The sequence below is a fragment of the Flavobacterium azizsancarii genome, from assembly GCF_027980145.1.
In the GTDB taxonomy this organism is placed as follows: domain Bacteria; phylum Bacteroidota; class Bacteroidia; order Flavobacteriales; family Flavobacteriaceae; genus Flavobacterium; species Flavobacterium azizsancarii.
In genome coordinates, this window is the sequence record NZ_JAMZNK010000008.1 from 115,343 (window position 1) to 161,373 (window position 46,031).

Genomic DNA, 46,031 nt, shown 5'->3' on the forward strand with positions numbered 1-46,031 from the left:
TAAACTAAATCATTTTTGCCAGAAGTACGACTTCCCTACCCTTAAAACTTACAATGCTTTGCAGTTTTTGAATCAGCAGGGAATTATTACGATGTCTCAGGAATTCTCTGAGAAAATTACAATGCAGTTTTTGATTGAATCAAAAGAAGTAATTCGGTACATGAGCCTGAATTCAAATGACGAAGAAATTATTCTGGCAATTCTGAGAACTTATCCCGGAATTTACGAAATGAAAACTCCGTTTAATATTTCGCTGATTGCAAAAAAATCAAATCATACCGAGGCACAGGTTTCAGCTGTTTTAGACAAACTAAAAGAGAAAGATATTATCGATTATAAAGCAAAAAACAACGACGCTACTATATTATTTAATGAAGTACGCGAAGACAACCTTACCATAAACAGGGTTGCAAAATATCTCGAAAAACAAAATCAACTCAAAAAAGATCAGCTTTTATCTGTCCTGCATTATATAAAGGACAATAAAACATGTAAAAACCGATTGATCCTGGATTATTTTGGAGAAGAAACAATTAAAAATTGCGGAGTCTGCTCGTATTGCATTACCCAAAAGGGAAAAATAACGGAAGCGGATTCGATTGCAGATAAAATCCTGCACTTGTTGAGAACAGCAGCTTTGACTTCGAGAGAGATCGAGGCTAAAATAAAACTAGATACAAAGGATGTAATTTTGGCGCTTCAGGAATTACTTGAAAACAATTACATTATCATTCAGCCTAATAATAAATACACTTTAAAATTATAATGGAAAAATTGAGAATCATATTCATGGGAACTCCGGAATTTGCTGTTGGCATTTTGGACACCATTATCAAAAACAATTACGATGTTGTTGGCGTTATTACCGCTGCAGACAAACCGGCTGGACGCGGACAAAAAATAAAATATTCGGCAGTAAAAGAATATGCACTGGCGAACAATCTTACCTTATTGCAACCCACAAATTTAAAAGATGAAAGTTTTCTTGCCGAATTAAAGGCTCTGAATGCTAATTTACAAATTGTTGTTGCTTTTAGAATGTTACCAAAAGTAGTTTGGGAAATGCCAAGCTTGGGCACCTTTAATCTTCATGCGTCTTTATTACCAAATTATCGTGGCGCTGCACCTATTAACTGGGCTATTATTAATGGAGAAACAAAAACGGGCGTTACCACTTTCTTTATTGATGACAAAATCGACACCGGCGCAATGATCTTAAATTCGGAAATTGCTATTGAACCGGAAGAAAATGCAGGACAATTACACGACCGATTAATGTTGCTAGGAAGCGAAACGGTAATTGAAACTTTAAAGGTTATCGAAAGCGGAAATGTAACAACAACAATCCAGAAAGATGATGCCGAAATTAAAACGGCTTACAAACTCAATAAGGAAAATTGTAAGATCGACTGGACCAAATCCGGAGAAGAAATCAATAATTTAATTCGCGGATTAAGTCCATATCCGGCTTCCTGGTGCTTCTTAAAAGACAAGGAGGAAGAATTAAGTATCAAAATATACGAGGCAAAACTTATTGAGGAATCCCATTCTTATGAAGTTGGAAGCTTGATTAGCAGCAAAAAAGAAATCAAGATCGCGATCAAAGATGGCTTTATTCAGCTTTTAGGTTTGCAATTACCAGGAAAAAAGAGAATGCAAGTTGCCGAATTATTGAACGGTATAACATTTTCTGATAGCACAAAGGTCTATTAAGGTCAGTAAAACAGGGGTTTTTACCTGATTTTGAGCGGAAAACGACTTGCGTTATGAACAAAAAAAGCAAGTTATCAACAATTTTTGCTAAAATTAAAGAAAACACTTGCAAGGAACGGATTTCCTACTAAATTTGTGTATTAACAATTTTTTTTAACCAACAATTAATAACTAATTATTATGAACAAATCAGAATTAATCGATGCTATCGCTGCTGATGCAGGAATCACAAAAGCTGCGGCAAAATTAGCTTTAGAGTCATTTTTAGGAAACGTAGGAGCTACTTTGAAAAAAGGTGGGAGAGTTTCATTAGTAGGTTTTGGATCATGGTCTGTATCTGCTAGAGCTGCAAGAGACGGAAGAAACCCTCAAACAGGAAAAACTATTCAGATTGCTGCTAAAAATGTAGTAAAATTTAAAGCTGGAGCTGAATTAGAAGGTGCAGTGAACTAAGTAAGAAAGTTCTCTAAACTTATAATATAATCAAAACCCTCCCCATGGAGGGTTTTTTTATGCGGTTTAACGATTTTATTTGTGATTTTAAAAATTTTATTATTAAATTTAATAAAAATTGTAGCCGTATGATTTCAGAAAAATTAAAAAAAGGACACCTGCTTATTGCCGAGCCTTCTATAATTGGAGATTTATCTTTTAATAGATCGGTAATTTTATTAGCAGACCATAACAAAGAAGGATCGATAGGTTTTATCATTAATAAGCCATTAAAGTATACTATTAATGATTTAATTCCTGAGATTGATGCCACTTTCAAGATATACAACGGGGGGCCGGTTGAACAAGACAACCTTTATTTTATTCACAATATCCCGGAATTGATTCCAAATAGTGTTGAGATTTCAAATGGGATTTATTGGGGAGGTGATTTCGAATCGACCAAAGACTTAATAAACGACGGATCTATTGGCAAAAACAATATTCGCTTTTTCTTAGGTTATACTGGTTGGGACGAAAATCAGCTTGAGAATGAAATGCAAGGAAACTCATGGATCATCACTGATAATAGTTATAAAAATAAAATTATCGGAAAGTCAACCACCCATTTTTGGAAAGAGCAGATTATTGAGCTCGGAGGCGATTATCTTATTTGGTCGAATGCACCTGAAAATCCATATCTGAATTAATTTTCAGAAATGGATTCATTTAGTTTCTGCACTAATAAATGCGCCAGATTACTTGTAAACTCCTTTTTTCGATACTTAGTTATCGGTTGTATCCCTGTGATTACATTTGTCAGAAATAATTCGTCAGCTTTTTGAAGATCAAATGGCGAAATTATTTCTTCAAGCATTTCTATGCCTTCAACTTTTTTAGCCAGAGCTATTATTTGTTTGCGCATAATTCCGTTCAGACATCCTTCGGAAATTGGCGGAGTGATCAGTTTTTTACCCATAACCATAAACAAATTGCCTTGCAATGCTTCTACAACATTTTTAGTATCGTTTACTAAAATGCAATTGGCAAGACCATTTTCGTGTGCAAAAATGCTTCCCGTAACATTTATCAATTTATTAGTCGTTTTAATAGACGATAATAACTGCTTGGTTACATAGAAGTCTTTATACAAATCAACTTCATATTCGGCAATATTTACAGCATAAGAAACGCTTTCAAGTGCAGTTGCGTGAATTAAATATGAAACTTCATTCGTTTTTGGTAAATACAAACCTCCGTCTTTTCTAAAAACAGTAATTCTTGCTCTGGCTGATGCCGAAATACTTTTTTGATTCACCAGGCTTAAAACCTCTTCTTCAAAATACTCCATTGTAAAGTTCATAGGAATTTCCATTCGAACTACACGCATCGAAGCCATTAACCTAAAATAATGATCTTCAAGAAACAAGATTTTATTATTGACTATTTTTAGCGTTTCAAAAACTCCGTCTCCGTACAAAAAAGCACGATTTTGAGTTAATATATTATCGTCCTGCGCTACTATGTTTCCGTTAAAATTGATCATAAAAAAACCCTGAATTTTGTTCAGGGCAAATATAAGGTATAAAATAGAAATTCACTAAACAGAACCTATAAGATGTTTCAGATCTGAAATCTGATTCTCCCACAATTGTTTAGCTTCTCCTACTTCTTCTTTTTCAGCAAAATCGACTACCATTAATGATACATCTTTTGTTAATTCATCAACCAAAATATGAAGTTCAAAAAAGTATTCAGTATCCTTACTGCTTTCATCAACCCATTTGAATTTTACTTTTTCTCCTGTTTTTTTAGAAGCTAAACGCGCTTTTTCCTGCGAGTCGTTCCAGATAAAAGTGAAAAATTCGCCTCTTGAATTTACATTATCTGCAAACCATTCTGACAAACCTGACGGCGTTGATATATATTGATACAATAATTGCGGCGAAGAATTTATGGGAAACTCGATTTCGTAACGTATTTTTGACTCCATGTGCTACTTTTAATTTTTTGGAAATATAAGAATATATGTCCAAAAACAATGCATTTTTAAAAAAATTATTTTTTCTTCATTTTATTCTTGTAAGCTTTAATAATATTTCTATCTTTGCACCCGCAATGAGGAACACGGTTCACTTGCAATCTTGGCGAGGTAGCTCAGTTGGTTAGAGCGCAGGATTCATAACCCTGAGGTCACGGGTTCAACTCCCGTCCTCGCTACATAAAAACAAAACCCTAATCATCAATTGATTAGGGTTTTTTTATTGTAGTTTTGTTTAAAAAACTTCATAAGAACATCTCAAATATCTAAAAAAGAAGCAACAATGGATATAGTTAAATTTAAAATCACATCAAAAACGATAAAAGTAGAAGTACGCAATTCGAATAACTACGTTTTTAATTTTAATACAGCTTTAGAAATTGAAAAAGAAGACAGAGATGTTTTACTAAGACTTTACAACGCATTAGACATTCTTTTTAAGAAAGAAAACACTCCTGAAGTAAAAAACTACATTTCGCCCAACCAAACCAATATACTGGATCAGATTTCTGCCGTTGATGGTTTAGAAGAAGAGGAATAAACAACAAACCTCATAATTCAATATTTTCAAAGCATTACATTGTCTGAAAAATTGTACTTTTTTCAAAACACTACATTTTTATACAATTTTATAAAAATGTATTTTACAGCTAAAGCAATGTGTTTTACCAAACCCGAAAAATTTTAAAGAATTTTAAATATCTTTGAACTATGAGCACAGTAAGAAAACCATATCATATAGGGCGAAAAATTAGCCGTATTCATGAACTGAAAGACCTTAAACAAGAAGCTTTGGTGCAAGCTTTAGGAACGAATCAATAATCAGTTTCGGCTATAGAAAACGGCGAAACTATTGATCAGGAAAAACTTACTGATATCGCAAGGCACTTGGTGTGAGTGTAGAAGTAATTAAAAATTTCTCAGAAGAAAATATGATTAGTTATTTTAATACTTTTAATGATAATAGTATTGCGAACGGACTGGTTAACAATGCAAATCATTGCACTTTCAATCCATTGGAAAAACTAATGGAATCAGTAAAGGAAAACAAAAAACTTTACGAACGTTTATTACAAGCTAAAAAAGTTAAAATCGAATATTTAGAAAAATTATTAAAAGACAAATAGTTTTACTTTGTAAATCAATTTTCATATAAAAACAAACCCCTTAAATAATTACTATTTAAGGGGTTTGTTTATTTTATTTACCTACTGCTTTTTGCAAATGAGCCGGGTATCTATCTCCTTGTATTGTGGTTTGAGCAAAAGCATCGTCAATTTTTTTAACGTCTTCTGTCGATAAATTAATTGAGGCTCCACCAATATTTTCTGTTAATCGGTGTGATTTTGTTGTTCCCGGAATTGGTACAATCCAAGGTTTTTGTGCCAATAACCAACCTAAGGCAATTTGCGCTGGAGTTGCTTGCTTTTGAGAAGCAATTATCGCCAGTAAATCAACTAATTTCTGATTTGCTTTTCTGTTTTCTTCACTAAAACGAGGCAAAGTACTTCTAAAGTCCGTAGACTCAAAGCTTGTGTTTTCAGTAATCGCTCCGGTTAAAAAACCTCTTCCTAACGGGCTAAATGATACAAAACCAATTCCTAATTCTTCTAGTGCCGGCAAAATTTCTAATTCCGGTTCTCTCCACCAAATCGAATATTCGCTTTGCAAAGCTGTTACAGGTTGAACTGCGTGCGCTTTTCTAATAGAGGTCACGCTAGCTTCAGACATTCCAAAGTATTTTACTTTTCCTTCTTGTATTAGATCTCTTACCGTTCCGGCCACATCTTCTATTGGCACATTTTGATCTACTCTGTGTTGGTAAAACAAATCAATAACATCAGTTTTCAAACGTCTTAAAGATTCCTCGGCAACGGCCCTGATGTTTTCTGGTCGGCTATCTTGTCCGTTAAGTGCATTTCCTCCTTTAAAACCAAACTTTGTCGCAATAACAACTTCTTTTCTAAAGGGACTTAAAGCTTCTCCTACCAGTTCTTCGTTGGCAATTCCGTAAGCTTCGGCAGTATCAAAAAAGTTAATTCCCTGCTCGTGTGCTTCTCTGATTATTTTTATTGCCTGTTGTTTTTCTATCACCGCACCATAAGCAAAACTCAATCCCATACAACCTAATCCCAGTGCAGAAACTTCTAATCCTTGTGTTCCTAATATTCTCTTTTCCATAATTTCATTTTTTATATTAATTTTATTCAAAAAGTGGTAGCTACCGATTTTAGTATAATCCACTTTCCTTTTCGTTTTTCCAATTGCATTGTTTGCTGTAAACGCCAATTATTTCTGGTTCCCCAAATTCTGGCATCTAAAATGTTCTGACCAACAAACACCGCTTTATCTCCATCAATTGTTACTGAAGTTTTAACTTCCTGAAAGGAGTAATATTTCATTCGCTCACTTTCAATTTCAGAAAACCATTCTTCTTTTGACTGCACATATCCCGTAATATGTGTGAGCGTAAAGTTTGCATCCAAAATAGCATTGATTTCTATTGTATTCCTTTCAATCATCAACTGTGTCAATTGGCGCGTTATCTCCAGAATTTGCGATTTATTATCTGCTGTTTTATCCGTTTCCACACTATCGACTACCAATCCATTTTACAATTTCAGGATCGCGATGATCGAAGAAAACACTTTTTTTAGTATCTAAAATCGAAATTACATCCATATCTTCTAAAGATAATTCAAAATCAAAAATATCAATATTTTCAGCAATTCTTTCTTTTTTAACTGATTTCGGAATCGCCACAACTTCTCTCTGGATCAACCAGCGCAAGATAATTTGTGCCACACTTTTATTGTATTTACCCGCTATTGAAACCAATAATTTGTTGGTAAACATATTATTTCGACCTTCTGCAAATGGTCCCCAACTTTCTATTTGCACTTTGTTTTCTTTCAAAAAATTTTGTGTCTCAATTTGCTGATGAAAAGGATGTGTCTCAATTTGATTAACAGCCGGAACTATTTTGTTATGAATAATCAGATCCAGCAAACGGTCCGGATAAAAATTACTTACGCCAATAGCTTTTATTCTCCCCTCTTCATATAATTCTTCCATTGCGCGCCATGAACCGTAAACATCTCCATAAGGCTGATGAATTAAATACAAATCAAGATACTCTAATTGTAGTTTTTCTAACGAAGTTTCAAACGCTTTTTTAGTTTTTTCGTAACCTGTGTCTGAAACCCAAAGTTTTGTAGTAATAAACAAATCTTCACGTGGCACTCTGCTTTTTTGAATGGCTTTCCCTACCGCTTCTTCATTACCGTAAGCCGTAGCGGTATCAATTAATCTATAACCTGCTTCGATAGCATTTAGCACACTTTTTTCACATTCGTCAGCATCTGGAATTTGATAAACCCCAAATCCTAACAATGGCATTTCGAGACCGTTATTTAAAATAATATTTTTCATTTTATATAATTTATAGTAGTTAAAAAAAGTTAAGAGCTTTCTATTTATTCTTCAGATAAACCGAGTAATCCTCCATTAAGTCTTGCTCCCTGAAAAGTTATTTTTGCAAGTCCTTCTTCTATTTCCTGTAAATCTTTTATCGAAAGTTCGACAGCTGCAGATTTAATATTATCATCTAAATATTCTATTTTATCCATTCCGGGAATTGGCACTATAAAAGGCTTTTGAGCTAATAACCACGCCAAGGCTATTTGCACAGGTGTGGCATTATTTCTATTAGCAATTTTTGTCAGCAACTCCACAACAGGCATATTTGCTCTAATGGCTTCCGAAGTAAAACGTGGGAAAGCAGCACGTAAATCTGTATCGCTGTCAAATTTGGTGTCCGGCGTAATTTTACCTGTCAAAAAACCAGTACCAATTGGCCCCCACGGCACAAAACCAATTCCTAATGCGTCACATAATGGCAAAACTTTTACTTCCGGCTCTCTTGTCCAGATCGAATACTGGTTCTGAACTGCTGAAACCGGCTGAATCTCATGGGCACGCTGAATCGTTTCTGCACCCGCTTCTGAAAGTCCAAAGTATTTTACTTTTCCTTCCTGAATCAAATCTTTTATGGTTCCTGCAACATCTTCGATTGGCACATTTGGATCTACACGATGTTGGTATAATAAATCAATATAATCTGTTTGTAATCGTTTTAAGGAGGCTTCAACCACTTTGCGAATGTGTTCCGGTTTGCTGTTAATTCCGGTATCCGAAATCATTCCGAATTTTGTTGCAATAACAACTTCTTTTCGAAAAGGTTTCAATGATTCTCCTACTAACTCTTCGTTTGTAAAAGGTCCGTAAGCTTCTGCAGTATCAAAAAAAGTGATTCCTTTTTTATATGCTGAACGAATTACTTTAATTCCTTCGTTTATATCAACTGCTTTTCCTGTTCCAAAACTCAGGTTCATACATCCCATTCCTAATGCAGAAGCTTCTAATCCTTGTGTTCCTAATATTCTTGTTTTCATATTGCTTTTTTTTTGACTAAATTGTCTATCATCTTGTCAATACAAAGTTCATTCAATATTAAAAGCTTTCTTTTATACAAATTACTGTTATTAATACCATTTTTACTGATTAGAATTATCACGCTAAGTTATTAATAATCTGAGTAGTATATTTGCATTAATAATTTTAAAAGTCGCATCATGGATCCTATTATAAAACTCGAAAAAATCGCTCAGTACAATCAATTAAAAGGTATTGAAACGCAACATCCTTTAATAAGTGTTTTTGATAACTCTGCAACAAAAGCATTACCCAATCATACGCGCATGCATTTTGGGTTTTATGCCATATTCCTGAAGGCCGGAAATTGCGGCGAATTAAAATATGGCCGCAATAATTATGATTATGATGATGGTACAATGGTGTTTGTTTCGCCCGGACAAGTTATTGAAGTAAATAACCCCGAAGATTATCATCCTACAGGATTAGCGATTCTATTTCATCCTGATCTGATAAAAGGCACTTCGCTGGCAAAAAACATGAGTCAGTATTCTTTCTTTTCTTATGAATCGCATGAAGCTCTTCATTTATCTTTAAAAGAACAGCAAATAATAAAAGATTTATTTAGTAAATTACAATACGAATTAAGCCAGTCTATTGATAAACATAGCAAAAGCATTATAAGTAATAATATAGAGTTGTTACTAAATTATTGTGTTCGCTTTTATGACAGACAATTCATTACCAGAGAAAATATTAATACTGACGTTTTATCAAAATTTGAAAATTTATTACAGGATTATTTTCAATCTGAAAGCGCACAAGATACAGGTTTACCTTCGGTGGGATATTTTGCAGATCGTTTGCATCTTTCGGCTAATTATTTTGGCGATTTAATAAAAAAAGAAACAGGCAAATCAGCTCAGGAACACATTCAGTTAAAGTTGATAAATGTGGCGAAAGAACGAATTTTCGATACTGATAAATCAGTCAGTCAAATTGCGTTTGAACTGGGTTTTAAATATCCACAGCACTTTAATAGAATGTTTAAAAAGAATACGGATTTTACACCAATTGAATACAGAAATTTAAACTAAAAAATCATAAACCAAATTTCATAAACCACAAGAATGCTAGAGAATTTCCCTTTTTATTTAGGTTTGTTAATTGTTATTTTATTACTGATTATGTTGGCCAATAAAATAAAAGTAGCTTATCCGATATTGTTGGTATTGGCCGGATTGGCAATCAGCTTTATCCCAAAGGTGCCTTTAATACAAATCGAACCTGATTTAATATTCTTTATATTTCTGCCTCCTTTACTGTACGAAGCGGCCTGGACGGTTTCATGGAAAGAAATGTGGCGCTGGCGACGCATTATTACCAGTTTTGCCTTTGTAGTTGTTTTTGTTTCGGCATTATCTGTTGCCTTAGTTGCTAATTATATTATTCCCGGATTTTCATTGGCGCTTGGTTTTGTTTTGGGCGGAATTGTATCTCCTCCGGATGCAGTAAGTGCCGGTGCTATTTTGAAATTTGTAAAAGTACCCAAAACTATTTCATCAATTTTAGAAGGCGAAAGTTTGCTGAATGACGCCTCTTCTTTAATTATTTTCAGATTTGCAATGATTGCCGTTGCAACAGAGCAATTTATATTTTATAAAGCCGCCGTTAGTTTTAGCTGGATGATTTTTGGCGGAGTTGGAATTGGGTTATTAATTGGCTGGCTTTTTATGAAAGCGCACAAATATTTGCCTACAGATGCAAATGTCGATATTGTTTTGTCTTTGCTTACACCCTATATTATTTATCTGGCTGCCGAAGAAGTTCATAGTTCCGGTGTATTGGCCGTAGTATGTGGCGGATTGCTTTTGTCTAATAACCGACACCGATTTTTGAGCAGTAAATCTCGTTTGCAGGGCATCAATGTTTGGCAAAGCCTTACTTTTATTCTGAATGGTTTTGTGTTTATGCTGATTGGCTTAGATCTGCCACAAATTACAAACGGTCTTAAAGTCGAAGATGTTAGCATTTCGTCCGCAATTGGTTATGGCGTTCTGATAACATTTGTCTTAATAATCAGTAGAATGATATCTTCTTACGGAGCCGTTTTGGTGACGCTTGTTGCACGAAATTTTATCACGGTTGCTGACAGCAGAAATCCCGGTTATAAAACTCCGTTTATACTGGGCTGGACGGGAATGAGAGGTGTTGTATCATTGGCTGCTGCCTTATCTATACCTGTTTATCTTAATAATGGCAACGGTTTTCCGCAACGGAACCTCATCTTGTTTATCACGTTTATCGTTATTCTTTTAACTCTGGTAATTCAGGGACTCACATTGCCTTATTTTATTAAAAAAATCAATCTTACTGATATGTATGATCCTCTGCCAAAAGAAGAAGCTCATAATAACCTGCGCCACGAATTAGCCGAATTTGCTTTAGATTATCTAAAGAGTAATTACAGCGATCAGATCGAAAGCAATTCTTCGCTACAGCATCTTATCCAGAAATGGGAACAATACAGCAATGGCATTGATGACGAACAAATAGGAAAAGAACTTAAAGTAATCTATCTCGACTTATTAGACAAGCAAAGGCAATGGCTGATTAATAAAAACAAAGAAGATCAAACTCTTGATGAAACCATTATAAGACGACAAATGCATTATTTAGATATCGAAGAAGAGAAACTAAGGTATATTTAGCATTAATTTTACTGCTATTTCACCTCGAAATTGGTCATTATTTATTTTTTGAAATCAGGAATTTTCTCGGTCAAATTCTTCCAATATCGTTTTGGCATATGCTGAAGATGAAGTCGCATGTTCTTTCTCGATTCAATATTGACACTGCTGAAATAACGTTTCCAAAGATTTTGAAAAAATTCTTCCTTTTCGTCACAGATTTCAGTTAAGAATTTCGAAGAAGCAGCTTCCGGATTGAATTGCAATTGTACGGTTGCAACATTTTCGAGGTCATAATAAATTCCATATTTGCGCTTTGCATCATATATTAACCAACGCTGATCTGCGTAACGGTTTTTAAAATGGCTTTCTATAAGTGGTAACACATCACAATCCGGCTCAACAATGGCATAATACAATTGATCTTTGGTTAATTTGAACCGCACAAATGCTTCCATTCGGTGACTTTCTTTGCCCGTTAATCGAGCCGCCTTTTTTATATCTAAAACTGTACTGTTGCTTAAATCTCTTTCTATATTTATTGAACTGGCGAGTACATATTTTACAAACTGAAACATTGTTTCCTCTATCTGATTTACTTCTGATAAAAAAGCTTTGTAAATATTCGAAATTCCTTCTGCCGACAGGCGTTTTTGTAAACCACTTAAAACGCGCTTTGCTTTGTCAGGATCTGTTGTTACAAAATGAGTGGTTGAAAAAAGCAAAGAATTAGAAACTTCGTTTTTTACAAAAACAATATCGCCAAGCTTATATTCGTAAATTTCAAATACAGCTGTGAGCCATCCTTCATAAGTTGCGTCATAAATTACTTGTGTCATTTAATTTAATTCAGTTATTACAATTACTTCGTATGTTCGCTTGCACGAAATTAAACACATAGAAACATAGATTTATATCTAAAAAAGAAATACATTTCTTTCGCGTAGCTATGTGCATTTTAATCAAGTGCAACGATTTATTTAATAAAAAAAGGCTACGTTTCTATGTTTTAAAAATTACAGCATGACATTTAATCAACTAAAATAAAGCAAGTTGATTTGAGAAATCATTTTTATACTTACTCTTTTGAGAATTTAAAATCTGACTTTTGATTTGTATAGAAGTTAAATCTTTCTGCATTTGAAACGGTGTTGCAAATGCCAGAAAATATTTGGCACGGGTATAAGCAATTCCTAACTTTTGCAAATCCTGTGGCATCAGTTTTTTAAATTGTCTTGCAGCGACTATTTTAGTGGCACTTAAAAAACCAATACCGGGAATGCGTTTTATAAGTTCTAAATCTGCGGTGTTTATATCTACAGGAAATTGATTCAGATTTCGCAAAGCCCATCCTAGTTTAGGATCAATATCCAGATCGAGATTTGGTTGATTGAACCCAACAATCTCATTTACATTAAATCCATAATATCGTATTAGCCAATCGGCCTGATACAAACGGTTTTCGCGTATAATAGGAACCGGTGTTCCAATTGCAGGAAGACGATTGTCATTACTTATTGGCACATATCCGGAATAATACACACGTTTCATATTCATTTGCTGATAGAAATAATCTGCCATGCCCAATATTTCAAGATCACTCTCTTTTGTTGCACCAATAACCATTTGGGTACTTTGACCTGCAGGAGCAAAAAGCGGCGCTTTGTAATTGAGTTTTTTTTCTTCCCGATAACCAACAATTTCATTCTTGAGGTATTCCATGGGTTTGATCACGTCGATATGATTTTTATCCGGCGCCAGTAATTTAAGGCTTTGTTCTGTTGGCATTTCGACATTTACACTCAGACGGTCGGCATACATTCCGGCTTCTTTCAACAATTGGTCACTAGCTCCGGGAATCGCTTTAAGGTGAATATAACCATTAAAATTGTGCTCTAATCGTAATTTCTTCGCTATTCGAACCAAGCGTTCCATTGTATAATCGGCATTGTCAAAGATGCCGGAACTCAAAAAAAGTCCTTCTATATAATTTCTTCTGTAAAAACCGATAGTAAGATCAACCACCTCATCTACTGTAAAAGCAGCACGTTTTATATCGTTGCTTTTTCGGCTTACACAATATGCACAGTCAAAAATACAATGATTGGTCAGCAGGATTTTCAGTAAAGAGACGCAACGTCCGTCTTCGGTAAACGAATGACAAATGCCATATCCTTTAGAATCTCCCAATCCTTTGTCTTTATTCTTTCTATTGCTTAAAGCTGATGAACATGATACGTCATATTTTGCAGCATCGGCCAATATGCCCAACTTCTCCATCACTCTTTCATGTACCATTTTGAACCTTTTTAGTGGTTAAGGAATTAAATTTGTTTGACCTCAAAACTACTATTTTGCGATACAAAAATCCTGAAATCCGTTGTTCTAAATTGTACCAAATTTCAATAAGACAATCTCAACTCACTTTCAACTACAATAATAACCCACTGATTATAAAAACTTTAATACGTAGAAAAATAGCTTTACTTGCTTAAAAAAGGCGTTTCATTTATTTAAAACACACATAACTATATATCGAGAAGAAATATATTTCTTTTTGTCTCTGCGACACATAAAATCTATGTTTCTATGTATTTATTTTTTCAAGGCCCAAACGAAGAATCATCCAAACCAGTTAATAATAAATCAAAGTCCAATTTTTCCTTCTGCCCAATACGGCTGCGTATAGATTTTTTTATTTAGAACACCTTTTTCTTTTAAGACTTTTCTAAAGGCCTGAATTGACTTCGCATTTCCCATTAAATAAAATTGTCCATGCTGCCATAAATCCCAAATTTTAGGATCTAATTTATTCAGCATTTCGATTGCAAATTCGGCTTTTATGTTTGTTTTTTGCACGATATCCACTTCAAGTCCCAACATCTTTGGGATTTCAGCGGTACTTGCATCTAATTCTAAAATGCCTAAATAATTATTTTCGCCGGCATTAATTTCGTCTTTGATACTTTTAAAAACGCTGATACAAGTTTCATCTCCATAAAAGAAATGATACTTTTCTTCCTTTTTAAAAAACTCAAAACCTCGCGGTAATCCCACTGTTACCTGATCATTGGGTTTTAAGTTTTCTACAAAATAACTTCCGGGACCGTTTTTATGAATATGAAAAATAACTTCAAACCATCCTTGTGCACTATTCCATTTACTGGGCGTGTAATTGCGATAATTTGTATCATCTATTCTAATGACTATGGCTTGTCCTATTTTAAAATTAATGTGGGGAAAATGACCTCTGAACTGGATCATTTTTACATTTTCGCTGAGCATTTTAGTCGCTGCAACGCTTACTTTGCAAATCTTGCTAGTAAACGCCAGTTCCATAAAATCTCCAATAATCTTGGGCATCGAATTCATAATGGTATGTTTTAATTTCGATACAAAATTGAAACTAAAACAAAAAGAATTAATTGAAGAAGAAATAGGGATGATTGGACTATTCGCGGAATTTTAACCGGAAGGCTAAAGGTGTTTCACCGTTTATTTTTTTAAACAATCTGGAGAAATAAGTATGATCCTCAAATCCTAACATAAAAGCGATTTCCTTTACATCATTATCTGTGTAGTACAATAATCGTTGCGCTTCTAAAATCATGGCGTTCTGAAGCCAATACGTTACCGATTTTCCCGTCGCAACATTCACACAATAATTTAAATGCGAAGTGGTGACATTTAATTTTTCAGCAAAGAAAGAGGGACTTTCTAAAAAAGTAAAATCAGATAGTAATTTTTTAAAATTAGAATAAATCTGTACCGCTTGATTTTTAATTTCCGTTGTTAACTTATTTGATTCTGAATATATATTTACAAAACGATAGACCAAAGCACTAAAAAGACCATTGACAATAGGTGTTTTATTCGAAGTACTATTTTCAAAAGAACGGTGTAGCAACGACACCGTTTCTAAAACATCTTTCTTCTGAAATTTATCAATTTTACTGACCTGATTCGCAATTTTCAAGTTCTGAAAAACGGTAGCACAATTATTCGGAATTAAAAATGGTGCCACACCTATGTAATATCCGGCAGCATCAGGCGAAATAAATTGTGGCGAATGAATTTGAAATGGCTTAATAACGACAACACTTTGAGCATTTATCTTTACATCTACCATATCACATTTCATGATGACTTTTCCTTTTGTGAGCACAAAAAAAATATAAAAATCATCCCGATGTGCTCCTAATTTTTTTATAACATCAGAATCTTTTACTAATACAGATAACTCACCAATATAGATCCCTCCTACTGCTTCTGATCTCTGGTTGTAAATAGGAATTTTCAAGTTTGAATCTTTTTTAAAATTATAAGTACGTAAACTTTATGACGGATGATGTTATACAAACTTAGAAAATTAATTCTAAAATGATTTTCAATATTCTTTAATAGGCCTGGAAATACAAAAAGCCTTTAACCACAAACGGATTAAAGGCTTTTATTTCTTTATCTAAAATATTAGTGAAGCTTAGAAAGTCACAAATTTCACTCCTAAACTAAACCATCTCGAAGGAAGAGGAACTGCTCCTACTTCATAATATGTGGTATTGAAGATGTTTTGTGCATCGACATAAACTGTTACTTTTTTGATCGCCTGACTTACTCTAAAATCATTTACCCAATAAGATGGTCCGGTTACTCTCTGACTGAAACGAGTCGCAAATAAAGCAGTAAAATTTTTATGCTGAAAATCTATTGTATTGGTTATTTGATGTTCTAATGATGAAACCAGATATTTAGAATAAACTACCGGAATAACATCCTGAAATTTGAAATCTAAATACGAATACGCCAGATTGATATTTAATCTCGAATTCGCAGAAAAGTGTGTACTATAATTGGTACGCAGGTTAAAACCGTTTGTATTCAGATTGCCATAGTTATTACTCTGGTAAGGTTCTGTGGTAACATTTCTGGTCCAGTCGATAAAATTGTTGATTTTTCTATAGAAATAATTGGCATTAAAAGTAAAATCGCGTTTGATGTATTTGAATCCTACTTCGCTCTGAAAAGCATTTTCGGTTTCAAGATTAGGATTTCCTATGTTTCCCGGACGCTGGTTGAGGTATAAATCCGTAAACGAAGGAATACGCTGACTTGTCCCGATGTTCCCTATGATCTTAAAAGCATCTGTTATGGCGTAACTGGCATCAAGCCCAGGATAGACCTGCCATTTGTAATCTGAATTATAATTAAGATAAGCTCCTAAATTTACATCCAGTTTTTCTATAAAAGTGGTTCTGTATTGTAGATAAAGTCCGTAATTTTCACGATTATGTTCTCCAATATTAGACGAACTTATGTCCTCACTTCTTGCTTCTGCACCAAATCCTAGTTCACCATTTTCCATCTTGTACGATGTGTTAACTTCTGCAGCAAATGAATTGGTATAATGCTGGCTTCTTCCGGCATTTAAGTTTGCAATTCCGTAATAGCGGTAGTCGTCATAATTGTATCGGTAACTCAATCTTGGCATCAATGTCCATTTTTCAGACAACTGATGTTTAGATTGTACAGATGCAAATGTAGTTTGCACGACTTCACTTGAATTCTTATCGCCTGGTGCTGCATAAAATCCGTTGGCACCAAAACCGTTATTGATGTAACCAAACGAACTTAAAATTTCATTTTTATCGTTGAGTTGGTAATTACCCTGATAGAATATTTTATTGTTTTCGAAAGCCGTATTGTATCTATATCCGTTGCTTTTATCGTGAGAAGCAAAAAGTGAATGTTGCTGTTTCTCTTTGCTCAAAACACCGCCCACCTGAATTCCGGTACCGTAAAATGTATCTCCGGTATCCTGGGTGTCTTTTTCGAAATTCGATCCTGCATAAGAATTTACCATAAATCCTGATTTTGTTGGCTTTTTGGTAATAATATTAATCGCTCCGGTCAGACTATTAATCCCGTAAGTAAGCGCTGCCGGACCACGAATGATTTCGATTCTCTCGATAACCTCAACCGGAATAGGCAGGTTTAGCATATTGTGTGCCGTTTGGGAATCTATTATTTTAGTTCCGTTCAGAAGAACAACGGTTTGCTCAAAGCTTCCGCCATCAACACTGACGTCAGCCTGACTTCCAAACGGTCCTCTTTGTCTTAGATCAACGCCATTGGCATATTGCAGAATTTCCTGAACAGATCGTCCCGGCAGTTTTGCAATTGTTGCTTTATCAATTACATATACGTTTCTGTTTTTCTTAGATATTGGCGTACTAAACCTATTTTCATGAATAATTACTTCATCAATATTAATGGTATCTTTTTGCACCTGAGCTTGTAAACTAACACATATCAGAGTCAGTGCAGCAAAATAAAGTTTTGTCATTTGTTTTAATTTTTTGCAAAAGTAGTATCTTGCCGTACTACTAATGTGTACCAGTTTTATAAAAATGGATAGTCCGGTTCAAATTCCTTTCAAAAGTTTCATTCAGCTTAAGCCTGAAGAAGCGACTGCTTTATATCTGCAAATCGTTTTTGAATTTATAAAAGCGATACAAATTGGTTTACTTCCTGAGGGCACAAAACTTCCGGGAACCCGCATATTATGCAAACTTTTATGCGTTAACAGAAACACATTGATCAAAGCTTTTCAGGATTTAGAATTACAAGGATGGATTGAAATTTTACCCAATAAAGGAACTTTTATCTTATCTGAAAAACAACAAAAAAACAAGGCGGAATTTACTTCTGAAGAAAACAAAAATGTTGCAAAAGCATCTACAGGTTTTACTTTCAAGCATTCTACTATTCTCGAAAACCCTAAAGAAGTAAGTACTTTGCCTTATCAATTCAACGATGGTTTACCTGATCTGCGACTTGTTCAAACAGATGTGCTGGCAAGATTGTACGTTTCTAAACTAAAGAGACAAAAAAGTACCAAAACTGGCGAACAATTTCAGACACAATCTCATTTCAATTTTAAAACCCAGTTTTCTAATTTTTTAAATCTAACGAGAGGTATTCGGATTTCAACATCAAATTTGCTCACTACAAGCAGTCATGAAATTAGTTTGTATCTGGTTACCAAATTACTTATTTCGCCTGGCGATAAGGTAGTTGTTGCTTCTCCGGGTTACTACATATCAAATATGACATTGTCTGATAGCGGAGCTCAAATTATGACAATACCTGTTGACAAGGAGGGAATCAATACGGAACAACTGAGACAAATTTGCGAGGAACACCAAATCAGGATTTTATATCTTACCTCAAATTACCATTATCCAACGACCACTTCTCTTAGCGCCAAAAGAAGAATGGAGGTATTAGAATTGGCCAATCGTTATGGTTTTGTGATTATCGAAGATGATTATGACTTTGATTTTCATTACGACAATAATCCCGTTTTACCTCTTGCCGCTTTAGATTCAAACGAAAGAGTTGTTTATATCGGATCATTTGGCAGATCATTACCGGCAGGTTTTGGTTATGGTTTTATTGCCGCGCCATCGGCATTTATAAAAGAACTCGAAAAGCATCAAAATATTCTCGAACCGGGAATAGATGTCATCAAAGAACAGGTTTTAACGGAATGGATCAAGGAAGGTGAAGTGCATCGCCTTTCTAAGAAAAATAAAAAGGTATATAAGGAGCGCAGGGATTATTTTATTTTATTATTAAAAGAAAAGTTAGACGGGAGAATCAAATTTCAGATTCCAGTTCGGGGTTTGGCGATTTGGGTAGAATGGCTGGATAATTTTAATTTGATAAAATTACAAAAGCAATGTGCTGCAAATGGATTATTCTTGCCAAAGACGGTTTTATATCAAACCAAAAATCTAACAGCAACACGTTTAGGTTTTGGACATTTAGATGAAACAGAAATGGAGAATGCTGTAGCAATTTTACGCCAATCTCTCGAAGCGATTCTTTAAACAATACAATTAATGCTTTCTAATAATGTCGCATTAAAATAAAAAAATGATATGGAAATAGAACAAATTCTCGATCAAATATACGCATTACCTGAAACTTCAAAATTGAAACTTCAAAATTGTGTGACTGAAATAAATTATCCTAAAGGGCATCTTTTATTGAGGGCTGACAAAATTGAAACGAATATTTATTTTATCCGAAAAGGGATTGCAAGGGCTTATTCTAATCGGGATGATAATGAAGTTACTTTCTGGTTTGGTAAAGAAGGCGATACGGTTTTATCGATGAAGAGTTATGTTGCCAACCAAAAAGGATATGAGGATATCGAACTTTTGGAAGATTGTGAATTGTATGAATTGAAATCTGAAAAGCTGCAAAAGCTCTTTCAGGAAGATATTCATATTGCCAATTGGGGACGAAAGTTTGCAGAAAAGGAATTGGTAAAAACCGAAGAACGCCTTATTTCTCGTCAATTTAGAACTGCTACAGAACGCTACAAAGAACTTCTTATTGATTATCCACATTTAATTCAGCGTGTACAATTAGGTCATATTGCTTCTTATCTGGGCATTTCCCAAGTAAGCCTGAGCAGAATTCGCGCCGACATTAAATAACTTTTATTTTTTAACAAATGTAAAATGCTCTCCGAATCTCTTTTCTAACCTTTGCAAAAAAAAGATATGAACTGGATTATTTTGATTATTGCCGGCTTATTTGAAGTTGGCTTTACTTTGTGTTTAGGAAAAGCAAAAGAAACAACGGGAAACGAAATGTATATGTGGTATACGGGTTTTCTTATTTCTTTAGTTGTTAGTATGGGACTTTTAATGAAAGCAACACAAACTTTACCCCTGGGAACTGCTTATGCTGTCTGGACAGGTATTGGCGCGGTTGGAACTGTTATAATTGGAATTTTAATTTTTAAAGATCCAACGAATTTCTGGCGCCTCTTTTTTATTGCAACTCTTATTGGTTCAATTGTAGGATTAAAAGCGGTATCTCACTAATTTAAAGAAAAAGGATATAGAACAAGCGGGTTAGTAAATACTAATCCGCTTTTTTATGCCGTTATTTAAAACCTCTTTTGAAAATCAGGTATTTATACTTGGTTCCCTAATTATTAAAAAAACGATTTTTGTTTACAAAATGTGACAATCCGTAAGTTATTCTCAATAAACGATTATAAATTAGCAAGACATTTAAGTCAAAAAAATTCATTACACATTTTAACCTAAAAAGATAATCATGAAAAATCTTTGGTGTTGGCGTTGTAAAATAGAAGTTCCTATGCTTGATCAAGAGGAATATAAAGTTGCATCTAAACTGTATCGCAATGGTTTTGAAACAGGAAAGTGCAACATGACGAGAAAGACACGTTTTAAAGACTTACTTGATTATTATAAAGACTTAACAGGATTTGAAGAAACTAATCCTAATGCTATCATGCATCACAGAATTGACTTGTATGGTGCGGCTTGCGAAAATTGTTCTAAACCTTACAGAACTCCCAAAGCTTCTTTTTGTGCTGCATGCGGAAACAAAAAAAAAGCTAATAACTGTACTGAATCTTTACACAAAGAAAAACCAAAATGGTGGCAAAAATTATTGGTTTTGAATAAGGCTGGTTCAAACTGATAAAAAAAATTAATAATCTTTTTTGCAGATTTATTTTTACAGATACCTCTTTCGTTGAAGTTGAAAAGATTGTAATTATAGCAGCGGTGAATCGCTATTTATTTATCCAATGTCAAAAATGCGTTAAAAAACTTTTCGGATAGCAGTTTTTCGACAATAAAAAATACTTTTGTGAGAAAGGAAAAACAAAGACTTATCAGCAACCGGAAAACATAATGGTATGGATTACGAAAAATTCATCTTCTGCCTCGAAGGTGTTCCAGACGTAGACGACGACAGAGCAACTTTAGTGGTACAAAACTTAGAAGAAATTGCAATTGATCAGGGTATTGCCAGTATTTATAAAACCTGCGATACTATCGAAGGATTAGAAGAAAGCTTGAATGTATTGCTTTATGAAGATCATAATTTTAAGGATTATGAAATCATTTATTTGGTTATGCCCGGTGAAGCCAATACGATATGCCTTCATGATTATTACTATAGTTTAGAAGAAATAGCAGAACTTTTTGAGGGGAAAATGAAAGGAAAAATTATTCATTTTGCGAATCTAAAGGTTTTGGACCTCAACAACGAAGAAGCACAATATTTCCTGGACATAACCGGCGCGCGAGCCATTTCCGGTTACGGATCTACTTATAATAAAATTGCCAGTTGCAGCACTATTGACAAAGCCTTTTTTAGTCTCTATCAGGACAATGACGACATTACAGAAGTGGTAGAGGAATTGTACCAAAAACATTATGCTTTGTGCAAATTGCTCGATTTTAGATTGTACTATTAAACGATGAAAAGCAAAACAATCGAAAAGGTAAAAACCTACGAAGCAAAAGGATTCAGGGAGAAGTTTTTGGGCGAAGATAATCCTGCACATTTGCTTTTTAAATCAAATTCTGATCACTTTTTTTGTTTACAAATGAATGAAATAGTGGGTCTGCAATATCCTGTTCCTCCATCTAAACACAGTTGCCATACTTTACTTTTTATTGCATCCGGCAGTCAAACAATGAAAGTGGGATACCAGGAATATCAAACTGTTCCTAATGAAATTATTGTGGTACCGGCAGGTCAGGTTTTTTCGATAAAAAACATTAATAATTCACATACCGGTTATGTCTGTCAATTTCATCCTGATATTTTAATTGGAAAATATGCCAATCGTGAAATATTGAATGATTTTGATTTTCTGAAAATATCCGGAAACCCAAAAGTGAGTTTATCAGCCAATGACACGGCATCAATTATTACGATCTTAAATAGACTGCAAACTGAATATACAGAAACTGAAACAGCCAATCTGGATATTGTACAAGCTTATTTAATTGCCCTGTTTTATGAGATGAATAGAAACACGGTAAAAGCTTCTAAAAATGTGTCGGCAGCAGAAATTCTTACTACTAAATTCAGAGAATTAATTCATCAAAATGTCAAAAATTATCATCAGGTTAGTTATTATGCCTCTCTACTGAATGTGACACCCAATCATCTTAACAAATCTGTTAAAGCTGTCACGAACAAAACAGCGGCTTCATGGATTGATGAAACCATTTTATTAGAAGCCAAATATTTACTTTTTCAAACCTCTCTTTCTGTCAGCCAAATTGCCATGCAGGTGGGTCATGAGGATCATTCTTACTTTAGCAGATTTTTTAAAAAACGCGAGGGCATTACCCCTGTTCAATATCGAAAATTGATTGATAAGTCCTAATTATTGATTAGAGAATCCTATCAAATTGAGAAGCATTTATTGAAATTTGCCAAGTAAAAAAAAGCAAGTTATGATTTATGTTTTTAAAACTTCCGTTGATACAAAATCGAAATTAGAATTCGCAAACGTGTTACTCGAACAATTGCTTCCAGATGCTTTATGGAATTTTGATCTTGAGGATTGCGATAATATTTTAAGAATTGACAGCGACGCTGATATAAATGAAATGGCATTGAAAAATGACATTTTTGATTGTATCGAACTAGAATAAATTGCTTTACAAACACTTCTTTTTAAACCTTAGCTTATTAATATGGAAACGGCATTGCATCAGAACAAAACATTTGACACTATTGATTACTCCGATCAGAAACTATCAGATAACGAATTTGTAAATTGTGAATTTATCAATTGTAATTTCTCGAAAAGTGATTTCAGTTATATCGATTTTTTGGACTGTACTTTCAAGAACTGTAATCTTTCGCTTTCTACCTTAAAAGGTACAGGATTAAAAAACATTAAATTTATTGGCTGCAAATTAATGGGGCTTGACTTTAGTGCCAGTAACAGCTTTTTATTTTCGATGAATTTTCAGGATTGTCTTCTGGATTATTCCACTTTTATTTACAAAAAACTGAAGAAAACAAACTTCATTGATTGCTCTCTTAAAGATGTCGATTTCTCGAACACTGATTTGTCTTTGGCCATTTTTAAAAACTGCGATTTGGCGAACGCTACTTTTCAGGATTGTGTATTAGAGAAAACAGACTTTCGCTCTTCCAGAAATTATGCCTTTGATCCCTCTGAAAATAAAATAAAAAGAACCAGAGTTTCTCAAACGGCACTTGCCGGTTTATTAGAAAAATTTGATCTGGATATTGAGTAAGAATTCCGCTAAGAAGACACACGGATTTTTATAGATTCAAACAGATTTTATTTTTACTGAAACCTTTATAGAAGTAGTAAATATTATTGATACTTTATAACAGCATTTAGTTGTATAAAAAAAGGGATGCAGTTCAAAAAAACTGCATCCCTTTTTAACTAACTCTATAAAAATTTCTTATTTAATCCAACGTGGATCTCCTACTTTATTATCTTTTAATGTTTGATTACCTAGAGTAAAATCTCCGGTAGCAGCACTAGCAAATTGAGGATTTAATGCCGTTCCGGCAGTATCCGATTTAAGAGGTGACACAGGACTAGCCTGATTAAGGGTAGCTGCATTGAAATAATTATTATTAGAAAATGTTGGTGCATTTGTTGTCGCTTGATTGATATATCTTGCAATTGTTTCTGCAAATAATGAGTTACGGACAATTGTAGCATTACTGGCAAAACGAATATATAGAATTTGATATCCACTAGCTGCAATTGTATTAGTAACGCCATAGAAAGTACAACTATCAATTAAGGTATTTGTTGTAAGTCCAGTCCCAAATGAAGTTGTAGCATCTTCTCTAATAAAAGCTCTTGTTGAGGCACAATTGTTAAATGTACTTTTTGTCAGAGTAATATTAGCCACATAACCAACTCTAAAATCAATAAACTCTCCTGTTGCTGCAGTATCGATATTTGTAAGTTCTGAATTGTCTACAGTAATTGATTCAATCTTAGCTCCAATTGCACTTCCTGCAATAGCAAACGAACCAAGATAATCATAAATTTTACATCCGCTAACTAATAGTTTACCATATGTACCACTTTGATTGTATCTTACAAAATCTGTTTGAGTTTTTTCACCATTAAAATTTAAATCGATTAAACTTACATCGGTAACACCTGGATTGAATGTAAATCTTACATATAATTTCGGTTTATCAGAAACCCTTAACCCTCTAATTGTTATAGGTTTACTCAACACGATTTCCCCTTTAAAAACGGTATAATCTCCTGGCATTAATACCAAAACAGAACCAGCAGGTGCATCTGCTATTTTAGCATTTAAGTCGTCTTCTGGTTTAACCAAAATACCTGTTCCTATATCGATTCCGGTAGTAAAAGTTCTAACACCTCTTGTCTTAGTTCCGTTTATCAAAGTTGCGGTATAAGCAGTTTCACTTGTTAGACCTGATACTATAGCAACTCCCGCTATTTTTTCCGCTGGAGTTATCGTATGAATAAGATTTCCGGGATTAGAAGTAATTTGTGTTACAGCACTATTTGGAGTCCATCTTAGTGTAACTTGCTTTGCCTCAATATCAGCATCAGCAACAGGAAATAAAATTTGCTCAGAAAGTGTAGTTGCAGTTGCAACTGTCCACTTAGAATCTGCTAATCCGGTTGTAATTGCTTTTACTCGTATTGAATAAGTTGTTTCGCCTTCCAGCTGAACTGTTAATGGCAATTGAGACCCCGTAACTTGTACCGTTTTATAAATCACTTTAAAATCTATATCATCTGCACTAAATTCTACTGTATAATGATCCGCTGCCGGATTCACTGTCCAGTTAAGTTCGACAAATGTCTGATTTTTTACTTTTGCTGTTAGAGCGATTGGAGAAAATTCTCTTGTATTGCCTATACCGTCTAACAATCCCTCATTATAACTTTCGCAGCCTGAGACTGCAAATGCAAGTACTAATGTGGCTATTAATCCTTTAAGCATATGTTTTGTTTTCATCATAATAACTTTATTAATTTTTTCTAAGATCTTAATAACCGTAATCATTTTTTAATTGATTGTTGCTTCCATCAATAAACACTTGCCATATTGGCCAGAATTGTCTGTTATCAGGATTCACGCCTGGTTTGTACAATGAATTTATCTTAGCATCTGCTGCTGTTCCTGTCCATGTCCAGGTAGCAGATGAATATAGTGCTCCCGGATTTGTTGTTTCTCCTCTGTTTAATCCGTAGATATCAAGAGAAACATTATCAGCTTTATATTTATAGTACAAGGTTGTCGGTATATCAGCATATTCACCTGTTCGAGCTGACAGATTTGTCATTTTTTGTTTTGCCAGATCCAATTTTACTTTCAGCAAATTCCAACGAATAAGTGCTTGCTTACGCTCCATTTCTCCGGTAAACTCAAATTTATTTTCTTCAACGATTGCATTCAGCATTGCCTCTTTACTAGTAATATCATTTACATATTGATCTACTTTAACAGCTTGTGCTGCTGCAGGGAATGCTCTTCTGCGAATTTCTTTCAGATAAGGTGCAGCTGCACCCGGACCTTCTAATTCGTTAGCTGTTTCAGCAGCAATTAAAAGTACTTCTGCATAACGCATGTACATTTTATTTACACCATCATCATTGGTAGAAGTCACATAACGTTTCATCCATTCGTAACGGTATTTACCAAAATACCACGTATCTAGCGTGTTTAACTCTTGTTTAGCAATATTATTAACCGCTGCACCATATTTATAAGGCACACAAGTAACATCTCTACGGGCATCAGCCTGGTCATAGTCATAAAAAACAAATGGTAATGGACCTGCTACACCACCGCGATTGGCTCCATTAGCTTGAAATTGATCACTGGCTGCTGTGTGTTTTACAGCGAAAGTAAACAGCATTCTACCACGTCCGTCAGCAAAAGGAAGCTCCCAAAGAGATTCTCCTCCGGCAGTAGTATTTTCTTCATTGTATTTTCTCCACAATCCCTCAAAAGTAGATTCTAAACGAGCTGCACCACTTTGAATCACTTCACGAGATTCTCTTAATGCCAATCCATACATATTACCCACTGAAAGTTCCGGATCTGTACTTCTTCTTACTCCGTCAGGATATTGCTGAAAACCACTTGAAACCAAAGCCAAACGTGCTCTAAATGCTTTTACAAAAGCTTTATTTATATGCTCTACTGTACTTGTATATGCAGTTTCGTTAGGCCATGCCACTAATGTTGATGCTTCTCCTAGATCTGTAATTAATTGTTTGTAAAGAATGTCTCTACTTGATTTAGGCAAATATAAAGTTGCAGAAGTAATAGGTTCAAAACGAGCCGGAACATCTCCCCATGCTTTAATTAAATCAGCATAGTAAATAGCTCTAAGCGTTAAAGCTTCTCCTAATAATTGCCCCATTTCTGTTCCCGGCAAAGGATTTCCGTACTGACGTAAACCTTTAATACAAATATTAGCACGCTCAATACCTGAGAACATCATTGAATAAGCATTATTGGTAGTATTCATCTCTGTATTGCTTGGCTTTGTATCGTAAACACACAAATCTGCCTTATCCCCTGCTGTTTGCGAAGTAGCATACCATTCTACATCTGTGTTTAATCCGTAATAAGGTAAAAAACGTCCTCTGTAAGAGTTAGTCTCGGCAAATGGTACTTTTATTCCATCAATAGCTCCTTTTGCAAGTCCGGCTGTAGAGAAAATTACAGACGCGTCTAATGTTGATTGTGCAGGTGCTTCTAAATAGTCGTCTTCAAATTGTTGGCAAGAACTGAATAAACCAGAAATAATCAATCCTGCTATTATTATTTTATGTTTCATTTTGTGATAATTTAAAATTAGAAATTAAGATTCATCCCAAAAACCATTTGTCTGCTTCTTGGATAAGGACTTGAATCAACCCCAGGTGTCAATGGATTTTTTCTTTTCGTTGACACTTCCGGATCAGAACCTGAGTAGTTTGTCCAGACAAAAACATTAGTTGCTGTCAGATAAAATCTTAATTTAGAAACTCCAAGTTTAGATGTAAACATCTGAGGGGCTGTATACCCTAATGTTAAAGTATTCAATCTTAAAAACGACGCGTCCTCAACAGCCCAATCAGTAAGAATAGCACTTCTCATATATGGCGACCACATCGTGGTATTAGCATTAAGAGCTGTTAATGCAGCAGGATCTGTTACTAACTGGCCAGAAACAGGATCTAAATTTGTCCATCTCTGTCCATCAGCCATAGTAGAATTTAAATTTTTGTACTTTCCTGAAGCAGTGGCTGTCGAAAACTCGATTTTATCAGCATTGTAGATGTCATTTCCAATACTCCAGTTAAAAGCTGCCATTAAATCAAAACCATAAGCATTTCCGTTGATAATAAAACCACCATAACTTTTAGGATTAACATTACCAATAACTGTTTTATCATTTATATCTACTTTACCATCTCCATTAACATCTTTCAATTTCATATCTCCGGGTTTAAGACCACTTCCGTCTCCTACTAGAGTGGTAGCAGTACTCATTACGCCACTTTTCAAAATATATTTTCCTCCCACAAAATCAAAGTCCGACACTTCGTATCTTCCATCATTTTTATAACCATACATAGACCCTAGAGAAGAATTAACCGCTACCTGATAATCATCTCCAATTTGTGAAGAAGCCCATCCTGTAGCCTGTCCAAAATTATCCATAACACCTAATGAGTTAATTTTATTCTTGTTTATTCCCATATTGAATGAAAAATTCAATCCGTATTTGGCTTTATCAATTGCAACAATATTTATAGTAGCCTCAAAACCTGTATTTTGTGTTTCACCCATGTTACGATATTGATAATCGTATCCGGATCCAGGAACTAAAAAGTTAATTAATAAATCACTTGTAATATTTTTATAGATATCAAAAGTACCGCTCAAGCGATTTTTGAAAAATCCAAAATCCAAACCAACATTTTGGGTAACTGTTGTTTCCCATTTCAATTCAGGATTAGGCATTGTTTTAGAAGGTGCCCAAATACTGGTAACGCCATTGATCCATGTTGTTGGTGTTGATTGAAAAATTTGAACTTGTTGTCCAACTGGTATGTTATTATTTCCTGCTTCACCATAACTGGCTCTTACTTTTAAAAGATTCATCCAGGTTTTATCTTTTAGAAAATTCTCTTCAGAAATTTTCCATCCCGCTGCAAAAGCCGGGAAATATCCCCAACGATTCTCTTTTAAAAATTTACTTGACCCATCTGCACGAAATGTAGCTGTTAATAAGTAACGGTTTTTGTAGTCGTAATTGGCACGTCCAAAAAACGACAATAATTTATCATCAGGGCTGTAATAATTATCTATTGATTGTGGTGTTCCTTGTGTTGTTAATTTTTTTGCCTGATCAAAATCAAAAAATACAGGGTATCCATGAATCGTATTTGTTACAGTATTAGAAGTATATTCAATACTTTCCTGTCCTAAAAGAGCACTCAAATGATGATTTCCACCCATTATTTTTTTGAAATCATAATTCAATGTATTTGCATTTCTAAAACGTCTGTCTTTAGTATCGCTCATAATCATCGCAGGCATATTTTGCAATGGTCCTACAGGAGCGTTAGCAATATAATAAGTAGTTAATCCGTAAAAACGATAATCCAGATTGTTAAAATTATCCAGACCTAAATCTACTTTCAATTTTAAATTTTCTGCAAGCTCCCATCCAAAACTACCTAACATATTATAGTTCTTACGAAACTGTTGACGATCATTGTCTGCAACAGATGTTAAAGGATTTATCAATACATCTGAACCGTCTCCGGATGTATCATCTGAAGTTAAACCTGGTACCGGAAGTGGCGCATAACCAACAATAGTACGCATACGTGAATCTGATGAAGATTTTTCGTTTTGCTCATTTACACCACCACCATCAATTTCAGTATCTGAATAGCGCACCGTAAAAGCGACATCAATCTTATCTGTTATTTTACTTTTTAAAGCCAGGGAAAGGTTGTTACGTTTATAATTAGAACCTATCATAATCGCCTTTTCATCGTAATGAGCATAATTAAAATTATAATTAAGTTTATCAGTTCCTCCTCTGATTCCTAAATCACGACTTTGCACCTCTCCAGTACGTCCAAAAATTTGTTTTTGCCAATCATCTCCTTTTAAACCTTTGTACATATCGTGATCTTGCCAATTTCCAAAATACTTGGTATATGAAGTTGGATCAGAAGCTACTTTTGTCCCTGATTGCGAAAGCAGCGCATACTCGTATTGCCATTTAGTATAATCTTCCGGCGATAAAACATCAATTTCATTGGCCATCTTTTTCATACCATAAAACATGTTCAGACTTACTGCCATTTTACCATCTTTCCCGCTTTTAGTTGTAATGATAATTACCCCATTTGCACCACGTGATCCGTATATTGCAGTTGAAGCAGCATCTTTCAAAACCGTCATAGAGTCAATATCAGATGACGAAATATCATTCATATTATTTATAGGAAATCCGTCCACAATAATCAAAGGCGAAGCATCCTGAGTAAGAGAACCACCTCCACGAACTCTAATTTTTATATCAGCATCGGGAGAACCCTCTGATGAGGTTACCTGTACACCTGCAATACGACCTGTTAAGGCTTCAGCAACATTTGCCACCGGTACTTTTTTCAAATCGTTACCTGAAATAGTAGAGACAGCACCTGTTAAATCGCTTTTTTTCACAGTTCCGTATCCAACAACGACAACTTCATTTAGAGCATTTGAATCTTCAGATAAAACAACATCAACTTTAGTTTTTCCGTCAACGGCCACTTCTTTGGTTTTAAAACCTATAAAAGAATAGGTTAATACAGCTTTTGAACTGGTAAGCTTTATTTTATAATGCCCGTCAAAATCTGTAGAAGTTCCATTTTTAGTTCCTTTTTCTAATATATTAACACCCGGTAAAGTGAGTCCTGCAGCATCTTTAACGGTTCCTTCAAGTGTTACTGTCTGCGCATTCATTTGATGGCTCGTCAGTAAACACAATAAGAAAACAACTGCAAAGCAACAATTTGCTCCTTTGTTAAATAAATCTTTAAAATTCATGGTTAATTGTTTAAGTTATTAATTAGTTTTTTGTTTTTAAGTGGTTTTTTGTGGTCATTCTAAGTATGCTCTTTCAACTTTTATTTTACTGTTAAAGTTTCATTTCTTCAGTTATACTGTGGGAATTTGCTTTTTTTAGAATATCTGTAAAGCCAAATATTTCATTCAATAAAAAAGTTGTAATCGATTACACAAACATAAATATTTTTTTGATACAAAAAATTAAAACTCATAAAAATTTCCTAAAATAAATAAAATATCAAAAATAAAAGCACTTTTTTATATGACATATGTAATTTAAGTTGCAAATAAATATTAAATATATTTTTAATATTTCGAAATTTGTTGCGATTTTCGAATTAAAACAATCGATTACACTAAAAGTATTTGCAATATTATTAAGTGTTGTTTTAACATTTAAAAAAGATAAAAATTTAAAAAATTTTTACTAAAGTGATGAAGATTTAAAACAATATGAAAGATCATAGAACTAATACATTTCAAAAAACCAGTACTATTCCTACGATTAAAACTTTAACCTAAAAAAGAATTAGGAACATAACACAAAAAAGCCCCCAAACAATTTTGTTTAAGGGCTTCTGTTATTTTAAAGAAGAATCTACATGTTAAGCACGCTGAAGCTGCAGATTACTTTTATGTTTTTGCATTAAAACAAACGTAATAATCATACCAAGGACAGCCATTGCAACGCCAATAAGATTTGGGGACGCGTAACTATATCCCGCTGCCAAAGGTAATCCTCCCAGAAAAGCTCCCAAAGCATTACCAATATTGAAGCTTCCCTGCAATGCTGCCGAAGCAATCATTTCTGCATCTTTAGCAGTTTTAATCATTAACATTTGAATAGGTGCAATAACTGAGAAAGAAATCGCTCCGGTTAAAAAAGTAAGGAATAACGATATATATTGATTTGAAGAGAACAGATAAACCAAAATCAAATCAATTGACATTACAAATAATAAAGCTAATACTGTTGGTGCAGGCGAATATTTATCGGCTAGTTTACCGCCTAAAAAGTTTCCTACTACCATTCCCAAACCGGCTAGAATCAAAATATACGAAACATCCTCGGCAGAAAATTTAGACACATTTATCAATAAAGGTGCGATATAACTAATCCAGGCAAACAACCCACCAAATCCTATAGCGGTAATCCCGATGATTAACCAGGCTTCTGTTTTCTTAAAAAACAGTAACTGCGTTTTCATATTTACATTTTGATCTTTCTCCAGATTTGGCATCCATAAAGAGATAAACAAAAAGGTTAGCAAACCTACAACAGCAATTAATATAAAGGTATAACGCCATATAAAATTGTGTCCTATATAAGTACCAATAGGTACACCTATTAAATTAGCCAGTGTTAAACCTGAAAACATGATTGCAATTGCCTGCGCTTCTTTGCCTTTATCAGCCAAACGGCTGGCAACTACAGCACCAACGCCAAAAAAGGCTCCGTGTGGTAAACCGGAAAGAAATCTGGACGCGAATAAAAAATTATAGGTAGGTGCAATAATCGAAAGCGCATTAAAAACAGTTAACATCAAAGCTAATATCAGAAGCATTTTTTTTGGAGCAAGATTTCTCCCTAAGATTACTAATAAAGGAGCTCCAATAACAACTCCAATGGCATAAGCAGAAATTAAATATCCTGCAACGGGAATCGAAACATTCATATCTGAGGCTATATCCGGCAACAAACCCATCATAACAAACTCGGTAATACCGATTGTTAAACCTCCTAATGAGAGTGCAATAAGACTTTTTTTCATTTGTTTTTATAAGAAAGGAATAGATTTTCTATGGTGCAAATTTAAGACCGTTCTGCTTAAAATAAATTGTACATTTGTGATATAAACTTGTAAATTTAGGTTATGCCAAAATTAAATCAATTCAAAACCCTGGTTATTGATGAATTTGAAGATGAAAAATTTCACCTTCCACCACACACGCACACTTATTATGAAATTATTTATATAAAAAAAGGAAGTGGAGTCCATCACCTGAACAACAACTTGCTACCTTATAAATCGGGTGATCTGTTTGTGATTTCGCCAGAAGACGAACACTATTTTGACATAAAAAAATCAACCCGATTTTTCTATATTAAGTTTACTGACAATTATTTTAACTCAAAGCAAAACCTTACCTGCGATGAATTTTTAATTCATACTCCGGAAAGTTTCATGAGGGACAAAACACTAAAAGAAACGGTTCTAAAATTAGACGATCCCTGCAAAACAATATTAAAAAACACAATCGAAAATATTGCTGCCTATAACTGCAAAACCGATGTTTCGACCTCGCCTATTGTATTTTATCAAATTCTTTCGATTTTTGGATTAATCAAGGAAACTATGCGCGGTATGAATCTTGTCGTAAAAGGAAATTCTATCGATAACGAACAAATCACTTCATACATTCATCAGAATATTTATCAGCCAAAATTAGTTCAGATAAAAGTTATTGCGAATCATTTTAATATTGCCGAAACGTATTTTAGTGCTTATTTTAAAAGAACCTTTACAATTAATTACCGCGATTATATTCACAATCTAAGAACTACCTTAATCGAAAAACGAATTCACAACAATCAATTGCCTATTAAACAAATAGCATACGAGTTTGGTTTTACAGACGAAAGTCACTTATCTAATTATTTTAAAAAGAGAAAAAACATGAAACCAACGGACTTTAAAAAAACATAACATTCGAAATCTTAAATAAATAGCGGCTGTTAAAAAAAATATCTAAATTTGTATTATTAAATACCATTTTCATTGGCAAAAAAATTCCACATATTATTTCTGTTTATAACTTTTGGCTTCTTTATGATGTCAAATACGGGTTATGCATGTGGAAAAGCAGAAGAAAAAACTTCGTATGAAAAGAACACTACTTCAAAAAAGAATGTTGCTGATTCTTGTCAAAAAGACTGTTGCAAAAAAAATCAGAATTCTAAAAAAGACCAACATGGCTGCAACAGAAAATGTGATCATTCCGGTTGTACAACTTCCGGCCTACTCTATAGTCTGGTAACTGCAAATGAATTTGAGTTCAATAATAATCTATTCAATTTCTCATTTGAGAAAACAACTCCCTATTATAAAAACATCAGTATTTCTGATGGGTTTACTTCTATCTGGTTACCGCCAAAAATAAATTAATTCTATTTCTGACAGCCATAATTACGTTTTGCCAAAAGACATCAAGGTTCAAGAAAAAAAACAGTCCTTTGTATCCCTCTGTAACTTTACAGAGAATGACTTTTTATAAAGATTAAAATTATTTAACTTAGAGAAAAAAAATATTCTCTACAAAAACACATAAAATGAAAAAATCAATTTCAACTATAGCTGCAGCAATCGCCTTGTTATTTACTGCAAATTTCGTTCAGGCAAATACAATCAAAACAGAAACAACTGCAATCGAAGTTGCAGATTCAAGTCAATTGCAATCTGTTTATGATGCTTATTTTACAGTAAAAGATGCCTTAATTAAAAGTGATGCTAAGCTAACTTCAGCGAAAGCCACAGATTTATTGGCTGCAATTACTGCCATAAAAATGGATAAACTAAAAACTACAGAACACACCGCGTGGATCAAAGTGGTAAAAAAACTAACAGCTGATGCAAAAAGTATTTCAACTACAACAGATCTTAAAAAACAACGTGAGACTTTTAAATCACTTTCAAAAAACACATACGATTTAATTAAAGTTTCTAAATCTGATGTTGCCGTTTACAAACAATATTGTCCAATGGCAGATGCAGATTGGTTAAGCAAAGAAAAAGCAGTTAAGAATCCGTATTACGGTTCTTCAATGCTGACTTGCGGAAATGTGGTAGAAACTATTAAATAAATATGACTATCTACATCAAAAACATGGTGTGTGGTCGCTGTAAAATGGTTGTGAAGTCTGAGTTGGATAAACTCGGGCTTCAGACTGTTTCTGTTGAATTGGGTGAAGTAGAATTGCAAAATGACATTCCGGACAATTTAAAAGAAGTTTTACTTAAAAACTTACAAGATTTGGGTTTTGACTTTATTGATGATAAAAAAAGTAAGACTATAGAGAAAATAAAAAATCTTATTGTCGATTTAGTTCATCATAAGAACAATGAACTCAAAATTAATTTGTCTGATTATTTAGTCAAAAACCTCAACCAGGATTATAGCACGCTAAGTAATCTGTTCTCTGAAATTGAAAATACTACTATCGAGAAATATTTTATCAGTCAAAAAATAGAAAAGGTAAAGGAGTTATTACTTTACAATGAATTATCATTAAGCGAAATTGCCGATTTATTAAACTACAGTAATGTCGCGCATTTAAGCAATCAGTTCAAGAAAATCACGGGCTTTACACCTACGCATTATAAACAGTCGAAAGATAAAAAACGCATTCAGATTGAGAATTTATGAATCTGATTTCATAAAAAAAACGTGCTAAAATTTAGCACGTTTTCTATTTATCAGAATAATGTCCCATCGCAGAAATCACCACAACGGTAACCAGCTCTTCTTTAACTCTATATAAAAGTCTGTCTTTTTTATTTATTTCCCTTGACCATAATCCTGAAAGTTCATGTTTTAATGCCTCAGATTTTCCTACTCCTTCAAACGGATTTTCAATTAGTTCTTCTAATATCTTTGTAATCTTATTTATGCTGGAATGATTACCTGATTCAAATGTTTAGAAATATGCATTTGAGTTTCTGCAGTTATTTCAACCCTAAACTTCCCCATATATCATTTGGATCAAGTGTTATACTTTTAGATTTTCCACTATTATAATCTGCTTCTATCTTTTTTGTTTTTTCCACAAATTCAGGATTATATGGACTTTTTTCTTCTATTTCACACCTTTATTTGTAGCCGCCAACAACTTTGCAAGTTCAAGCAATGTTTTACCCGCTTTGGTTCGCTCGTTTATAGTTATCGTTGTCATAATCTTTATTTTTTTATTATTACTAAGACACAAAAATCATGCTATTTTATTACGATACAATTCTGTAAGTAAAAATATCACTATTTTTGTATACCCCACAAAATCAACCACTTTGAATCCTGAGAATTTCTAAATCTTACAAATCATTCTCAAAATTATACAACCCGAACTAATAGTTACTTCGGAACTTTGCATTGTAATACTTAAAAAAATAGAAACAATGACTCATCAATATGTAATTTCAGGAATGTCGTGCGATGGATGTCGTAAGAAAGTCGAAAAAACTTTGAATTCGATAGAAGGAATTCAGGCCGAAGTAACATTAGATCCTCCGTTGGCCACTATAACAATGGAAAAACATGTTCCGACTGAAAAATTTCAGAAAGTCCTGTCCGAAGCCGGAAAATATACTATTGAGATGACTAATTCTAAAAAAACTTCAGAACCTGCAGCTAAATCTTGTTGTTCAGGTGACAACAAAGAAAGTCATACTGGTCATCATGATAAAAAAGAATCAATTGCATCACATAATCATAATGCAACTGGCGTTTATTATTGTCCAATGCATTGCGAAGGAGATAAAACATATAACAAACCCGGAGATTGTCCGGTTTGCGGTATGGATTTAGTGCAGCAAGTTGCCATTAATGTTGCGCAATTTACTTGCCCGATGCATCCGGAAATTGTTTCGAACGAACCGGGAGATTGCCCAATTTGCGGTATGGATCTGGTACCCATGCAAGCCTCTGAAAACCAAGAGAACAAAACCTACACCGACTTATTAAAGAAGATGAAGATTGCTGTTCTATTTACGCTTCCTATCTTTATTATTTCGATGTCAGAAATGATTCCTAATAATCCTCTTTTTAAAATAATGCAAATTGAAAACTGGAATTGGGTTCAGTTCTTATTTACGCTTCCGGTACTTTTTTACGCAGGCTGGATGTTTTTTGTTCGTGCCTACAAATCAATCATCACATGGAACCTAAATATGTTTACCCTAATTGGGATTGGAACTGGTGTTGCCTTTCTATTTAGTATTGCGGGAATGTTTTTTCCTGATATTTTCCCTTCTGAATTTAAATCGCATCACGGTACCATTCATCTTTATTTTGAAGCTGCAACTGTTATTATAACTTTGGTTTTATTAGGACAATTATTAGAAGCTAAAGCTCACGGACAAACCAATGGCGCCATAAAAGCATTATTGAAATTAGCTCCAACCGAAGCAACTTTGGTCGAAAATGGAAATGACAAAGTAATCTCAATCCATAATATTAAAAAAGGAGATTTACTGCGTGTAAAACCGGGAGAAAAAATTCCGGTTGATGGAAAAATTACTACAGGGGAAAGCAGTATCGATGAAGCTATGATTACGGGAGAGCCAATTCCGGTTGATAAAAAAGTTGACGATACCGTAATTGCCGGAACCATAAACGGAACAAAATCGTTTGTCATGATTGCCGAGAAAGTGGGTTCAGAAACTTTGCTTTCGCAAATCATACAAATGGTAAATGACGCAAGCCGCTCACGTGCTCCAATCCAGAAATTAGCAGATCGCGTGGCCAAATATTTTGTACCAACCGTTGTCATTATTTCCATAATAACCTTTTTTGTCTGGGCAAAATTTGGTCCTGAACCCGCTTACATTTACGGACTGATCAATGCCATTGCGGTATTAATTATCGCTTGTCCCTGTGCTTTAGGATTAGCGACACCAATGTCTGTAATGGTTGGTGTGGGAAAAGGTGCGCAAGTCGGAATCCTGATAAAAAATGCCGAAGCACTAGAAAACATGAGCAAAATTGATGTTCTGATCACAGATAAAACCGGAACTATTACTGAAGGAAAACCATCTGTAGAAAAAATCTATGCCGTAAATAATAATGAAGACAATTTACTGCAAAATATCGCCTCACTTAATCAACATAGCGAACATCCTTTGGCACAAGCCGTAGTTAATTTTGCCAAAGCTAAAAATCAAACGATACTTGAAGTTCCGGACTTTGAAGCCATCGCCGGAAAAGGAGTTACAGGAACTGTCAATAACTCAAAAGTAGCGCTGGGAAATAAAAAATTAATGATCCAGGTTGGCGCTTCTATCTCTGATGCTATCGAAAACAAGATTGCTGCCGAACAAAATCTAGGTAAAACTGTTTCTTATATCGCAGTAGATAAAATTGTTTTGGGTTATGTAACCATCACAGATGCGATCAAAGAAAACAGTAAAAAAGCCATCAAAGAGTTAATCGATCAGGGCGTTGAGGTCATTATGATGACGGGCGATAATGGCAACACTGCCAAAGCTGTTGCGGATCATTTACATCTAAGCTCGTTTAAAGCTGATTGTCTTCCTGAAGATAAACTAAAAGAAATTCAGCGTTTGCAAGCCGAAGGCAAAATTGTTGCCATGGCTGGTGACGGAATCAACGACGCTCCTGCTTTGGCGCAAGCCAATATTGGAATCGCAATGGGAACCGGAACTGATGTCGCCATAGAAAGCGCCAAAATTACTCTTGTAAAAGGAGACTTGAACGGAATTGTAAAAGCTAAAAAACTAAGTTATAATGTGATGAAAAATATCAAACAGAACTTGTTCTTTGCTTTTATATATAATGTCTTGGGCGTTCCCATCGCAGCAGGTATTTTATACCCGGCATTCGGGATTTTGCTTTCACCAATGTTAGCGGCGTTAGCCATGAGTCTGAGCTCAGTTTCAGTAATTGTAAACGCTTTACGATTGAGAAATCTAAAACTTTAAAAATCAATATGAAACTATATACTATACTAATTGCCTTTTTGCTTGTTTTTAGTGCAAACGCTCAAAAAGTAGTTCGTTACGATTTGCACGTTCGCGATACGATTGTCAATTTTTCAGGAAAAGAAAAACGCGCTCTTATAGTCAACGGACAAATTCCGATGCCAACATTGACTTTTACCGAAGGTGATATTGCCGAAATTTATGTGCACAATGATTTAAAAAACGAAGATACTGCGCTGCATTGGCACGGGTTATTTTTACCAAATAAAGAAGACGGAGTTCCGTATTTGACCCAAATGCCAATAAAAGCAGGAACAACGCATAAATATTCTTTCCCGATTATCCAGAACGGAACGTATTGGTATCACAGCCATTCGGGTTTGCAGGAACAAATAGGTTTGTACGGACTTTTTATCATCAATAAAAAGAAAGACGATACTACTTTTAGAAAAGGGATTGACGATTTGCCAACTATTCCGGTTATTTTAAGCGAATGGACGGATTTGAAACCGGAGAATGTCCAACGAATGCTGCACAATGCCAACGATTGGTTTGCCATAAAAAAAGGAACTACTCAAAGTTATGCCGAAGCAATTAAGCACGGTCAGTTCTCGACAAAAATCACGAACGAATGGAAACGTATGAATGCCATGGATGTGAGTGATGTTTATTATGAAAAATTCCTGATTAACGGAAAAAATGAAGATCAGCTTTCACAATTTAAAGCAGGTGACAAAGTACGATTGCGAATTGCAAATGGTGGCGCTTCAAGTTATTTCTGGCTGACTTATGGCGGCGGAAAAATAAAAGTTGTATCCAGCGACGGTAATGATGTTGAACCTGTAGAAGTCGATCGATTAATTATTGCAGTCTCTGAAACCTATGATGTTGTGGTTACGATTCCGGAAGATCATAAAGCCTTTGCTTTTTTGGCTACAGCCGAAGACAGAACCGGATCAGCTTCTTTATTTCTGGGAGAAGGAACAAAACAGACTGTTTCGCATCTTCCAAAATTAAAGTATTTTGAAGGAATGAAAATGATGAACGGCATGATGAAGATGAACGGTGAAATGAATGATATGGGCATGAAGATGTCTTTGAACAAAATGGACATGAATGCTGTAATGTATCCTGAAATTTCCGGCAAAGACAAATCTATGAACATGGAAAATCACGCAGGTCACAATATGGAGGGCATGAAAATGGAGGATATGAAAATGCCAACTGATACTACAGAAACTGCCGAAATTACAACTCTGAATTACGGAATGTTAAAATCACCGACCCAGACAACGCTTCCAAAAGATGCACCTGTAAAGGAATTACGTTTCGAATTATCAGGTAATATGAATAGATATGTTTGGAGTTTAGACAATAAGGTGATTTCTGAAACGGATAAAATCTTAATCAAAAAAGGTGAAAACGTCAGGATTGTATTGTACAACGGATCGATGATGCGTCATCCAATGCATTTACACGGACATGATTTTAGGATTCTGAATGAACACGGTGATTATTCTCCGCTTAAAAATGTAATTGATATTATGCCAATGGAAACCGATACTATCGAATTTCAGGCGAATGCTGATGGCGACTGGTTTTTTCATTGTCACATCTTATATCATATGATGGCGGGAATGGGACGTATTTTTAGTTATGAAAACTCAGCTCCCAATCCGTTGATTCATGATCCGAAAATGGCCTACAAAATGCTAAAAATGGACGATCGAATGTTTCATTTTATGGCCGAAAATGATTTTGCGTCAAACGGAAACGATGGAGAAGCAATGTTAGGCAACACACGTTGGAGCATTGGTACGGAATGGAGATTAGGCTATAATGACAAGCACGGTTATGAAACTGAAACACATATTGGCCGATACATAGGCAAAATGCAATGGTTCATGCCTTTTATAGGTTTTGACTGGCGTTACAGAAAAATGGGAATAGACGAACAGGAACAAAATCTTTTTGGACAAACCAATACCAAAGACAATCGTTCGGTTTTTAGTGCTGGTATCGAATATACTTTGCCAATGCTCGTAAAAGCACAAGTAGAAGTTTTTACAGATGGAAACGTGCGAATAAAATTTGAAAGAAAAGACATTCCGCTTTCAAGACGTTTGCGAATGAACTTAATGTGGAATACAGATAAAGAATATATGGCGGGTCTAAAATATGTGGTTGCCAGAAACTTTGGGATTACAACACATTATGATAGTGATATGGGGGTTGGGTTTGGATTGAATCTTAATTATTAATTGTTTTGTAAACCATATACAATTGGATTACAAGCATAAGAAACAAAACCGGCTCCTAAAAAAGAGAAAGCTAGAAAAAAACCTGTTCTAAAAATCAAGTGACAAAGACAAAAAATGTTGCGCTAAAAAATAATCGTAACACGTATTTAAACAAAAAGGCTTCGAATAATTTGAAGGCACTGAAAAAGTAACCGTTTATCAAAAGAGGCTGTTTTCAAATACGAAAACAGCTTCTTTTTCTTTGATATCCTCGGATAGATGACGAAGAACACTTTCGTACAGACGATTCTCAGAGCCTCCATTTTATTTATAAAATTACCTTTTTAACTTTAAAGGACTTTTTCAGTGCCCTCAATAATTTCGAAGCCTTTTTTATGTTTTTTTTTCGCGACGAATTTTACTAATTTTCACGACAAAAAAACTATGCATCTAACTTTGAAAAAGTTATCCATTCAAAAATCTTTTTAATCCCTTTGATCTGTGATGAAAAAGAAACTATTTCAGCCTCACACTCCATTCAAAATCCATTTCAGAAACCTGAATGCCTTCTTCATTTGTTCCTATGGATTTCATCCAGAACGTTTGCCCCTCGCCCGTTGCAATTGTCTGTTTAATAGCATCGGCTATTAAATGTCCATCGTTACAAACGAATGTTATTCTTCCGGTTGCTTTTTTAGTAAAGTTTCCTTTATTATTGGCTACCAGCATCGAGATCTTTTTTCCGCTTTGCTGAATTTGGGAGATTACCAAAGCTCCTGTAGTTAACTCTGCTGCCATTGCCTGAACAGCAAAATACATCGAGTTAAAAGGATTCTGATTAATCCATCTGTGTTTTACACTTACCACGCATCTATCTTCGTCGATTGCCTTTACACGAACACCGCAAATGTATGCAGATGGTAATTTGAATAATACAAATTTGTTGAGTTTAGAAACTGATATTGCCATGATATTTATTTTTTTATGTAAAAATACAAAAAAACTATGCATGCACAATAACTTACAATTACTTTCCAAATACCTCAATAAAATCAAGTCTTCCGAATGATTTTCAGAACACTATAAGTTGATTTCAAATTTTAACTTTGTTAAAATTATGTTAATTTTAGGTACTATGCAAAACAAGATACTGTCTTTTAGATATATATTTGCATAAGAAAATACTATATACTTTTAATCATGGCAACAACAACACCACTCATCATGGAAACAACATCAGAAAAAAACATTGCAGCGTTTACGCATTTAAGCACTTTAAGCCAGTATATCATTCCGTTTGGGAATTATATTTTTCCAGTATTATTCTGGACAAGTTACAAAGACAAATCAGAATTTGTAAATCACCACGGAAAACAGGCATTGAATTTTCAATTAAGTATTTTGCTTTATACTTTAATTTTAGCCTTAATTGCAATACCCATCTTTCTAACTGTTTTTTTACAAAACATTCCTTTGGAAGCCGTTTTTAACGACGAAGATTTTATCATCAGAAATTTTAATTTTCAAGGAAACATCACATTATTAAGTATTGGGGCAACGGCAGTTTTACTTTTTGGATTATTAAAATTTGTTGAATTCTTTTTAGTGATTTACGCTTCGGTAAAAGCTTCAAACGGAGAATTATATAAATATCCGCTTACGATTCCTTTTATAAAGTAATTAGAGAAACGCTCAGTGTGACATAAAAAATTAAAAGTTATAGTTGGAACTTTTCAGGCAATCAACAAGAATAGTTTCGAAATCAATCATCAATCAATCATCATCAATCAAAAAACGAATTGTTCAATCTAAAAAAAACAAAATGAAATTATGAACATTGAAAACACAAAAGCACAGATGCGCAAAGGTGTTCTTGAGTTTTGCATCTTATCAGTATTAAAAGAAAAAGACGCATACACATCAGAAATATTAGACACTTTAAAAAACGCAAAATTACTAGTTGTTGAGGGAACTGTTTACCCACTTCTAACCAGGCTGAAAAACGACGGTTTGCTCAATTATAGATGGGAAGAATCGACATCAGGACCACCACGAAAATATTATGGATTAACCGAAATAGGACAAACATTTTTAAACGAACTTAACGGTACCTGGACAGAATTGTCTGATGCTGTAAATCTAATCACCAATCAAAATCAATAAGTCATGAACAAAACAGTAAATATTAACTTAGGCGGTATGGTCTTTCACATTGATGAAGATGCATATTTAAAATTGACACGCTATTTTGACGCTATAAAACGATCACTAAACAACTCGTCTGGTCAGGATGAAATTATTAAGGATATCGAAATGCGTGTTTCTGAATTATTAATCGAGAAACAAAAAAGCGACAAACATGTTGTAGGACTGAAAGACGTTGAAGAAGTGATTACAGTTATGGGGCAACCCGAAGATTATATTCTTGAAGACGAAGAAAAAACAAATCAGTCTTTTAATGATTATGGTAACAGAAAACATAAAAAATTATACCGTGACAAAGAAAAAGGTATGATTGGTGGTGTTGCAACCGGATTAGGTCACTACTTTGGAATTGATGCTGTCTGGATAAAAATCTTATTCTTAGTATTTGTTTTTGCAGGTTTTGGAACTGGAATTTTAGCTTATTTCGTTCTTTGGATCGTAACTCCGGAAGCGGTTACAACATCAGAAAAATTAGAAATGACTGGTGAACCGGTTACTATTTCGAACATTGAAAAAAAGGTACGTGAAGAAATTGAATCCTTATCTGATAAATTTAAAAACGCAGATTATGATGCAATGGGAAACCAGGTAAAGTCAGGAGCTGAGAGAATAAGTAGTTCATTTGGAGACTTTATTATGACTGTTTTTAAAATCTTCGCTAAATTTTTAGGCGTAATCTTAATCATGTCAGGACTAAGTATTTTAATCATGTTATTGATTGGAGTTTTTACTCTTGGAACTAATATCTTTATTGATTTCCCTTGGCAAAACTTCGTTGAAGCAGGAAACTTTACAGATTATCCTCTATGGTCATTTGGTTTATTAATGTTCTTTGCTGTTGGGATTCCGTTTTTCTTTTTGACACTTTTAGGTTTCAAATTGTTATCTCCAAACTTAAAATCAATTGGCAATATAACAAAGTATACTTTATTAGCCATCTGGATTATAGCAGTTGCCATTACTATTAGTATTGGAATTAAACAAGCGACTGAAATCTCATACGACAATAGATCACTAGAGAAAAAAATACTCAATATTAGTACAAAAGACACATTATTTGTAAAATTCAGATACAACGATTATTATGCAAAAGATCTTAATCATCATAGAGAATTTGAGTTTGTACAAGATTCAGCAAACAATCAATTAATCTACTCAAACGATGTTCGCTTGCATGTTTTGCGCACTGATGAAGCCGCTCCTTATATACAAATAGAAAAAACGGCAAGAGGAAATTCATTGTCATCTGCGAAACAAAGGGCGGAGAAAATTAACTACAAATATCAGATCAACGGAAATCATTTAGTTTTGGATAATTACTTCCTTACTGATGTAAAAAACAAATTTAGAGGTCAGGAAGTTGATGTATATTTGTACCTGCCCGAAGGTCAGTTATTCAAACCAGATACTTCTGTACAAGATTATGATGACTCAGAAAATGATTTTTTCAACTTGCACTTTAGCGGTAATTATAATTATAAAGTTGAAGGTTCAAAAATTAAATGTCTGAATTGCCCATCAAATGAAAATGACTATAATGATTCAGATGAGGAAAACGTAATTGAAAATGACAGCGTAAACGAAGTTTCAATTAAAATTAACGGAAAAGAAGTTTTAAACGGAAAAAAAACTAACGGCAGATTAACCACTGACAAAAACGGAGTTATAATTAAAATTAACTAAGCCATGATAAAAATAATCATTCATATTACGAAATTTCTTATTGCAACTATTACTGCATTATTGTTTGCCTCTTGTAATTTTAATGTGAACTCAATTGAAGGAAGCGGAAATGTTACAACTGAAAAACGAATCGTTAACGGAGATTTTACTAAAGTATCCGTAAGTAATGCCATCGATTTAGTAATTATACAATCAGATTCAACAGAAATCGTCGTTGAAGCTGATGACAATTTACAGAAAGAAATTATTACTACTGTTGAAAACGGAACTCTAATTGTAAAATGCAAATACAGCTCTTTTAGGGATATTACAAAGAAAACGGTAACTGTAAAAATGCCAAAAATCAACAAGCTGGAAGCATCAAGCGCTTCTAATCTGGTAAGCAAAGGGCTTCTTCAGGGCGAGGATATTGATATTGAAACTTCAAGTGCAGCGTCAATAGATATTAATTTGGAATTTGATAATATTTCTGCTGATTCCGGAAGCGGAAGTACAATTGACTTAAAAGGAAAAGCATTAAGACTCAAAGTTGCAGCATCTAGCGGTTCCGGCATAAACGCCAGTAAATTATTTGCAAATGAAGTTCATGCAGAGGCTTCAAGTGGTGCAAGCGTAAATGTGCATCCAATTGTAAGTTTAAAAGCGGAAGCCAATAGTGGAGCAAGTATTAATTACGACATTACACCTAAAACAATAGAGAAAACTTCGAATTCTGGAGGAAGTATCAGCCAGGGATAAACCCTATTAATCTGTTAAATATAAAAAAATCATTCATCGAAAGTGGATGATTTTTTTATATTTGTGAAAATCAAATCTAGAATTAATGAAAAAGAATACAGCCTTACTCCTATTATTATTGGTTACGACGCTAACTTTTGCTCAAAGAAGAGAAAAAATAAAAGGATCTAAAATCGTAACTACTTCAGTAAAAGAAGTAGGGGAATTTGATGGTATTGAAGCCGATGACAACTTGGAAGTTTACCTGGAAAAAGGAGAAAAAAACGAAATAAAAATTGAAGCCGACGATAATTTACATGATATTATCGGGATGGATTTAAGAGAAAAAGTCCTTCGCTTATACACTTCAAAAGAAAGTACAATTTATAAAAAACTAATCGTACGTGTTACTTATACCAACTCACTAAAACAAGTAATTGCTAAAAATGACGCTGTGATTTATGCGATACAAGAACTTCAGTTAGAGGATATCACTTTTAATACTTTTGATTTTTCGAAATTATTCCTGAATGTAAATTCAAAAAAATTCACATTATTTGCTGATGACAAATCCAAAACCGAATTGAATTTAAAATCAGAAGACGCTAATTTACAACTAAGCAAAAATGCGTCAATTAAAACATTAGTATCAGCAATAAAATTCAAATGCGATTTGTACCAGAAAGCTGTTGCTAATATTGAAGGAATTGCCGAAAAAGCAACGATTCGGTTAGACAACAATTCAATCTTTACAGGAACAAAATTTACTTTGAAAGAAGCTAATGTTACCGCTGAAAATTATGCAATTGGATCAGTTTTGGCAGATACTACAATTTCGATCGCTCTTGGAGACAAAGCAGAGCTTTCTCTTTTTGGAAGCCCGGTCATTACCCTGACTCGTTTTTCTGAAGAAGCAAAACTGATTAAGAAAATTAAGTAGTTTTTTTAGTCTCAGTTTTTAGTCACATTTTTCAGTCTCAGTTTATAGTCACAGTTTGCAGTGAGATCGCTTACAAAATAAAAAGTAGCTGTCTCAAAACTGAGTCAGCTACTTTTTTTTAATTTGTATTTTTATTAAGAATTTTGTAAATTTAATCAGTGTTAAGTAACTGATTATATATGAGATTCAAACATTATAACCAACAACAAACGGTACTTTTGCCTTATTCGTTTGATGATTTAATTCCACA

The 46,031-nt window shown here is 34.1% G+C and carries 44 protein-coding genes, 1 tRNA gene and 1 pseudogene (1 of these 46 cut by a window edge); 28 read left to right on the forward strand and 18 right to left on the reverse strand.

What is annotated here, in order from left to right; all coding sequences use genetic code 11:
- From NJT12_RS07395 to NJT12_RS07410, 4 genes are all read left to right on the forward strand, one after another.
- On the forward strand, nt 1–766 hold the 3' portion of the coding sequence (locus NJT12_RS07395; protein ID WP_271335241.1) for a RecQ family ATP-dependent DNA helicase. It extends 1,130 nt beyond the left edge of the window; 766 of the gene's 1,896 nt are visible here — the last part of the coding sequence; the start codon falls outside the window, past its left edge; the stop codon is at nt 764–766.
- Nucleotides 766–1,713 carry a methionyl-tRNA formyltransferase gene (gene fmt, locus NJT12_RS07400; protein ID WP_271335242.1) on the forward strand — a complete coding sequence of 316 codons (948 nt, stop codon included), beginning with the start codon at nt 766–768 and terminating at the stop codon, nt 1,711–1,713. The genes NJT12_RS07395 and fmt overlap by 1 nt, the downstream gene beginning before the upstream one ends.
- 180 nt (nt 1,714–1,893) lie before the next feature.
- Nucleotides 1,894–2,166, forward strand: a complete 273-nt coding sequence (locus tag NJT12_RS07405; protein ID WP_017498096.1) for an HU family DNA-binding protein — start codon at nt 1,894–1,896, stop codon at nt 2,164–2,166.
- Nucleotides 2,167–2,294: 128 nt separating this feature from the next.
- The gene (locus NJT12_RS07410; RefSeq protein ID WP_072959341.1) at nt 2,295–2,855 is read left to right on the forward strand and encodes a YqgE/AlgH family protein; all 561 of its coding nucleotides are present in this window, start codon (nt 2,295–2,297) and stop codon (nt 2,853–2,855) included.
- Here the strand turns inward: NJT12_RS07410 and NJT12_RS07415 are convergent.
- Together NJT12_RS07415 and NJT12_RS07420 are read right to left on the reverse strand one after the other, a co-directional pair.
- Nucleotides 2,852–3,691 (reverse strand): aminotransferase class IV, encoded by an 840-nt coding sequence (locus NJT12_RS07415; RefSeq protein ID WP_271335243.1) that lies wholly within the window; start codon nt 3,689–3,691, stop codon nt 2,852–2,854. The genes NJT12_RS07410 and NJT12_RS07415 overlap by 4 nt on opposite strands.
- 54 nt (nt 3,692–3,745) lie before the next feature.
- Nucleotides 3,746–4,138, reverse strand: a complete 393-nt coding sequence (locus NJT12_RS07420) for an START-like domain-containing protein (RefSeq protein WP_140509532.1) — start codon at nt 4,136–4,138, stop codon at nt 3,746–3,748.
- Between the two features lie 153 nt (nt 4,139–4,291).
- Here NJT12_RS07420 and NJT12_RS07425 point away from each other — a divergent pair.
- The 3 genes and pseudogenes from NJT12_RS07425 to NJT12_RS07435 all read left to right on the forward strand — a co-directional run bounded on the left by NJT12_RS07425 (nt 4,292) and on the right by NJT12_RS07435 (nt 5,313).
- Nucleotides 4,292–4,365, forward strand: a tRNA-Met gene (locus tag NJT12_RS07425).
- Nucleotides 4,366–4,469: 104 nt separating this feature from the next.
- Nucleotides 4,470–4,727: a hypothetical protein gene (locus NJT12_RS07430; RefSeq protein WP_271335245.1), complete on the forward strand. Its 258-nt coding sequence runs from the start codon at nt 4,470–4,472 to the stop codon at nt 4,725–4,727.
- 170 nt (nt 4,728–4,897) lie between these two features.
- Nucleotides 4,898–5,313, forward strand: a pseudogene (locus tag NJT12_RS07435) (helix-turn-helix domain-containing protein).
- A gap of 73 nt (nt 5,314–5,386) precedes the next feature.
- On the opposite strand, the gene NJT12_RS07440 reads toward NJT12_RS07435, so the two are convergent.
- Genes NJT12_RS07440 through NJT12_RS07455 form a run of 4 tightly spaced genes read right to left on the reverse strand, consistent with a single transcriptional unit; the run spans nt 5,387 to nt 8,640 of the window.
- Nucleotides 5,387–6,367 (reverse strand): aldo/keto reductase, encoded by a 981-nt coding sequence (locus NJT12_RS07440; protein WP_271335246.1) that lies wholly within the window; start codon nt 6,365–6,367, stop codon nt 5,387–5,389.
- A 26-nt stretch (nt 6,368–6,393) separates the two neighbouring features.
- Entirely contained in the window at nt 6,394–6,792 is a 399-nt protein-coding gene (locus NJT12_RS07445; protein WP_271335247.1) for a nuclear transport factor 2 family protein, read from the reverse strand.
- Nucleotides 6,779–7,618 (reverse strand): aldo/keto reductase, encoded by an 840-nt coding sequence (locus tag NJT12_RS07450; RefSeq protein ID WP_271335248.1) that lies wholly within the window; start codon nt 7,616–7,618, stop codon nt 6,779–6,781. The genes NJT12_RS07445 and NJT12_RS07450 overlap by 14 nt, the downstream gene beginning before the upstream one ends.
- Nucleotides 7,619–7,662: 44 nt before the next feature.
- Nucleotides 7,663–8,640 carry an aldo/keto reductase gene (locus NJT12_RS07455; RefSeq protein ID WP_271335249.1) on the reverse strand — a complete coding sequence of 326 codons (978 nt, stop codon included), beginning with the start codon at nt 8,638–8,640 and terminating at the stop codon, nt 7,663–7,665.
- 180 nt (nt 8,641–8,820) lie between these two features.
- Here NJT12_RS07455 and NJT12_RS07460 point away from each other — a divergent pair, with 180 nt between their 5' ends.
- Both NJT12_RS07460 and NJT12_RS07465 read left to right on the forward strand, forming a co-directional pair.
- Nucleotides 8,821–9,717, forward strand: a complete 897-nt coding sequence (locus tag NJT12_RS07460) for a helix-turn-helix domain-containing protein (protein WP_271335250.1) — start codon at nt 8,821–8,823, stop codon at nt 9,715–9,717.
- A 33-nt stretch (nt 9,718–9,750) separates the two neighbouring features.
- A complete protein-coding gene (locus NJT12_RS07465; protein ID WP_271335251.1) occupies nt 9,751–11,331 on the forward strand; it encodes a Na+/H+ antiporter in 1,581 nt (526 codons plus the stop codon).
- A gap of 41 nt (nt 11,332–11,372) precedes the next feature.
- On the opposite strand, the gene NJT12_RS07470 is transcribed toward NJT12_RS07465, so the two are convergent.
- From NJT12_RS07470 to NJT12_RS07490, 5 genes are all read right to left on the reverse strand, one after another.
- Nucleotides 11,373–12,149, reverse strand: a complete 777-nt coding sequence (locus tag NJT12_RS07470; RefSeq protein ID WP_271335252.1) for a TIGR03915 family putative DNA repair protein — start codon at nt 12,147–12,149, stop codon at nt 11,373–11,375.
- A 199-nt stretch (nt 12,150–12,348) separates the two neighbouring features.
- The gene (locus tag NJT12_RS07475; protein WP_271335253.1) at nt 12,349–13,608 is read right to left on the reverse strand and encodes a putative DNA modification/repair radical SAM protein; all 1,260 of its coding nucleotides are present in this window, start codon (nt 13,606–13,608) and stop codon (nt 12,349–12,351) included.
- 348 nt (nt 13,609–13,956) lie between these two features.
- Nucleotides 13,957–14,682, reverse strand: coding sequence for a siderophore-interacting protein (locus NJT12_RS07480; protein WP_271335254.1), 726 nt, complete (start codon nt 14,680–14,682; stop codon nt 13,957–13,959).
- A gap of 79 nt (nt 14,683–14,761) precedes the next feature.
- Nucleotides 14,762–15,610, reverse strand: a complete 849-nt coding sequence (locus tag NJT12_RS07485; RefSeq protein ID WP_271335255.1) for a helix-turn-helix domain-containing protein — start codon at nt 15,608–15,610, stop codon at nt 14,762–14,764.
- Nucleotides 15,611–15,790: 180 nt separating this feature from the next.
- Complete coding sequence (locus NJT12_RS07490; RefSeq protein ID WP_271335256.1) at nt 15,791–17,653, reverse strand: TonB-dependent receptor plug domain-containing protein; 1,863 nt, start codon at nt 17,651–17,653, stop codon at nt 15,791–15,793.
- A gap of 64 nt (nt 17,654–17,717) precedes the next feature.
- Here NJT12_RS07490 and NJT12_RS07495 point away from each other — a divergent pair, with 64 nt between their 5' ends.
- The 8 genes from NJT12_RS07495 (at nt 17,718) to NJT12_RS07530 (ending at nt 23,432) form a co-directional block, all read left to right on the forward strand.
- Nucleotides 17,718–19,202: an aminotransferase-like domain-containing protein gene (locus tag NJT12_RS07495; protein ID WP_271335257.1), complete on the forward strand. Its 1,485-nt coding sequence runs from the start codon at nt 17,718–17,720 to the stop codon at nt 19,200–19,202.
- Between the two features lie 51 nt (nt 19,203–19,253).
- Entirely contained in the window at nt 19,254–19,817 is a 564-nt protein-coding gene (locus NJT12_RS07500; protein ID WP_271335258.1) for a Crp/Fnr family transcriptional regulator, read from the forward strand.
- A 66-nt stretch (nt 19,818–19,883) separates the two neighbouring features.
- A complete protein-coding gene (locus tag NJT12_RS07505; protein ID WP_271335259.1) occupies nt 19,884–20,210 on the forward strand; it encodes a DMT family transporter in 327 nt (108 codons plus the stop codon).
- Nucleotides 20,211–20,448: 238 nt separating this feature from the next.
- Complete coding sequence (locus tag NJT12_RS07510; protein WP_271335260.1) at nt 20,449–20,838, forward strand: hypothetical protein; 390 nt, start codon at nt 20,449–20,451, stop codon at nt 20,836–20,838.
- 220 nt (nt 20,839–21,058) lie between these two features.
- Nucleotides 21,059–21,622, forward strand: a complete 564-nt coding sequence (locus NJT12_RS07515; protein WP_271335261.1) for a DUF6642 family protein — start codon at nt 21,059–21,061, stop codon at nt 21,620–21,622.
- A gap of 3 nt (nt 21,623–21,625) precedes the next feature.
- The gene (locus NJT12_RS07520) at nt 21,626–22,546 is read left to right on the forward strand and encodes an AraC family transcriptional regulator (protein WP_271335262.1); all 921 of its coding nucleotides are present in this window, start codon (nt 21,626–21,628) and stop codon (nt 22,544–22,546) included.
- 70 nt (nt 22,547–22,616) lie between these two features.
- On the forward strand, nt 22,617–22,817 hold the full coding sequence (locus tag NJT12_RS07525) for a hypothetical protein (protein WP_271335263.1): 201 nt from the start codon (nt 22,617–22,619) through the stop codon (nt 22,815–22,817).
- Between the two features lie 42 nt (nt 22,818–22,859).
- On the forward strand, nt 22,860–23,432 hold the full coding sequence (locus NJT12_RS07530; protein WP_271335264.1) for a pentapeptide repeat-containing protein: 573 nt from the start codon (nt 22,860–22,862) through the stop codon (nt 23,430–23,432).
- A 177-nt stretch (nt 23,433–23,609) separates the two neighbouring features.
- Here the strand turns inward: NJT12_RS07530 and NJT12_RS07535 are convergent, their stop codons facing one another.
- From NJT12_RS07535 to NJT12_RS07550, 4 genes are all read right to left on the reverse strand, one after another.
- On the reverse strand, nt 23,610–25,172 hold the full coding sequence (locus NJT12_RS07535) for a DUF5123 domain-containing protein (RefSeq protein ID WP_271335265.1): 1,563 nt from the start codon (nt 25,170–25,172) through the stop codon (nt 23,610–23,612).
- Between the two features lie 28 nt (nt 25,173–25,200).
- Complete coding sequence (locus NJT12_RS07540; RefSeq protein ID WP_271335266.1) at nt 25,201–27,003, reverse strand: RagB/SusD family nutrient uptake outer membrane protein; 1,803 nt, start codon at nt 27,001–27,003, stop codon at nt 25,201–25,203.
- A gap of 17 nt (nt 27,004–27,020) precedes the next feature.
- On the reverse strand, nt 27,021–30,263 hold the full coding sequence (locus NJT12_RS07545) for a SusC/RagA family TonB-linked outer membrane protein (RefSeq protein ID WP_271335267.1): 3,243 nt from the start codon (nt 30,261–30,263) through the stop codon (nt 27,021–27,023).
- Between the two features lie 626 nt (nt 30,264–30,889).
- The gene (locus tag NJT12_RS07550; protein WP_271335268.1) at nt 30,890–32,056 is read right to left on the reverse strand and encodes an MFS transporter; all 1,167 of its coding nucleotides are present in this window, start codon (nt 32,054–32,056) and stop codon (nt 30,890–30,892) included.
- Nucleotides 32,057–32,158: 102 nt separating this feature from the next.
- Between NJT12_RS07550 and NJT12_RS07555 the strand changes: the two genes are divergently transcribed.
- The 4 genes from NJT12_RS07555 (at nt 32,159) to NJT12_RS07570 (ending at nt 34,709) form a co-directional block, all read left to right on the forward strand.
- Nucleotides 32,159–32,992 carry an AraC family transcriptional regulator gene (locus NJT12_RS07555; RefSeq protein WP_271335269.1) on the forward strand — a complete coding sequence of 278 codons (834 nt, stop codon included), beginning with the start codon at nt 32,159–32,161 and terminating at the stop codon, nt 32,990–32,992.
- A gap of 123 nt (nt 32,993–33,115) precedes the next feature.
- A complete protein-coding gene (locus NJT12_RS07560; protein ID WP_271335270.1) occupies nt 33,116–33,451 on the forward strand; it encodes a hypothetical protein in 336 nt (111 codons plus the stop codon).
- A gap of 164 nt (nt 33,452–33,615) precedes the next feature.
- Complete coding sequence (locus tag NJT12_RS07565) at nt 33,616–34,146, forward strand: DUF3347 domain-containing protein (RefSeq protein ID WP_271335271.1); 531 nt, start codon at nt 33,616–33,618, stop codon at nt 34,144–34,146.
- Between the two features lie 2 nt (nt 34,147–34,148).
- Complete coding sequence (locus tag NJT12_RS07570) at nt 34,149–34,709, forward strand: AraC family transcriptional regulator (RefSeq protein WP_271335272.1); 561 nt, start codon at nt 34,149–34,151, stop codon at nt 34,707–34,709.
- Between the two features lie 43 nt (nt 34,710–34,752).
- Here the strand turns inward: NJT12_RS07570 and NJT12_RS25130 are convergent, their stop codons facing one another.
- Both NJT12_RS25130 and NJT12_RS25155 read right to left on the reverse strand, forming a co-directional pair.
- Nucleotides 34,753–34,953: a Txe/YoeB family addiction module toxin gene (locus tag NJT12_RS25130; RefSeq protein WP_414655388.1), complete on the reverse strand. Its 201-nt coding sequence runs from the start codon at nt 34,951–34,953 to the stop codon at nt 34,753–34,755.
- Nucleotides 34,954–35,008: 55 nt separating this feature from the next.
- Nucleotides 35,009–35,110: a hypothetical protein gene (locus NJT12_RS25155; protein WP_414655385.1), complete on the reverse strand. Its 102-nt coding sequence runs from the start codon at nt 35,108–35,110 to the stop codon at nt 35,009–35,011.
- Between the two features lie 345 nt (nt 35,111–35,455).
- Here NJT12_RS25155 and NJT12_RS07575 point away from each other — a divergent pair, with 345 nt between their 5' ends.
- Nucleotides 35,456–37,996 (forward strand): heavy metal translocating P-type ATPase, encoded by a 2,541-nt coding sequence (locus tag NJT12_RS07575; RefSeq protein WP_271335273.1) that lies wholly within the window; start codon nt 35,456–35,458, stop codon nt 37,994–37,996.
- A gap of 8 nt (nt 37,997–38,004) precedes the next feature.
- Nucleotides 38,005–40,257, forward strand: coding sequence for a multicopper oxidase domain-containing protein (locus NJT12_RS07580; RefSeq protein ID WP_271335274.1), 2,253 nt, complete (start codon nt 38,005–38,007; stop codon nt 40,255–40,257).
- A 495-nt stretch (nt 40,258–40,752) separates the two neighbouring features.
- Here NJT12_RS07580 and NJT12_RS07585 read toward each other — a convergent pair whose 3' ends face one another.
- A complete protein-coding gene (locus NJT12_RS07585; protein WP_271335275.1) occupies nt 40,753–41,205 on the reverse strand; it encodes a DUF4442 domain-containing protein in 453 nt (150 codons plus the stop codon).
- A gap of 231 nt (nt 41,206–41,436) precedes the next feature.
- On the opposite strand from NJT12_RS07585, the gene NJT12_RS07590 reads away from it, so the two are divergent.
- The 5 genes from NJT12_RS07590 to NJT12_RS07610 all read left to right on the forward strand — a co-directional run bounded on the left by NJT12_RS07590 (nt 41,437) and on the right by NJT12_RS07610 (nt 45,781).
- Nucleotides 41,437–41,916 (forward strand): DUF4870 domain-containing protein, encoded by a 480-nt coding sequence (locus NJT12_RS07590; RefSeq protein WP_271335276.1) that lies wholly within the window; start codon nt 41,437–41,439, stop codon nt 41,914–41,916.
- Between the two features lie 150 nt (nt 41,917–42,066).
- Nucleotides 42,067–42,399 (forward strand): PadR family transcriptional regulator, encoded by a 333-nt coding sequence (locus NJT12_RS07595; protein WP_213259014.1) that lies wholly within the window; start codon nt 42,067–42,069, stop codon nt 42,397–42,399.
- Nucleotides 42,400–42,402: 3 nt separating this feature from the next.
- Complete coding sequence (locus tag NJT12_RS07600; protein ID WP_271335277.1) at nt 42,403–44,124, forward strand: PspC domain-containing protein; 1,722 nt, start codon at nt 42,403–42,405, stop codon at nt 44,122–44,124.
- 3 nt (nt 44,125–44,127) lie between these two features.
- Nucleotides 44,128–44,862: a head GIN domain-containing protein gene (locus NJT12_RS07605; RefSeq protein WP_271335278.1), complete on the forward strand. Its 735-nt coding sequence runs from the start codon at nt 44,128–44,130 to the stop codon at nt 44,860–44,862.
- A gap of 85 nt (nt 44,863–44,947) precedes the next feature.
- Nucleotides 44,948–45,781, forward strand: a complete 834-nt coding sequence (locus NJT12_RS07610; RefSeq protein WP_271335279.1) for a GIN domain-containing protein — start codon at nt 44,948–44,950, stop codon at nt 45,779–45,781.
- Nucleotides 45,782–46,031 lie beyond the last annotated feature (250 nt).

Coding starts and splice junctions, on each gene's coding strand:
- NJT12_RS07430 (WP_271335245.1), top strand. CDS start 4,470: ATGGATATAGTTAAATTTAAAATCACATCAAAAACGATAAAAGTAGAA.
- NJT12_RS07520 (WP_271335262.1), top strand. CDS start 21,626: ATGAAAAGCAAAACAATCGAAAAGGTAAAAACCTACGAAGCAAAAGGA.
- NJT12_RS07455 (WP_271335249.1), bottom strand. CDS start 8,640: ATGAAAACAAGAATATTAGGAACACAAGGATTAGAAGCTTCTGCATTA.
- NJT12_RS07545 (WP_271335267.1), bottom strand. CDS start 30,263: ATGAATTTTAAAGATTTATTTAACAAAGGAGCAAATTGTTGCTTTGCA.
- fmt (WP_271335242.1), top strand. CDS start 766: ATGGAAAAATTGAGAATCATATTCATGGGAACTCCGGAATTTGCTGTT.
- NJT12_RS07415 (WP_271335243.1), bottom strand. CDS start 3,691: ATGATCAATTTTAACGGAAACATAGTAGCGCAGGACGATAATATATTA.
- NJT12_RS07600 (WP_271335277.1), top strand. CDS start 42,403: ATGAACAAAACAGTAAATATTAACTTAGGCGGTATGGTCTTTCACATT.
- NJT12_RS07560 (WP_271335270.1), top strand. CDS start 33,116: ATGATGTCAAATACGGGTTATGCATGTGGAAAAGCAGAAGAAAAAACT.
- NJT12_RS07540 (WP_271335266.1), bottom strand. CDS start 27,003: ATGAAACATAAAATAATAATAGCAGGATTGATTATTTCTGGTTTATTC.
- NJT12_RS07405 (WP_017498096.1), top strand. CDS start 1,894: ATGAACAAATCAGAATTAATCGATGCTATCGCTGCTGATGCAGGAATC.
- NJT12_RS07605 (WP_271335278.1), top strand. CDS start 44,128: ATGATAAAAATAATCATTCATATTACGAAATTTCTTATTGCAACTATT.
- NJT12_RS07460 (WP_271335250.1), top strand. CDS start 8,821: ATGGATCCTATTATAAAACTCGAAAAAATCGCTCAGTACAATCAATTA.
- NJT12_RS07550 (WP_271335268.1), bottom strand. CDS start 32,056: ATGAAAAAAAGTCTTATTGCACTCTCATTAGGAGGTTTAACAATCGGT.
- NJT12_RS07470 (WP_271335252.1), bottom strand. CDS start 12,149: ATGACACAAGTAATTTATGACGCAACTTATGAAGGATGGCTCACAGCT.
- NJT12_RS07515 (WP_271335261.1), top strand. CDS start 21,059: ATGGATTACGAAAAATTCATCTTCTGCCTCGAAGGTGTTCCAGACGTA.
- NJT12_RS07585 (WP_271335275.1), bottom strand. CDS start 41,205: ATGGCAATATCAGTTTCTAAACTCAACAAATTTGTATTATTCAAATTA.
- NJT12_RS07510 (WP_271335260.1), top strand. CDS start 20,449: ATGAAAAATCTTTGGTGTTGGCGTTGTAAAATAGAAGTTCCTATGCTT.
- NJT12_RS07495 (WP_271335257.1), top strand. CDS start 17,718: ATGGATAGTCCGGTTCAAATTCCTTTCAAAAGTTTCATTCAGCTTAAG.
- NJT12_RS07500 (WP_271335258.1), top strand. CDS start 19,254: ATGGAAATAGAACAAATTCTCGATCAAATATACGCATTACCTGAAACT.
- NJT12_RS07595 (WP_213259014.1), top strand. CDS start 42,067: ATGAACATTGAAAACACAAAAGCACAGATGCGCAAAGGTGTTCTTGAG.
- NJT12_RS07480 (WP_271335254.1), bottom strand. CDS start 14,682: ATGAATTCGATGCCCAAGATTATTGGAGATTTTATGGAACTGGCGTTT.
- NJT12_RS07490 (WP_271335256.1), bottom strand. CDS start 17,653: ATGACAAAACTTTATTTTGCTGCACTGACTCTGATATGTGTTAGTTTA.
- NJT12_RS07590 (WP_271335276.1), top strand. CDS start 41,437: ATGGCAACAACAACACCACTCATCATGGAAACAACATCAGAAAAAAAC.
- NJT12_RS07535 (WP_271335265.1), bottom strand. CDS start 25,172: ATGATGAAAACAAAACATATGCTTAAAGGATTAATAGCCACATTAGTA.
- NJT12_RS07525 (WP_271335263.1), top strand. CDS start 22,617: ATGATTTATGTTTTTAAAACTTCCGTTGATACAAAATCGAAATTAGAA.
- NJT12_RS07610 (WP_271335279.1), top strand. CDS start 44,948: ATGAAAAAGAATACAGCCTTACTCCTATTATTATTGGTTACGACGCTA.
- NJT12_RS07555 (WP_271335269.1), top strand. CDS start 32,159: ATGCCAAAATTAAATCAATTCAAAACCCTGGTTATTGATGAATTTGAA.
- NJT12_RS07580 (WP_271335274.1), top strand. CDS start 38,005: ATGAAACTATATACTATACTAATTGCCTTTTTGCTTGTTTTTAGTGCA.
- NJT12_RS07505 (WP_271335259.1), top strand. CDS start 19,884: ATGAACTGGATTATTTTGATTATTGCCGGCTTATTTGAAGTTGGCTTT.
- NJT12_RS07420 (WP_140509532.1), bottom strand. CDS start 4,138: ATGGAGTCAAAAATACGTTACGAAATCGAGTTTCCCATAAATTCTTCG.
- NJT12_RS07450 (WP_271335248.1), bottom strand. CDS start 7,618: ATGAAAAATATTATTTTAAATAACGGTCTCGAAATGCCATTGTTAGGA.
- NJT12_RS07465 (WP_271335251.1), top strand. CDS start 9,751: ATGCTAGAGAATTTCCCTTTTTATTTAGGTTTGTTAATTGTTATTTTA.
- NJT12_RS07530 (WP_271335264.1), top strand. CDS start 22,860: ATGGAAACGGCATTGCATCAGAACAAAACATTTGACACTATTGATTAC.
- NJT12_RS07410 (WP_072959341.1), top strand. CDS start 2,295: ATGATTTCAGAAAAATTAAAAAAAGGACACCTGCTTATTGCCGAGCCT.
- NJT12_RS07440 (WP_271335246.1), bottom strand. CDS start 6,367: ATGGAAAAGAGAATATTAGGAACACAAGGATTAGAAGTTTCTGCACTG.
- NJT12_RS07575 (WP_271335273.1), top strand. CDS start 35,456: ATGACTCATCAATATGTAATTTCAGGAATGTCGTGCGATGGATGTCGT.
- NJT12_RS07565 (WP_271335271.1), top strand. CDS start 33,616: ATGAAAAAATCAATTTCAACTATAGCTGCAGCAATCGCCTTGTTATTT.
- NJT12_RS07475 (WP_271335253.1), bottom strand. CDS start 13,608: ATGGTACATGAAAGAGTGATGGAGAAGTTGGGCATATTGGCCGATGCT.
- NJT12_RS07570 (WP_271335272.1), top strand. CDS start 34,149: ATGACTATCTACATCAAAAACATGGTGTGTGGTCGCTGTAAAATGGTT.